The sequence below is a fragment of the Streptomyces sp. NPDC055962 genome, from assembly GCF_042270185.1.
Classification (GTDB): domain Bacteria; phylum Actinomycetota; class Actinomycetes; order Streptomycetales; family Streptomycetaceae; genus Streptomyces.
This window is the reverse complement of record NZ_JBHJYN010000005.1, coordinates 280,892-335,939: the sequence shown is the minus strand read 5'-3', so window position 1 is coordinate 335,939 and position 55,048 is coordinate 280,892. Positions and strand designations below refer to the sequence as shown.

Here is a 55,048-nt window from a genome sequence, read left to right as displayed (position 1 = left end):
GGTGCCGCCCGCGGCGGGACCGGGCGGGACCCAGCGGCTGTAGCGGCCCCGCGCGCCTCCGCGCCGGTGCCAGCCGTGCCGCCGGAGCAGCGTCCCGAGGACGGCGGGGTCGACGCGTGCGGGGTCGGGTGTCCGGCCGGGATCGGGGCCGTCGGTGTACGGGTGTGCGCGGCTGCCCGCCGGGACCGTTCCTCCGGTGGGCTCGTCCGTCGACCGGTGCATCAGGGTCTCCCTCCCGACCCGACCCGGGCCATGATGTCGCAGAGCGCGCGGTCGTCGAAGATCCGCGAGGTCGGGATGCGTACGGTGGTCCGGTTCCGGCCCGTCACGGGGTGGCCGGCCAGGTTCGTCCAGTAGCAGCAGTGCCGCAGGTCCAGGCTGTCGTGGCCGGCCCGCAGCCAGTCGTCCTGGCTGCGGGGCACGAGCATCACGACCAGGATCTTGTGCACCGACACGGGTGTGCGCGCGAGCTTCACCAGATGGGCGTTGTCGAGGGTGAAGGAGAACGCGGCTCCGGGCGGGTGCGGGGGGATCTGGTAGGTGCACTTGAGCTGCACCTTGATGGTCACCTCGTCGTCGACGGTGTGGTCGGGGGCACCGTGGCTGACGTGCCAGTCGATGCCGTTGTCGGGAAAGGGCTGCGAGAGCGAGCAGCCCGCCGCGGCGGCCACCGCGTGGAGGTGTCCCACCTGGAGGGTCTCCATGCAGGCGGTGGTCGCGAGTGTGCCGCGCAGAGGTGAGGTGCTCCGCTGCTGCGGCGGCCTTCCCCCGTGGTCCTCGGTGCGGGCGGGACTCCCTGGGTTCGGCTGCGCGAGCGCCATGGCTCCGTGCCTTCCGGGCTGTGCCGACCGGTTGCCCGGTCTCCGCTGACGGGCGGGTCAACGTGCTTGCCCGTCCCTTCTGTTGTCACCGCAGGAGCCGGGCCGTAAACGGCGTATCAGGCATAGGGTGCGGGTATCACCGAACCGGGCAGAGGAATCCCTTCATCTGCCGCGCAGGCGCGAGGAGTTCGGGGATGATGCATTGGTTCGAAGGGCCGCTGGCGGCTTTTGACACCGAGACGACAGGCGTGGACGTCGAGGAGGACCGGATCGTTTCGGCCGCCCTCGTCGTCCAGGACGCGGCGGGCGGGCGGCTCCGCGTCACCCGCTGGCTGGTCAACCCGGGGATTCCGGTGCCGCCAGGCGCCACCGAGATCCACGGTCTGACCGATGACCATCTGCAGCGCAACGGCCGGTGGCCCGCACCGGTCGTCGAGGAGATAGCCCGGGCGCTGGCGGAGCAGTGCGCGACGGGACGGCCGCTGGTCGTGATGAACGCGCCGTTCGACCTGACCCTGCTCGACCGGGAACTGAGGCGTCACCGGGCGTCGTCGCTGGCCGGCTACCTGCGGAACAAGCCGCTGTGCGTGCTGGATCCGCGGGTGCTGGACAAACACCTGGACCGCTACCGCAAGGGCCGTCGCACGCTGACGGACCTGTGCGAGCTGTACGGGGTGACGCTGGACGGGGCGCACGACGCGGCGGCCGACGCGGCGGCCTCGCTCGAACTGGTCCGCGCCGTGGGCCGGCGGTTCTCCGCCCGGCTGGAGCGGCTGTCACCGGCGGAGGTGCACTCCCTGCAGGCGGTGTGGCACGCGGCTCAGGCGCGTGGGCTCCAGGCGTGGTTCGAGAAGAACGGTGCGCCGGAGGTCGTGGATCCGGCGTGGCCGTTGCGTCCGGAGCTGCCCGCGGCGGCCTGATCAGGTCCGGGCTACGCGAAAGCCGGTCCGTCGGTGGTGCTGACGGACCGGCTTCTCCCGGGTAGGCGATACTGGGTTCGAACCAGTGACCTCTTCGGTGTGAACGAAGCGCTCTCCCACTGAGCTAATCGCCCGGGAACGGGTTGAACCATACAGGGCGCGGCGCCCTGGGTTCAAACTCCTACTCAGTGGCGGAACTGAGTATCCGAGCCCATGCCCGCGGATGTGGCGGCCGCCACACTCCCGTACATGAGACATGTGCCGCCGCCCGCCGAGGAATTGGCCCTCCTCGATCATGAACTGGCCCGGCTGGACGCCCGTCGGCTCCAGTTGCTGAGCCGTCGCGCGTGGCTGGTGAACGCGCTGCACGCACCGGCCGCTCCCCCGCCGTTCCCGGCTCCCGCCGCCCCACGGCCGTTCGCCGGGCCGGTCCCCCGGCCTCCGGCGGCGCCCACGCACGGCACGCAGAACGTGCTGCTGGTCCTGGGTGGTCTGCTGCTGACGGTCGCGGCGATCGCATTCACCCTGTTCAGCTGGGGCGAGATGGGCATCGCCGGTCGTTCGGCGGTGCTGGCGGCCGTGACGGCGGGCGCGCTGGTGGCGCCCGGGCTGCTGCTCGGGCGGCGGCTGCCCTCGACGGCGGAGGCGGTGGCCGTCCTGGCCCTGGTGCTGACCGTGCTGGACGCGGTCGCGCTGCACGCGGTGGCCCTGCCGGGGACGGACGGGCTCGCGTTCTCGGCGGTCGCGTCGGCGGTGCTGGCGGCGGGGTGGACCCTGTACGGGCTGGTGCTCGGCCGGCTGCGCACGCCCCTGCCCGCGGCCGTGGTGGCGGGTCAGCTGCCGCTGGTGTTCGCCGCCTGGGCGGCGGGGGCGTCGGCGACGGGCTTCGGCTGGGCCCTCCTGGTGACGGCCGCCGCGGACGTCGCGGTGGCGGTGTGGGGGCGGGGAACCGGCGTACGGGTCACGGCCTGTGCCGGGGCGCTGCTGACCCTGCTGGTGTCGCTGGCACTGGCGCTGGGGCTGTCCGTGTCGGCGGACGGCGTGCCGGGGGCCATGGGGCCGGGGGCGCTGCTGCTGGCCGGAGCCGCGGTGGCGGTGTCCGGGGCATGGCGCGCGCCCAAGGGGCTCGCGGTGCTCGGGGGCGTCGTGGCGGGGCTGGCGGGGGTCGCGGCGGTGGGTGGTGTGCTGGGTGCGGCGCTGCCGTGGCAGTGGGCGGTCGTGGTGTACCTGGTGTGCGGTGCGGCCCTGTCCGTGGTCCTGCGGCTGCGGGTGCCCCGGCCGGTCATGGGCGGCGTCCTCGCGGCGTCGGCGTCGGTGGTGGCGGCCTCCGTGCTGTGGGCCGCGCCCGTGGTCGCCGCGGTGCTGCTGGCGCCGGTGACGTGGACGGCGCACGTGTGGTCCGGGGCGCCGGACGGCATCCGTGCCGCACTGGGGTACGCGCTGCCGTGGTCGGAGGCGGCCTCGGCACCGGTGGTGCTCGTCGTGGCGGCGGGGCTGTCGGCCGCACTCCACCTCAGGTGGCCTCGGGCGCTCCCGGACAACGGGGGGCGCGTCGCCGCGGGGGCCGTCGGGACCGTACTGGGCTGGGGCGCCGTCCCGGCACTGCTCGCGGTGGCCGATGCGCCGTACGCGGTGGCGGTGGGAGTGGAACTGCTGCTGGTCGGGGTGGTGCTGGGCTTCGCGGTACGCCGGCCGGCCGGTGCGGTCGCGGTCACCTGCCTGGTGTGCGCGCTGGTGGGGGCCGTGGGCGTGACGCTGCTCGGGCTGGCCGCGGAGCCCGCGACGTACGCGGTCCTCGGGGTGCTGCTGGTGCTGTTCACCGGCTCGGCTGCCGGGTCCGGGGTCCCGGCGATGCGGTCGGTGCCGGCCTGTGCCGCGGTGCTCTGCGCGCTCGGCCTCGCCGGTGCCGCGGGGGCGTCGCTGGGGTGGAGCGCCCCGCACACGGCGCCGCTGGTGCTGGTGGTGACGGCGGTGACGGTGCTGCTCGGGGGCCGGCTGCGGGCGCCCGCGGTGGCCGTCCCGGTGGAGCTCGCGGGGGCGTTCGCCGCGGTGGTCGCCGTCTGCCTGGCAGTGACGGACGCACCGTTCCTGGCGCTGGTGCTCGGGCTGAGCGGGGTGCTGGCCGCGGCGACGGCGCTGCGGCCGGAGCGCCGGCGGATCGCGGGGTACCCGGCGGCGGGGCTGTTCGTGGCGGCGGCGTGGGTGCGGCTGGCGGCCTCGGGGGTGACGGCCCCGGAGGCGTACACGCTGCCCGTGTCCGTGGCCGCCTTCGCCGTGGGGTATCTGCGCCGGCGCAGGGATCCGGCCGCGTCCTCGTGGGTGGCGTACGGTCCGGCCCTGTCGATGACGATGGTGCCGAGCCTCGTGGTGGCGTGGGGTGACCCGCACTGGCTGAGGCCGCTGCTGCTGGGGATCGCCGCGCTGCTGGTCACGCTGGCCGGTGCCCGCCTGCGGCTGCGGGCTCCCCTGGTGCTGGGCGGTTCGGTCCTGGCGCTGGACGGGCTGCACGAGCTCGCCCCGCACGTGGTGCAGGTCTTCGACGCGCTCCCCCGCTGGGCACCCCCGGCGCTCGCCGGGCTGCTGCTGCTCGCGGTCGGTGCGACCTACGAGCAGCGGCTGCGCGACGCGCGCCGGGTGCGGGAGAGCTTCGGCCGGATGCGGTGACGTCCGCGGGGCCGGGCGTCAGGCCGGCATCCGGTCACCGATGAGCGCGAGGTTCTCGATGGCGGCGAGACCGTAGAGGGCGGTGTCGTTGGTGTAGACCCAGGCGGCTTCGGTCCCCGGGACGGTGGTGACGGGGCCGGTCACCTTCTCGGTCTTCCACGGGGCGGACTCCTTGTACCCGTCGCTGTTGTAGAACTTCTCCCAGGCGCGGGCGGCGAGTGTGCCGTCGCCCGTCCGCACGGCGGCGTAGGCGTCGAGCCGTGAGTGGCCCTGGAAGAGGATGAGGCTGCCGAAGTCGGCCCCGTAGCGCGCTGCCTGCTCGGCCTTCGTGGCGTTGAAGTACCGGCAGTAGTCGAGGTACGCCTCCTCGAACGCCGGTACGTCGGCGCCGACGAGGTCGATGAGTTCGGCGCACAGCTCGTTGAGGCCGAAGACCGCCGAGAGGTGCGACACGCTGACGACGGGTTCGTCGGCGACGGCGAACTTCCCGGTGTCCAGGTCGTACAGGCCGCTGCCCTGGACGAAGCCGTTGGGCTGGGCGGCGATCGTCTCCATCGTGCCGAGGACGCGCGCCTTGGCCTTCGCGGCCTGGGGGCCGCCGCGCTCCCATTCGGTGAGCCACGCCGAGACCAGTCCGCTCCAGTCGGTGCCGAAGCCGACGGAGAGCGCGTGGCGGTCGGGGGTGTAGGGCTCGGTGCGGATCTTGCGGAGCGGGTCGAGGGCGAGGAACGTCTCGTCGGAGTCGACGTTGGCGCGCATCAGGTCGCCGACGCGTTCGTCGGCGGTGAGGAAGTAGTAGAAGCGCCGGTAGGTGGTGTTCGCGATGCGCTGCTGCTTGGCACTGTCGGCGTAGTGCTGGATGCCGTGGCGGGTGCCTAGTCCGGCCCACTCGCCGAGGTGGTAGACGTCGACCTCGCCGGTGTGCCGGGTCATGGCCTCGGCGAAGCGGAAGATGTCGGCACGGCCGGACCGCAGGTAGGCGTACCAGAGCCAGAGGTCGGGCGAGAGCTCCGAGTTGTCCCAGGCGTAGCCGCCGACGTCGTAGCGCCACTGGTGGCGGGCCGGGTCGTAGGAGTGCATGACGTCGCCGTGGTCCCAGAAGCCGTACCAGCGCCTCATGTCGACCTGGTCCTTGTAGTACGTGAAGAGGAAGTCGAGATGGTCCTCGATCCTCGCCTTCGCCGGGGTCGAGCGGTCGACCGCGGAGAACAGTCCGCCGAAGACCTTCGCGTCCATCAGCTGGGACGGGGGTGCGGCCAGCTGCGGGAGGGTGCGGACGGCCTCGGTCTGCTGCGCCAGCGCGGCGGCGCCGGGGGTGGAGTCATGGGCCCAGAAGACGAGTTCACTCGTGCGGGCGATGCCGTAGGGAGTGCCGAAGCCGGGCTCGTAGTCCTCGTAGGTGATGTTGAGGCCTTCGAGCTGTTCCGCGTACGTGTCCTGGCCGAGGCCGTCGTGGTAGAAGCGCAGGTCCATCGGCTCGGCCTCGGGCGACCAGAGCCAGACGGTGACCTCCGCGGCGTCGGTGTGGGCGTCGCGGATGTCGAGCTGGGCGGGGAACTTCTCCCAGAAGTCGCGCAGCCCGAAGGCCAGTCCGCCGCTCGCCCCTCCGACGTAGCCGAAGCCCGAGGCGCGCCTGCCGCCGCCGGCGGCGATCCACCCGTGGCCCTTCCTGGTGCGCTTGCGCAGGGAGAAGCCGTCGGCGGAGAGCTGGCTGAGGGTGTAGTCGCCCCAGGTGGGGATGAGGTGGAGGCGGCTGGTGACACGCTGGTCCCAGGTGGCGGGGTCCGGGAGCTTCGTCCCCTCGAACTGGGCCGCCTGGACGGCTGCGCCGGGGTCGCGGCGCAGCCCGGTGATGCCCTTGACGGCCTCACGGAGCATGCCGGTGCCTTCGCCGCCGATGCGGATGTGCCGGTCGTACGCCTCGTCCCGCATGGGGACGGTGAAGCGGACGCCGAGTCCGCGGATGAAGTCTCCGCTCGCCTTTCCGGGCTCCTGGGTTCCGTCGAAGGTGATGGTGTGCACCATGCGGAACGACTCGGCGCCCGCGTAGAAGTAGAACCGGACGGAGAACGGCAGCCAGGAGCGCTTCCCGCGGCGGTGCCTGCCCTCGACGCGGACGACGGCGCGGACCGGCCCGCTCTGTTCCACCTCGGCCTTGGTGACGGCGCTCTCGAACCGTTCGTACGTCTCGCGCCCCTGGTCACCGTCCTCGATCTCCCCCTGGCGGATCAGGACCAGCCTGCCGTCCTTGGCGATCTCGGTGGAACCGCGGGTCAGGGAGGTGATGAGCGAGGAGCCGCTTCTGCCCAGCTTCGCGGTGACGACGCCGGTGGAGACGCTGATGGTGCCGCCGGTGTTCTTCACGGCGACCTTGTGGGCCGGCGCGGCGGGCGTCCCCGGTCCGAGGACGAACTTCCCGGCACCCGCAGCATCCGGGCCGACGGCGTGCGCGGTCCACTTGGCGGAGCCGTCGGGCCAGGTGGCGGTGGTCCACGACTGAACGGGGACGTCCTTGCCGTCCTCGGTGGAGAGCGCGAACGTCTGGTCCTTCGGGTACCTCCCTTTCGGCCAGGGCACGCCCACGGTGGTGCCGGGGGCGGCGCCGAGACCGCCGGACTCGAGCCAGGTCAGGGCGACAGGATCGGCGGTGGGTTCCGCGCCCGGGGCGGCCGACGCGGGCGTGGCGCCGGGGGACCAGCTGAACTGGGCGGCCGCGCCGGCCGCTGCCGCGGCCTTCAGGAGCGTTCTGCGGGGCATCCTGGACATGGGTGTACCTCTCTCCGTGCGGATGGGCGGAACAGGGGACGGGCAGGGACCGGTCAGCGCGAGAGGTCGCGCTGCCGTACGGCGGTGGCCGCGGCGGCGACGGCCCCGAGGACGGGGACGGCGAGCGGGAGTACCAGGGCGCCGGACAGGACGACGACGGCCATCCCGCAGACGAGGAGCAGGGATCCGGCGGGGTCGGTGACCGTCCGGCGTCCGGCGTCGGCGAGGAGGGCGGGCCAGCGCGCGCCGGGCTCCCAGCGGGACGCGGCGCGTACGACGGCGACCAGGAAGCCGATCATGGCGACGACGCCGACGGCTCCCACGAGCGGGCCGCCGGGCAGCCCCGCACGGACGGCCGCCAGGTCGAGCAGGAGCAGGGCCCCGGCGGCCCACACGGCCGCGCCGACGGCCCATCCGCCGCGTGCGGCGGCCCGGGCGTCGAGCGCGAACTCGCGCAGGCCGCCGTGCTCGCCGGCGAGGTACCGGCGCAGGTGCCGGGTGCCCGCGGCGAAGGCCGCGGGGAACGTGAACAGCGGCAGCGCGCCGCCGGTGATCCACACGCCGAGGAGCAGGCATTCGGAGAACAGGGCGAAACGGTCCATGACGCGCGAACGCCTGGCCGGGGTGCGGGTCTTCGTCGCCACGGCGCGTCAGCCCTTCAGACCCGAGGTGGCCATGCCGTCGATCAGATAGCGCTGGAAGGCCACGAAGAAGGCCAGCACCGGGAGCAGCGCCACGAGGGACATGGCGATCATGCCGCCGTAGTCCGCCACCGCGTCCTGGTCGATGAACATCTTCAGCCCCATGGAGACGGTGTACTTGTCCGGCTCGTTGAGGTACAGCAGGGGGCCCATGAAGTCGTTCCAGGCGTTGATGAAGGTGAAGATCGCGGTGGTGACGAGCGCCGGCCGGCAGAGCGGCATGACGATCGACCAGTAGGTCCTCAGGTGCCCGCAGCCGTCGAGCCGCGCCGCCTCGTCGAGCTCCTTGGGCAGACCGCGCATGAACTGCACCATCAGGAAGACGAAGAAGGCGTCCGTGGCCAGGTACTTGCCGATCAGCAGCGGGGTGAAGGTGTTGATCAGCTCCAGCTTCTGGAACAGCACGTACTGCGGGATGATCAGCACGTGGTACGGCAGCAGCAGGGTGCCGATCATGACGGCGAACATGACGCTGCGGCCGGCGAACCGCACCTTCGCGAAGGCGTAGGCGGTCAGCGAACAGGACAGCACGACGCCGATCACGGAACCGATCGCTACGTACGCGGAGTTCAGGAAGAACGTCGAGACGGGGATGTCGGCGATGCCCTCGGTGAGCCGGGTGTAGTTGTCACCGATGGGGTCGGCCGGGAACAGGTCCAGGGCGCCGATGATGTCGGAGCTGGGCTTGAACGACGCCCCGATCGTCCACACCACCGGGTACAGGACCACGGCGAGGACGGCGAGCGCGCCGAGGTGCCAGGCGAGAGCGCCGGGCATCCGGCGGCGTACGGCTGCGTGACGGAGACTCATCGGCCGCCCTCCTCGTAGTGCACCCAGCGCTTCTGGGACCAGAACAGCACGGCGGTGACCAGGCCGACCGCGAGAAGCAGCAGCCATCCCATGGCGGACGCGAAGCCCATGCGGCTGTTCACGAAGCCTTGTTCGTACAGGTAGCAGGTGTAGACGAGCGTCGCGTCGGCCGGTCCGCAGCTGCCGTTGCTGACGATGTAGGCCGAGCCGAAGATCTGGAAGGAGTGGATGGTCTCCAGCAGGACGTTGAAGAACAGCACCGGCGAGATCATCGGCAGGGTGATGTGGAAGAACCTGCGCCAGGGGCCGGCTCCGTCCACCTCGGCCGCCTCGTACAGCTCGTGCGGGACCTGCTTGAGACCGGCCAGGAAGATGACCATCGGCGCGCCGAACTGCCAGACGGTGAGGGCGATCAGAGCGTAGATGATCATGCCGGGGTCGCCGATCCAGCCGCCCGTCCCGACGCCGAACACCTTCTGCGTACGGTCCACGAGCGCGTCGTCCGAGAACAGCGCGCGCCAGACGATGGCCGCCGAGACGCTCGCGCCGATCAGGGACGGGGCGTAGAAGGCCGCCCGGTAGAACGACTGCCCCCACCGCTTCTGGGCGAGCAGCATGGCGACGGCGAGTGCCGCGGCCAGCTTGACCGGGGTACCGATCAGCACGTACCAGGAGGTGACCTTGACGGACTGGCGCCAGCGGGGGTCGGCGAACATGTCGGTGAAGTTCTGCAGACCGATCCAGCGGGGCGCTTCGAACAGGTTGTACTCGGTGAAGGACAGGTACAGCGAGAAGACCATGGGGCCGGCGATCAGGAACAGGAAGCCCGCGATCCACGGCGACATGAACAGATAGCCGGCCAGGTTCTCCCGCCGCTCCCGCTGCTTGCGGGCGGCGGGCGGCGCGCCTTCTCCGGGACCGTTCCGCTCGGTGGCGGGGCGGTCGCCCCCGGGGGCGAGCACACCCGGGGAGGTGTGGATGTGAGTCACCACGGTCCTCTCAGTTCGAGGCGAGGGCGGTCTTCGCCTCGGAGAAGAACTGCTGCACGGCGTCCTTCGGCGAGGCCTTGCCCAGGGACAGGTCGGTACCGATGCGCAGGAAGGCCGCCTCGATGACGTCCGCGCCGGCCGGGTGCGGGGTGATGGGCTCCAGGACACCCGCATCGGCGATCGCGGTCTCGTACGCGGCGATCGCCTTGCTGGGGGCGTCGGATGGCTCGTAGGCCTCGAACTGGGAGGTGGTGGCGGGCACTCCGCGGTCGTAGCCCATGATCCGGGCGACCTCGGGGTCGTGGGTCATGAAGCTGATGAAGGTCGCCACCTCGGCGGGATGCTTGGTGCGGGCCGTGCCGCTCAGCATCAGCGAGCCCAGGTACTGGCCGGTCTTCCTGCCGTCCGTGCTGGGGATCGGCGCGAGGCCGTAGCTGCTCCTGCCCTCGGCGCTGTAGCGGACCGAGAAGTTGTCCCAGGTGAACTCTCCGGCGGACAGGCCCTTGGCGGTGGCCGACGCGGGCTTGATCTGCTCGACCTTGCCGGGGTCGGCGTAGATCCCCGACTCGACCCGGGCGAGCGCCTCGGTCCAGTACGGCAGCAGTTCGGCCTCGCCGAAGCCCATGCCGTCCTCGGTGAAGAACGCCTTGCCGTTCTGGCGGAGTATCAGGTCGTAGAGGTACATCACGCCGTGCGGACCGGCGTCACCGGCGATCTTCTGGCCCCTCTTGATCTTCTGAAGGCCCGCGTACCAGTCGTCCCAGGTCCAGCCGGTCTCCGGCGCGACACCCGCCTTCTCGTACACCTTCTCGTCGATGACCAGAGCCATCGAGTTGCTGCCGACCGGGACACCGAGCAGCTTGCCCTCGATCTCCGCGAACTTCTCCAGGCCGGAGCGGAATCCTCCGAGGTCGAGGTTGCCCTTCTCCGCCTGGGGCTTGAGGTCGAGGAGGACGTTCTTCGCCTCGTACTTGCGCAGGAAGGTCACGGCGTTCTGGATGACGTCCGGGGGGTTGCCGCCGGCCGCCTGCGTGTTGAACTTCTTCCAGAAGTCCGGGTACTGCTGGAAGTCCGTCTTCACCTTGATCTTCGGGTGCTTCTTCTCGAAGAGGGCGACGCAGCTCTGGACCTTCTTGGCCCGGTCGTCCGCGCCCCACCACGAGTGCCGGATGGTGACCGGACCGCCGGAGCCGCTGCCGCCCGAGCCGCAGCCCGCCGCCGTCAGCCCCAGACCGGCCGCCGAGAGGCCTGCCAGCTTCAGCAGCTGACGCCTGTCCATGCCGTTGTTCCGAGACATAGCTCGCCCCCACCGTTCGCGTTGAATCGTTTTAGAAAGCGCTTGCCGGGTCAAAGTAAGGAGCCGCACCGGGCGCGTCAACGGTTAGGGCGAAATTTCGACGGCGCGACGGCCGGCCGAACAGGCGGAGCCGGCGGAAGGACCTGCCGGACAAGCAAAGCGCCGGCGGAAGGACCTGCCGGACGGGCGGAGGCGGCGCGACGGCGGCCGGGCGCACACGGAAACGCCGATGGCCCGGAAGCTTCCTCGAAGCTTCCGGGCCATCGGTCCGGGGTGGGCGATACTGGGTTCGAACCAGTGACCCCTTCGGTGTGAACGAAGTGCTCTCCCACTGAGCTAATCGCCCCGGCGCACCGCACACATTACCCCATGTCAGCGGCGCCTCCGGACCATCACCGGGTCACTGCTCGATCTTCCACGGCATGACGACGCCGAACTTCCAGACGTAGATCCCGACCAGCACCGCGATGATCACCAGCCCCACCGCGGTGAGGATGATGTTGCGCCGCCGGACCTTGGGGTCGAGGGCACGCTGGGCGGCCTCCGTGACCTTGCGCCGGGTCCAGCGCAGGACGAGCTGCGCCCAGACGAACTCGGTCGCCCAGATCGCCATGCCGCCGAAGATCACCAGCCATCCGGGGCCGGGCAGCGGCAGCATCACGATGCCGGCCCCGACGACCGCGAGGCCGACGAGGAAGATCCCCACCTGCCAGCTCAGGTGGAGCACCCTCGATCCCTGGATGAATCCGGGTGCGCGTGAACCCAGCTCCCGCTCCTCCGTGGCCCCGTCCCCCGCAGCGGCCCCCGGGGCCACCGTCGCGGCGGCCACGTCCCGCTCGTCACTCTCCGCGTTCATGAATCCCAACCTACCGGAACGGCGATCGTCACCGGAATGGACGCATGACCCAAAGTTACACACCGCTGGACGAGCGACCTGAAGCATCACAAATAGGTCAGAGGGGTTTACAACGCCACCGTAGGTGGCATGTCGATTTCGCCGACGTGCGAATCCCCGAGCGCACACTGAGCGAAAGGCCCTGGCGCTTATGAACACCACGGTCAGCTGCGAGCTGCACCTGCGCCTCGTTGTGTCGAGCGAGTCCTCACTGCCTGTACCCGCGGGCCTGCGGTATGACACGGCCGATCCCTATGCCGTGCACGCCACCTTCCACACCGGAGCGGAGGAGACGGTCGAATGGGTTTTCGCCCGTGACCTCCTTGCCGAGGGGCTGCACCGGCCCACCGGCACCGGAGACGTCCGCGTCTGGCCATCTCGAAGTCACGGCCAAGGCGTCGTCTGCATCGCACTGAGCTCCCCGGAGGGCGAAGCCCTGCTGGAAGCGCCGGCGAGGGCCCTGGAGTCGTTCCTGAAGAGGACCGACGCCGCGGTTCCGCCCGGCACCGAGCATCGTCACTTCGACCTCGATACGGAGCTCTCACACATCCTGGCCGAGAGCTGAGCCAGGCCGAGAGCTGCGGGACGCCGTCCGACTCGGGGAGACGGCGTCGCGCGGACAACCTCATAGGGCAGACACCGGCGCCGTCGCCGCGGAACCCACCGCGGCGGCGGCGCCGGGGCGCGCGGGTGCCCGGCGACACCCCGCCGGGGCCCGGGCACCCGCCGTGACCGCACCCGCCGGGGCCCGCCCACCTGTCGACCACGCGTCACCCGCGGCGGCCCGCACACCCGCCGCGCCCGCACCACCCGCGGTGGCCCGCCCACCCCGTCGACCACACGTCACCCGCGGCGGCCCGCACACCCGCCGCGCTCGCACCACGCGCCTCGCCCGTGCCTCCGCGCCGCCTCCGAAAGCCGCCGGAAGGGCCCACAGCCGCCTCCGGTGCGTCCGGCCGGGAAAGGTGCGGGTCCCTCCCCGTGAGCCCGCACCGGGCCGTGGGCGGCTCCGCCGAGCCAGTAGAGTCAGCCGCCATCGGCGGACGCCCCGTCCGCCGGAGGCCAGGGAGCGAAGCGTGCTGATCCCACACGACACCCGGATCGCCCTCGACACGGTGGTCGATCTGGTGAACACCGCACCGGAGGAAGGCGCGGGCGACGGGCTCGCGGAGCTCGCCGAGCTCTACGCCTTCGCGGAGCGCCACCACATCAGTGGCGTCGGAACCCTCGGCGAGAAGGACCTGCGTGCCGTGCACGACGTCCGGAGCAGGTTCGCCGAGATATTCGCGGCACCCGACGCCCGTACGGCCGCCGATCTCGTCAACGGCCTGGTGGCCGCCGCCGGCACCACCCCGCAGCTGACCGATCACGACGGCTACGACTGGCACGTCCACTACTTCGCGCCCGACGCCTCGATCGCGGACCATCTCGGCGCCGACTGCGGCATGGCCCTGGCCTTCATCGTCGTGGCGGGCGAGCAGGAGCGGCTGCGGCGCTGCGAGGCGCCGGACTGCCGGGACGCCTTCGTCGACCTGTCGCGCAACCGCTCCCGCCGCTACTGCTCCAGCCGCACCTGCGGCAACCGGCTCCATGTCGCCGCCTACCGGGCCCGGCGCCGGGACGCGGCGCGCTGACCCTCTCGGAGCGCCGGGGCGGCGGACCGGGCGGAGGGCGGCCCTGCGGTGCGGCGGGCTTCCGGGCACGACGGCCGCTCACAGGAGGAAGAGATCGTGCAGCGCGGCCATCAGCAGCAGGCCGCCGACCACCGTCAGGAAGATCATCAACGGCGGCTGGGAAAGCGCGAAGAGGCAGCCACGCGGCTCTTCGGCAGGGGGTGCGGGGGCCTCGCCCCGGTATGTGTCCACCATCTCGTAGCGATCATGACGCAGAGCGGACCCCGCCGGCGCCCAACAGAGCCATTCCCAGGGGCGGTTCACCCGCACCGGGACGGTCGGATTCGATCCCCCGTTTGAGCGCCCCGCGCGCGTTCGCCCCGGATGCCCCCGACGGCACTTCCCGTCACCCGGACCCGTGCCGGTTCCCGCGCACCGGCGTTGTGGGACACCCACAGGCCGCCGGTCCCCCGGCGCGGGCCGCCGTCCGCGACTCCCGGGTCAGCGCGGGGCGGCGCTGGAGGCCCGTACGACGAGCTCCGGCTGGAGTACGACGCTCCGGTGCCGGTGGCTGCCGTCCCCGTCGTCCGCCTCCTCCAGGAGGAGCTCCGCCGCCATCCTGCCCATCACCACGGCGGGCTGCCGGACCGAGGTGAGGGGCACGGCTGCGGCCGCCGCGAATTCGATGTCGTCGTACCCGACGATGGCGATGTCCTGCGGCACCCGCACACCGGCGGCGTACAGCGACTGCAGGACGCCGAGGGCCAGGAGGTCGTTGGCGCAGAACACGGCGGTCGGCCTGGGGACGAGCCCGAGCAGCCGGGCTCCGGCGTCGCGGCCCGCGGCCACGTCCAGGCGGTCGGAGGGGATCTCCACGAGCGCCTCGGGGCCGAGCCCGGCCTCGGCGAGCGCGGCGAGCGCGCCTTCGCGGCGGTCCCTGATCTGGTGGAGGTCGCCGGGGCCGCTCACATAGGCGACGGAGCGGTGGCCCGCGGAGACGAGGTGCCCGACGGCGAGCGTGCCGCCGCGCACGTCGTCCACGGAGACGGCACAGCTGTCGGTCGTCGCCGCCACGCGGTCGACCAGCACGTACGGGATCCGGTGCCGCGAGAAGGCCTCGAGGTTGCCGCCGGTGGCGTCCGCCGGGGTCACCAGGACCCCGCAGACCCGCTGCTCGGCGAAGAGGCCGAGGTATTCGGCCTCCTCCTCCTGGCTCTGACCGCTGTTGCACACCATGACACCGAGGCCGGCGTCACGGGCCGCGCGCTCGGCGCCACGGGCGATGTCGACGAAGAACGGGTTCCCCATGTCCAGCACCAGCAGGGCCATGATGCGGCTGCGGCCCGCCCTGAGCTGCCTGGCGGACTCACTGCGTACGTATCCGAGCTCCTCGATCGCCGCGAGCACGCGGGCCCGGGTGTCGGGGAGCACCGCCTCGGGACGGTTGATCACATTGGAGACCGTGCCCACCGAGACTCCGGCCTGTCGGGCCACGTCCTTGATCCCTGCCACACGCCCCACTTGCCCTGCCCCACTGATGCGTTCGGCCCGCCGTGCGTCGGCGCGGGCCCTGGTCCCTCGACGGACATCCGGCGTCCGTCTCTGTCGCCCGGACCGCGCCCGCCGGATTGAATTGTTTCAATCGGTTCGGGACGCTAACCGCGTTCACGGGATACCGTCAAGATCGGAGCGACGCCACCCGAATATACCGAGGCGTGGGGCAGGTGCGCGCGTTTCCATCTGCCACCCTCGGCATGAATCGATTCATGTCGTCCGGGTCACCCCACCGCCCGCCGAGGGCCACGAGAGCCCCGGTCAGATCCCGTGCTTCTTCAGGATCGCCTCGATGTCGCTGAAGTCGTCACCGGGCGCGGGTTCCTGCCGCGACTTCCTGCCGGACCCGTCCTGCGTCCTCGGCGCCGTCGCCCCGGCTCCGGAGGTGAGGGAGGGCGACGAGGCGGCCGGCGCCACGGCCGCGCCACGCTCCGCGGCCCGCGCCGCCTTGCGCTCCTTGCGCGTCGAGCCGCTGCGGCGCTCCACGGCACGCGTGGTCACGAAGAGCAGCCAGGCCAGGGCCAGCAGACCGAAGCCGAGCCAGACACTCGGCTTGAAGGCGATGTCCGACACCCACTCCACGACGCCGGTCATCACCAGACCGACCGGGACGAGCGCGTAGGCGGCGATCCGGGTCGCCGTGAGGAACCGCTTCCGGTACGCGGTGATGGCGGCGATGCCCAGACCGGCAGCCGACACCGCGGAACAGATGGTCTCGGCAAGCATCGGTGCCTCCAGCGCTCGGGATACGTCCCTTCCATCCTGCACCGGTCACCCTCGCCGGGGCCACGGTCCGGGACCACATCAGGGACATTTCAGGGCCGGCGTCCTCCCCAGGTCCCGATTGGGACGCGCAGGTCCCGCCTGGAAGACTGGCCGCATGAGCGATTCCCCCTCCTCGGCGCCGGTCGTCCTCGACCTCTGGTGCGAGCTCGAGTGCCCCGACTGCCACCGGGCACTGTCCGACGTCCACGCCCTGCGCGACCGCTACGGCGACCGGCTGGAGGTACGGCTGCGCCACTTCCCGCTCGACAAGCACAAGCACGCCTTCGCCGCGGCGCAGGCCGCCGAGGAGGCCCTCGTCCAGGGCAAGGGCTGGCCGTACATCGAGGCCGTCCTGGCCCGCACCGCCGACCTCGCCCGCACGGGCGAGCCGCTGCTGATCGAGGTGGCGGGTGAACTGGGCCTGGACGCCGAGGAGTTCGACACGGCTCTCATCGACGGCCGGCACATGCTGATCGTGGACGCGGACCAGGCCGAGGGCAAGGCGATCGGCGTGACCGGGACGCCGACCTACGTCATCGGCGACGAGCGGCTGGACGGCGGGAAGAGCCAGGACGGGCTGCGCGCGCGCATCGAGGAGATCGCCGACCGCCTGCTCGCCGGCCAGGGCTGACCCCCGGCCCCGGGTGGCCGGCTACAGCGCCTTGGCCAGGTTGTACTGCGTGACCTCGTAGCCGAGCGACTCGTACAGTCTCAGCGCGGGCGTGTTGGTCGTGAAGACATGCAGGCCGAGCACGCCGAGACCCGCGTCGAGGGTGACGTCCTCCGCAAGGTGCATCAGCGCCCGGCCGTAGCCGTGCCCCCGGTGCTCCTCGCGCACCTCGACGTCGAACACGTAACCGAGGTCGTCGCCGTCAGCCCTCTCGCGCCGGGCCACCCACACATAGCCGACGACGGCCCCGCCGTGGACGAGGACGTGGAAGTACATGCCAGGGGTGGCGAGGCCGTCCGGCAGGTTCACGGCATGGTCGTTCTCGGACTTGCGCCGCGCCTGCTCCTCCGGAACGCCGCGCTCCATCCATTCCCGCGCGTACGTCCCGACGCTGGTGGCCGCCCACGCGGCGTACTCCTGCTCCGTCATCGGACGCCCCGTGACTCCGGACGGCAGTGCGGGCGCGGTCCTCCGCAGGGTCTTCACCATGTTGCGGCTGCGTTCGGTGTAGCCGAGGACGGCCGCCAGGGACCGGGCCGCGTCGTTGTCCACCGGGGCCACCAGGCGGACCTGGGTGCAGCCCCAGCCGCGCAGCACCTCCTCGGCGGCGAGCGCGGCGATGGTCCCGCGGCCGCGCCTGCGGTGGGCCTCCTCGATGCCGAGCGAGTGGAGTATGCCCGCCGAGGGGCCGAACGCCGGGTCGGTGGAGACGGAGACGGCCCCGACGGGCCGCCCGTTGTCCCACACGTCGTACGTGCGTTCCCGTGCGCCGTCGGCGCTGTGCTGGACCGGCCCGGCCGGCCGGATGGTCGTGGTCATCAGGGTGTTCTATCCGCTGGAAGGCCGGCCGTCATCCCCTTTACGGATTCCGGCTCACAGGTCCGGTCACGGATCGAGGTCGTCCGCCGCGCGCTCGTCGAAGACACGCATGGCCTTGGCCGTCACGGGCCCGGGAGCGTCCGCGAGCGCGCGCCCGTCGACCCGGTGGACCGCCTGGACGTCCCGGAGCGTGGAGGTCAGGAAGATCTCGTCGGCGTGTTCGAGCACGTCCAGCGGGAGATCCGTCTCCTGCGCACCGGTCCACTCCACGGTGAGGGCGCGGGTGATCCCCGCGAGGCAGCCCGAGGCGATCGGCGGGGTGTGGATCCGGCCGTCGAGGACGACGAAGACGTTGGAGCCGGTGCCCTCGCAGAGGTGCCCGACCGTGTTGGGGAAGAGCGCCTCCGAGGCGCCCTGCTCATGGGCGCGCGCGAGAGCGATGACGTTCTCGGCGTACGAGGTGGTCTTCAGCCCCGTCACCGCGCCGCGCTCGTTGCGCGTCCAGGGGACGGTGACCACGGCGGTGCTGTCGGGGCGGCGCGAGGTCTCCCCCATCGCGACGACCAGGGTCGGGCCCGCGTCGCCGCGGTCGGAGCCGAGCGGCGAGAGGCCTCCGGTGTAGGTGATGCGGAGCCGGCCGAGCTCCATGGGATTGCCCTCGACGACGGCGGCGACCGCACGGCGGACCTCGTCGTGGTCCGGGTCGGCCAGGCCCAGCCCCCTGGCCGAACGCGTCATCCGGTCGAGGTGCCGGGTGAGGGCGAACGGCCGGCCGCCGGCGACCCGGACCGTCTCGAAGATGCCGTCCCCCACGGTCAGCCCGTGGTCGAGGACGGACAGCCGGGCGTCATCGGCGTCGTGCAGTCCGCCGTTGACCCAGATCCTCATGACGCGGTCCTTCCTGTCGTCCCGTGTTCCCCGTGGGCGCCTGACGCTACAGCCAGCAGTCTCGACGCCTTGAGCTCGGTCTCCGCCCATTCCCGCGCCGGGTCCGACCCCCAGGTGATGCCCGCCCCCGTACCGAAGCGGAGAAGGGGGGACGGCCCGGTCCGGTCGATCCAGAAGGTCCGTATGCCGACGGCCAGCTCCGCGGTCCCCCGGTCGGCGTCCACCCAGCCGACCGCTCCGCAGTACGGACCCCGGGGGGCCGTCTCCAGGGCCTCGATGATCCGCAGCGCGCTGGACTTGGGCGCGCCCGTGACGGATCCGGGCGGGAACGCCGCGGTGAACAGCTCGGGCCATCCCGCGTCGTCGGCGAGCCGCCCGCGCACGGTGGAGACGAGGTGGACCAGCCCGGGATGCTTCTCCACCGCGCAGAGGTCGGGGACGCTCACGCTGCCCGGCACGCAGACCCGGCCCACGTCGTTGCGGACGAGGTCCACGATCATCACGTTCTCCGCGTGGTCCTTCTCCAGCAGATCGTCCTCGGTGCGCCCGGTGCCCTTGATCGGACCGGATTCGACGGTCCGCCCGTCACGCGCGAGGAAGAGCTCGGGGGACGCGGTGGCGATCTCCACGCCGTGCTCCGGGAGCCGGAGCGTTCCCGCGTAGGGGGCGGGGTTGCCCCGGGCGAGCAGGGCGGTGAGGGCGTCCACGTCCGCCCGGGGGTCGGGCAGGGGCGCGGAGAGGACCCGGCAGAGGTTGGCCTGGTAGACCTCACCGGCCGCGATGTGTTCACGGATCCGACGCACTCCGGCCGTGTAGGCGACCTCGTCGAGTGAGGACGTCCACTCCTCCGCCGCCGGCCCCCGCCAGGCTCCGGGCACGGGGAGGGGCACCTCCTCGGACCGGACCGAGTCGAAGCGGGCGCAGACCAGAGCGCCCTCGAAATCAGCGGATACCGCCCAGAAACCGGACGATTCAAGGGCCGCCGGGTCACTGGTGACGTCCCGCAGCCCGGAGGCCACGAGGCCGCCGAAGCGGGCGAGGGGGGTGAGGTCGGGCACGTGACCGAGTCTAGGGCGGCACGCGATGACCTGCGGCGGGCGGCGGTGGCGCAGCACGCTGCGCAAACGCGTTTTTGTGCTGGCCCGGGAATCCGCTAGAGTTCAACACGTCGCCGGGACGCGCAAGCGGAACGGGAAAGACAAGCGGACGTAGCTCAGTTGGTAGAGCGCAACCTTGCCAAGGTTGAGGTCGCCAGTTCGAACCTGGTCGTCCGCTCGCAGAAGGTGGGGGATCTTCCCGAACCCCCACCCCTGGTGGAGTGGCCGAGAGGCGAGGCAACGGCCTGCAAAGCCGTCTACACGGGTTCAAATCCCGTCTCCACCTCCAAGGACGATTAGCTCAGCGGGAGAGCGCTTCCCTGACACGGAAGGGGTCACTGGTTCAATCCCAGTATCGTCCACCGATCCGCAAGGATCCCCGCGCGATTAGCTCAGCGGGAGAGCGCTTCCCTGACACGGAAGAGGTCACTGGTTCAATCCCAGTATCGCGCACGCAGTACACGCAGGGTCACCCTGCGCGATTAGCTCAGCGGGAGAGCGCTTCCCTGACACGGAAGAGGTCACTGGTTCAATCCCAGTATCGCGCACCAGCCGAAGCCCCCGGTCGTCTCGACGACCGGGGGCTTCGTCGTGGGCGGTGCGGGTCAGCCGGTGAAGAGCTGGGTGGCCTTGCGGACGAGCTCGTACAGCCCGTAGCCGAACGGCACGGCGACCCAGAGCCAGACGAACGCCATGAGCGGCTTACGACTCCTGGTGGACACGGGGGCTCCCTTCCTGCGGCTGTGCCTCGTGGAAACGTGCGTGGACGGGGCGTATGCACTCGTTGGCGACGAAGCCGACGACCAGCAGTCCGATCATGATCGTCAACGAGGTCGTGTAGAGGCTGGGGCCGCTGTGACCGGCACGCTCCCCCGCGTCCGCGACCCGGTTGACGATGAGCGGGCCGAGCACCCCGGCCGTGGACCAGGCGGTGAGCAGCCGGCCGTGGATCGCTCCCACCTGGTACGTGCCGAAGAGGTCGCGCAGATAGGCGGGAGCCGTCGCGAAGCCGCCGCCGTAGAAGGACAGGATCACGAGGGCGCAGCAGATGAAGAGCGGCTTGGAGTCGTTGCCCAGCTGTGCGATGACCACGTACATGAGCGCGCCGACGCCGAGGTAGATCCGGTACATGTTCTTGCGGCCGATCAGGTCCGACGTGGAGGACCACAGGAGACGGCCGCCCATGTTGGCGAGCGAGAGCAGGGCGACGAAGCCGGCCGCCGCGGAGACCGAGACCGGGGTGGAGGTGTCCGCGAAGAAGTCCTGGATCATGGGGACGGCCTTCTCGAGGATGCCGATGCCCGCGGTGACGTTCATGCAGAGGACCACCCACAGGCACCAGAACTGCGGGGTACGCAGGGCGTTGCGGGCGGAGACCTGGGCGTTGGTGACGAGCCTCCGGGTCTCCTGCTTCGGTTCCCAGCCGTCGGGGAGCCACCCCTCCGGCGGCACCCTCACCAGGAAGACGCCGAGCGCCATGAAGGCCGCGTAGACGACGCCGTGGACGAGGAAGGCGGTGGCGATGCCGGATCGGTCCGTGCCGAAGCTCTCCAGCATCCCGGTGGACCAGGGCGAGGCGATGAGGGCGCCGCCGCCGAACCCCATGATGGCGATGCCGGTCGCCATGCCGGGGCGGTCGGGGAACCACTTGATGAGCGTGGAGACCGGCGAGATGTAGCCGATGCCGAGCCCTATGCCACCGATGAACCCGTAGCCGAGGACCACGAGCCAGTACTGGCCGGAGGCGGCGCCGAGCGCGGCGACGAGGAAGCCGGACGAGAAGCAGACGAGGGAGACGAACATGGCCCAGCGGGGGCCGTTGCGTTCGACGAGGGTGCCGCCGAAGGCGGCGGAGAGGCCGAGCATGACGATGCCCAGCTGGAACGGGAGCGCACTGGCGGTGCCCGAGAGGCCGAGGGCGGATTCGAGCGGGAGCTTGAAGACGCTCCAGGCGTAGGCCTGTCCGATGGAGAGGTGCACGGCCAGCGCGGCGGGCGGCACGAGCCAGCGGCTCCACCCCGGGGGCGCGACAGTTCGGGACCTGTCGAGGAAGTTCATGGGTCCGCACTGTAGGCATCAGCCATGGCCATGACTAGATCATGAACGCATCTCCGTCGACCGTATGCAATGCGGGTCCGGGCATCGGCCCGGACCCGCCCTGCGGCTGCTGCCGTCCGGAGGAGCGGTCAGGAGCTGAACAGCATCCGGCCGAAGCTCTTCTGACGGTGGTGGCCGCCGTAGTGGCCACCCTGGTGCGGCGCTCCCCAGGCGGGGGCCGGCGCGGCGGGGTAGGCCTGCGGGGCGGGCGGCGGGGGCGGCGCCTGCTGGGCCCACTGCGACTCCAGGCGCGTCAGGGACTCCAGCTCGCCGTAGTCGAGGAATATCCCCCGGCATCCGCTGCACTGCTCGATCTGGACGCCGTTGCGGTTGTACGTGTGCATCTGGGCGTGACACTTGGGGCACTGGATCATCGGGTCGGCTCCTCAGGTCGTGACGACGTCGCCGGAATGCATGCCCGGCGGCGATCGCTTCACCCTACGACGCCGGTTCGGACACCAACTCGGGCGGGAGGGACGCAATTCGGGCACATGCGTCGATCATCAACTGTTCCACCTCATCCGGACTGCGCTCCTCCGCCACGGACTTGGCCAGGGCGAGGGCGGCCGTCTGCACGGTGAGCGCCCGTGCCACGGTGTCCAGCTCGGGCCAGGGATCCCCCTCGGCCCGCACGGCCGGGCCGCCGGCCGCCCGGTAGGCGCCGAGGAAGCGCAGCCAGATCTCGGGCGGCAACAGCCCTGCCGCGTACCAGGCGGCGGGTCGTGCGAGGTCCCAGGCGGGGTCGCCCAGGCCCGCGTCGTCGATGTCGATCAGCAGCCAGGGTCCGTGCGGCGCGGGGTGCCGGACGAGCTGGCCGAGGTGGAGGTCGCCGTGGCAGACGTAACCGTCGCGGTGCCCCGGCATCGGGTCCTCGCCGCGGGCCCAGCCCGGCAGGCCCTGCCACGCGGCCAGCACGGGAGCGACGGCCGGGTCGTCCGGGCGGGCGGCACGCATCCGCGCGACGGCCCGTACGGCCTTGACCGGTCCCCGCATCGGCGGGAGGGGATGCGGGGGCGGGGTGCGGTGCAGCCGGGCGAGGAGGACGGCGGCCTCCTCCCAGGGGGCGGCGCCAGGGTCCGACGGGTCCACGGGCGCACCGTACGGCCAGAGGCTCACGGTGCGGCCACAGGCGCCCGCGGGCGCCCCGTCGGCGGTGGGGAGCGGCTGGAGCAGGATGCCCTCCAGGCGGGGGGACGCGGCCAGGGAGAGACGGGCCGCGAGGGCGGGGGTCTCGGTGTCGGGGGCGTGGGCCTTGGCCACGACGTGGCCGCTGCGCACCACGGTGCCGTCGGGCCGGTCCGCGAGCACCTGGGGCGGGGCGCACACGCAGACCGCCGCGCCCGCGTGGACCCTGCCGTGCGCGAGGTCGCCGAGCGCGCGAACGACAGGGGTGGTGGTCATCGGCTCGGCTCCCGCTGCGGTGATGGGCCGGCCCCCGCGGCGGGCCCCGGCCGTGATCGTACGCGGCCGCTCCCCCCCGGCCCGGCAGGCGGCCGGTCACGGCCGGTCCGGCGGGTGGACGCGCCGCGCGGCGGGGTGGCCGCGCGGGAGGGGCCGGGGTGGACGCGCCGGGAGGGCCGGGGTGGAGGGCCAGGTGGACGCCCCGGGACGGCCGGGGTGGAGAGCCAGGTGCACGCCCCGGGACGGCCGGGTGGGCGCGCCGGGACGGCCGGGTGGGCGCGCGCTTGGTCCGTACGGCCGGCGCGGCACGGTCCGGGTGGACCCACGGGACGGAACCGGGCGGCGGCCGTGTGAAGGACTTCGAAAAGGGTCCGGACAGCGCGATGTCCGGCCAGCTCCCCAGCTGGCCGGACAAACGCTGCCGTCCGCCGCACCCCCGTCCCCACGGGGCTGTTGGCCGGATGTCCCGGTCCGGACCGCTCTTCCGGACCCGGGGCGCCGCTCAGCGCCCCAGCATCACGCCCACGGACGACGCCTGTGTGACCACTGCGTCCCAGCCGCCGAAGACGACGACCAGCAGGGCCGCCAGAGGAAGAACCATGGCAGTCGCCACCAGCGGGTGCCGCGTGCCGGACGGACGTACGCCGAACGAGGCGTACGCCTTGCGCTCCCGCGTGCGGATCATGGTCCGCGTCGCCGTGTCCGCCATGGTTCCTCTCCTGACTGTTCCGGAGCGGCGGGCGTCTGGCCTCGGGGGACGAGTTCCACGCCCGCCGCTTGACCTCAACACTAGGGAGACGGGAACCACCCGGCGTCATGCCCGCGTACCGAATACCGGGCCTCCCGGAGGATGAGCCGGGCCCCTCCGGCGTACTCCCCTGGGTGGAGAACAGGTGCCGGATGCGGCACCCGGCACCTAAGGGGCGCCCCTCAGGAACCGTCTCCGGTCAGACCTCCCCCTCGGCCATGGCGAGCAGCCGGTCGAAGACGGCCGGGTCGGCACGGACACCGTCGTGGGCGTGATCGGGGGTGACCCAGGCGCGCAGCCCCCGGACCGCCCCGGCGGTGGCGAGGGACTGCTCGCGGTCGACGTACATGTCGGCGTCGTAGACGGCGGCCACGACGGGGACCTCGTTGGCCGCGAGCCGCGAGAGGTCGTAGAGGGCCGGCCAGTCCGTGCGCGCGGCAAGGGCTTCCGCGGCTCCTCGCAGCGGGACGAGGGCCGGGTCCTCCTCGAACTGCCAGGGGTACACCATCTCGCCGGTGAAGCGGACCGGGCCGCCCGGCCTGGCGTCGAAGGCGGGGAACTCCTCGCGGACACGGTGCGCCGACCAGGCGGTGGGGCGGGGCCCCTGGGCGTAGATGGGCTCGTGGAGTGCCGCGTAGAGGGGGCGTTCGGCGAAGGACACGGCGGCGTCCACGCCCCGCAGGAACGTGTCGGTGAGCTCGGGCCCCCGGGCTCCGTCGGTGAACGCGGTCTCCAGGAGGTAGTGGAGCGAGTCGAACTTCGCCGATGTGCCGAAGGTGATGCCGAGCGTCTGGAAGCGGCGCACGGTGAGGCGTTCACCGGTCGGCATGCGCACGTCGTGCGCGTCCAGGTGGGCGGCGACGGCGTCGGCGATCGGCTGGTCGGCCGGATAGCGGGCGAAGTAGCGCTCGTTGTGGGCGAGCGTGCGGGCGTAGGCCGCCCGGTACACGTCGTCGGCGTGGCCGGTCAGTGTCGGCAGACCACCGGTGATGTAGGCCTGGGTCAGCCCTTCGGGCGCGAGGCCGAGGTAGGTGAGGGTGGCGAAACCGCCGAAGCTCTGCCCGAGGACGCTCCACGGCTGTTCGTCCTGGAGGTACCGGCGCAGGAGTTCGGCGTCACGGACGATCGAGTCGGCCCGGAAATGGCCGAGATGGGCGGCGACCGCCCCGTGGTCCGTGCCGAACCGGGCGAGGGTGAGCCGGTCGGCGGGGGTGGAACGGCCGGTGCCGCGCTGGTCCATGAGGACGACCCGGTGGCCGGCGAGCGCACTGCGGAGCCAGGCGCCTGCCGCGTTCGGCCGCTCCGCCCGTCCGCCCGGGCCGCCCTGGAGCCAGAGCAGCCGGGGCAGTTTCTCGTGCTCCCGGCCCTCGGCGACCACTTCGCGGGCGAACAGACCGATGGCCGGGCCGTCGGGGTCGCTGTGGTCGAGCGGCACGTCGAGGGTGTGGTCGGTGCAGACCAGGCCGCCGTGGCGGTAGGTGACGGGCGAAGAGGTGGGCATGGGCGCTCCTTGTCGCGGGAGGGGGTGCTCGCCGGGCGTGACGGGGGCACGCCCCGACGGAAGAAGCAGCGGCGGGCAGGCTTCCGGTGCCTGCCCGCCGCCGCCCGGGGCTCAGTAGCCGGCGACGCCGAGGTCGCGGCAGATCTCGACGAGGTCGGGGTGCACGTAGCGCCCGTTCTCCTCGATCGCGACCCCGTCCAGGTAGATGGACGGGCCGAGCACGCTGCCGTCGGTGTGCGCGGCGGCGACCCAGGGCTCGCCGCCGATCCAGGCGCCCTTCGTGCCGATGCCGAGCTCCACGCATCCGAAGACGCGCTCGTCCTCCACGATGCGGCCCGTGGGGGCGAGGACGCCCGGGTTGAAGCCGAGGGACCAGTGCGCCACGCGGAACATGTTCGGGTCGTCGAAGGACTCCATCCAGCGTCGGAAGGTGTCGGCGTCGGCGCCGCCCTCGATCTTCGTGACGACGCCCTTCTCGACGGTGCAGCGGACCGGGGAGCGCAGCAGGCCGATCTCGTCCGGCGGCCACAGGGCGCCGTCGAAGACGAGGACGCCGTCCTGGGTCTCCTCCAGCGGGTTCCAGGAGATCTGGCCGGAGAGCATGACCGTCTCGCCGGGCTTCTCGGCGGGCTTGCCCCGCAGGTTGATCGGGCGGTCACCGTTGCGGCCGACGAGGTCGGTGCCGTTGGCGGAGGTGATGCGTACCTCGTCGGCGGCCTCCAGGAGCGCGACGAGGGCCTTGCCGAGGCGGATGACGCCCTGGAAGTCGGGGCGGCCGACGGTGGCGACCAGCATCTGGACGTCCATGGCGGTGAGGTTGGTGTAACGGCAGCCGTTGGCCATGGCGGCGCGGAAGGCGTCGGAGTGCATGACGTAGGAGACGGCGAACTCGATCCACACGTCCGCGTCGGCTATCGCACCGGCTACGGGGCGGGGCGGCTCCATGGAGGCGCCGGGCATCGTCTCGTACCAGACGATGACGGGGTGCGCGCCTGCCGCGGCGACGGCCTGCGCGGTGGCTTCGAGCACCCGTCGGTCGCTGCTCGTGTCCCCGGTGAGGACGACGTGTTCGCCCCGCTTGACGAGCATGACCTCCTCGACGAGCTTGCGTGCGGCCAGGGCCAGTTCGAAGCTGAGGTACTCGGAACGCGGTTCGAGCCTGCTGTACATGTCCACGGTGGGGTTCTCCTTGCCTTGCGGGTGGTGCGGGGTGGTGCGGGTGGTGGCTTGAGGGGTCAGGCCTTGAGGATCTGGGCGGAGTCTCCGAGCGAGCTGCCCGCGATCACTCCGGCGCCGACCAGGTTGAGTTCCTCGTCGGCGGCGGGGCCGCGCAGCCTGCGGTAGACGACGCGGACGGCGAGCGCGCCGAGGACCAGCCAGCAGGCCTGCGGGGTGAGGATGAGCAAGCCGGTGGCGAGCATGACGCCCATCTGGCGGCGGGTTCCGCCGATCAGCTGGATGACGGCTCCCGGGATGGCCCAGAGCAGCATGGTGCGTACCGCGTCGGGGTCGCTGAGACCGCTCTTGATGGTGTCGGCGTACACCTTGGCGACGGGCGGGATGAGGCCCTGTCCGAAGTAGGAGCGCCAGGCGACGGCGACGACCACCAGGGCGACGCCGAAGCCGATGAGGGCGGCCAGGAACTGCTGGCGGCGGCCCTCGCGCTCGTACGGGTCCCAGGGGCGGTGGTCGCGGCGGAGCAGCCAGCCCGCCTTGAGGTCGTAGCCCATGTCGGCGAAGGCGGGGCCGGTGGCGGAGACGTACCCGATCAGGAGGGCCAGCGGCACGGAGGGAATGCCCATGGCGAGCCCGAGGATCAGGAAGATCAGGGTGACCGCGAAGGACGGGAACCAGCCGGACTGCATGGCGGCGAGTCCGACGATCAGCTCGTGGACCAGCGCGGCGAACGCGGCGAAGAGGACCCAGCCGACGATCCCGAGCGGGCTCATGTCGCCGATGAGCCCGCCGAGCACGGCGAGCACGACGGCGCCCGCGGTGAACAGCGCGTAGCCGCGGACCAGGGCGAGCCGCAGGGCACGCTCGTCGACGGTGTACTCGACGGTCGGGTCGGTGACGGCACGGGTGGAGGCCGTCTCCCGGTCCGCTTCCTGCTTCTTGCGGGCGCGGCGGCCGACGAGCATGTGGACCGCCTGCCCCAGGGCGACGATGCCCGCGCCGACCATGACGCCGTGCGGGATGAAGCCGGCCCCCAGGTCGGTGCCGAAGAGGTCGGGGCTGTACTGCCGCAGCATCAGGCCGATGCCGAACATCATCAGGGCCCAGACGTTGCCCAGGAAGGCCACACCGGCGGCGGAGAGCGGCAGGCTGAGGAGCGTTCCCGCGAGGCCGACGGCGGTGCCGCCGGCGAGGATCAGCGCGCGGCGGCCTCCCCGGTCGCCGGCCCTGATGGTCTCGGCGGCAGCCGTCCCGGGCGGCCAGGGGGCGTCGGCGGGCAGCAGCCGGGACCCGAAGGCCCGGTAGAGCACCCAGGCGTCCACGACCAGGCCGATGAACGATCCCGCGAGCATGGGCCAGACCAGGTCCTGACGTCCGAAGACGTAGGGGATGGCCACGGACGTCAGGAGCGCGTTCGCCGAGGCGAAGGTCGCCGCGGAGATGGCGCTCTGGGCGAGGTTCTGCCGGTGCACGGACCTCATGGGGCGCAGGAACCCGAGGGGGATGCGGCCGATGAGCATGGCGACGAGCGCGCCGACGACCGAGGTGTTGGCGGAGATGCCCAGCTTGGACACCAGGTCGATGCCGATCACGGCGCCGACGGCGGCGAGCACCACCAGGACGGCCAGCAGGACGGGTTCGAGGACCCGGGGGTGGGATCCGTCGTCCGTGGGACGGGACCGGGATCCGGACGGCGGCGGTTCGTGGTGCGGGGCGGAGGCGTGGTGCGCCACGGGGCACCCCCTTCGGTGAGCAGGGCTGGGAGGTGCTCTCCCCCGTCGGTGCGCGGGCAGGGCTGTGCGCACCGGCGGCGCGGGGCGCCGCGGGGTCGAGCGGTGGGCGTTCGGGGCGGGTTCAGCCGCCGAGGGCCGCGGTGATCTCCGCTGCCCCGGCGCGTGTCAGCGGTACGAGGGTGTCGACGGCCCGGTCCACACGGTGGGAGGGGCCGATCACGGTGAGGGAGGCCGCGACGGCTCCGCCCTGGAGGACCGGGGCCGAGACGGCGGTGACGGCCTCGTCGTACTCGCCGTAGCTGACGCAGTGCCCGTCGGAGCGGACCCGGGCGTAGCAGGCGAGCAGCGCGTCCAGGTCCGTGATGGTGCGGTCGTTGAACCGGGCGAGGCCGGTCGGTCCGAACATCTGCCGGATCTCGCGTTCGGGGTGGTATGCGAAGAGGGTGTGTCCGGACGCTCCGGCGTGGCCGGGCATGACCGCTCCGATGATGGCTGTGTAGCGGACGGGGCCGGTGCCGTCGACGGCGGCGGCGCAGCGGTAGCTGGAGCCGTGCGGGACGTTCAGCACGATGCTCTCGCCCGTCTCACGCAGCAGCCGGGCCAGTATCGGGCGGGCGAGGGACGGCAGGACACCGCTGTGTTCGCCGACCCGGGCGAGCCGGGACAGGGCGGGCCCGGGGCGGTAGCGGCGGCTGGTGTCGTCGCAGACGAGGAAGGAGCGGGCGGTCAGGGTGGTGAGCAGTCTCTGGACCACCGCCTTGTCCCAGCCGTGGTGGCGCGCGAGTTCGCTGACACCCCACTCGGGACGCTGCTCGGTGAAGGTGAGCAGGACGGCGAGGGCCCGGTCCACGGTCTGGAGGACGCCGGGCGCCTGGGGTGCGGCCGCGACCGGGGTGGTGTCGTCGCCGTGGTCCGCCATGGGCCCGGCCTCCTTCGTTCCGTACGGGTGGTTCGTGCGCCGGACTGCGGTCTGACGACCTGGCTCGGTGCGGAAATCGCAACGCCGTTGCGTTTTCTGGCGAAAGGATGCGGGCGCATGGACCGGGTGTCAAGGGTGTTCCGGAGATTCGCCCGGTGCCGTCCGGCGGGGTGACAGGGCCGCGTGCCGGGCGGGGCGGGGCGGACCGGGATCAGCCGCGCCGGGGGGGCAGGGTCAGCGGGCCGACGGTGAGGAGCAGCCGGGGGCGGGCATCCTGTGCGCGGGGCGGGCGAGGTCCCGGGCAGCGCGAAGACCCCCGGTGCCGTGGAGGCGGCCGGGGGTCGTCGCTTTGTCGGAGGCGGTGCGTCGTGTGCGCGGCGGCGGGCCCGGCACGGCGCTACGCGGGTCGGTACGCGGACGGGGGCGTGGGGCGGGGCCGGGCCGGGAGCTCTACCCGGCGCGGTTCAGGCGGTCAGGCCGTCCCGGTGGGGCGCTCGGAGGCGTCCTCCCGGGGGACCGGCTGTTCGACCAGGGCGAGCACCCTGGTCGCCATGAAGCGGGCGGTACGGACAACTGATCCACTTCGGGTGACTTCACTCACTTCCACCACACCCCTGCGGACCGCTGTCTCCACCCGGCGGCCCGCTCGTGAGGCCACCACTTCGTACGTCCTGGTCGTGTCACCCGCGTCCACGACTATTTCCACACGATCGCCCTTCATTGATCCAATCCCCCTTCTGCGACGGTCCTTTGAGATCTCGCACGGGCCACGGAACCTGGATCCCCGGCTCCCTGACCACTCCTCAATTCTCCCACCGGGCACTGACAATCGATGGGCGGGCGAGGGCGCGGCCTCTGAGCGCGCCGCGCCGCGGGTACGTAAGCTGTGCCTCGTCAGGCGGACCGGCAGCGGGGATGGGCAGACGATGGCGATGATGCGGCTCCGGCGCGAGGACCCGCGTGTCGTCGGCTCGTTCAGGCTGCACCGGCGGCTCGGCGCGGGTGGCATGGGCGTCGTCTACCTGGGTTCCGACCGCAGGGGCCAGCGGGTGGCGCTCAAGGTGATCCGCCCGGACCTGGCGGAGGACCAGGAGTTCCGCTCGCGCTTCGCGCGTGAGGTGTCCGCCGCCCGGAGGATCCGCGGCGGCTGCACGGCCCGGCTGGTGGCCGCCGACCTGGAGGCCGACCGCCCGTGGTTCGCGACACAGTACGTCCCGGGCCCCTCGCTGCACGACAAGGTCGTCGAGGAGGGCCCTCTGTCGGCCGCCGAGGTGGCCTCGATCGGGGCGGCGCTGTCGGAGGGTCTGGTGGCGGTGCACGAGGCCGGGGTCGTCCATCGTGACCTGAAGCCGTCCAACATCCTCCTCTCGCCCAAGGGCCCCCGGATCATCGACTTCGGCATCGCCTGGTCGACCGGTGCCAGCACGCTCACGCACGTGGGGACGGCCGTCGGTTCGCCCGGTTTCCTCGCGCCCGAGCAGGTGCGCGGCGCGGCGGTGACCCCCGCGACGGACGTGTTCTCGCTGGGCGCCACCCTGGCCTACGCGGCGATGGCCGACTCCCCTTTCGGGCACGGCAGCTCCGAGGTCATGCTCTACCGCGTGGTCCACGAGGAGCCGCATCTGTTCGACGTGCACGACGCGCTCGCCCCGCTCGTACGGGCCTGTCTGGCGAAGGACCCGGAGGAGCGGCCCAGCACGCTGCAGCTCTCCATGCGGCTCAAGGAGATCGCCGCGCGCGAGGCACAGGGGCTGCAGGAGCGCCGTCCGCCCGCGCAGCGGAGCGAGCAGGAGACGGACCGGCCGACCGGCCGCCTGGAGGGCCCGTACACCGAGCAGTCCACCCGGCGGGCGGCGGGAGGGCCCGCGCTGTCTCCGCGTGCTCCGGGGCGGCGCCCCGCGTCGTCGCGCCCGGCGGCTCCCCGTACGGGCGGGTCGCAGCCGCGGGGCACCCGCGGCGGCCCGCGGCGGGCGCAGCAGCCGCACGGGCCCGGCGGGACGAACGGCAGACAGGCCTCCCGGCCCGGCGTCCGGACGACCTCGGCGGGGAAGGGCGGGAAGCGGCGGCCGGCCAATCCGCGGCTGCTGCGTCAGCGTCTCGTCGTCTTCGTCGTGGTGACGCTGCTGGTCGCGCTGGGGATCGCGGCCGCTCAGGGCTGCCAGGGCCCCGCGCGCGGGCTGGGGGACACGACGCCACCGGTGTACGGCGGGGCGGCCGGCCGTCCGGCCGCGGTGGACGGGCCGTGACGGGGACGGCCGCGGGTCAGGAGGGCTCGGTCCGGGTCGCGTAGAAGGCGACGGCGGAGGCCGCGGCGACGTTGAGCGAGTCCACTCCGGCGTCCATCGGGATGCGGACGTGGGCGTCGGCGGCCGAGAGCGCCCCTGCCGTGAGACCGTCGCCCTCCGTACCGAAGACGAGCGCCAGCTTCTCGTGCCGCTGGGCGACGAGGTCGTCCAGGGTGATCGACCGGTCGCTGAGGCAGAGGGCGGCCGTGGTGAACCCGGCGTCGCGCAGCAGGGCGAGGTCCTCGGGCCACGAGGTCAGACGGGTCCACGGGACGTGGAAGACGGACCCCATCGAGACCTTGACCGCCCGGCGGTAGAAGGGGTCGGCGCAGCGCGGGGTGAGCAGCACGGCGTCGACGCCGAGGGCGGCCGCGTTGCGGAAGGCGGCTCCGACGTTCGCGTGGTCGACGATGTCCTCGAACACGGCCACCCGCCGTACGCTCCCCCGCTCGGGGGCCAGCAGCGTACCGACGTCGGGGAGCGGCTTGCGCTCCATGGAGGCAAGTGCCCCGCGGTGCACGTGGTAGCCGGTGACCTGCTCGGCGAGAGCCGGTGTCACCTCGTAGACCGGTGCGGTGGCCGCTTCGATGACGTCGCGCATGACGTCGGTCCACTTGGCGGTGAGCAGCATGGACCGCATCGCGTACCCGGCGTCGGCGGCACGCCGGATCACCTTCTCGCCCTCGGCGATGAAGAGGCCCTCGGCGGGCTCCCGGCGGCGCCGGAGTTCGACGTCGGTCAGGCCGGTGTAGTCGCCCAGACGCGGGTCGTCCGGGTCGTCGACGATGAGGGGTTCAGCCACGTGGTGCCACTGCCTTGTCGGGAGGGATGGGGATACCGGCGGACGAGCGTGCCGCCCGGCGGGCGTGGTGTCCGGCGGACGAGCGTGCTGCCCGGCGGACGCGGTGCCCGGCCGCTCAGCCTTCGAGCGGTCGGGCCGTGTCCGTGCCGACGGCGACGACGTCGCCGATGACGATGACGGCCGGGGGACGCACCTCTTCCGCCACGACGCGCTCCCCCACGTTCCCGAGGGTCGCGTCGACCCTGCGCTGCGCGGCCGTGGTGCCTTCCTGGACCAGGGCCACCGGGGTGTCGGGGGACTTGCCGTGGGCGATGAGCGCCTGGGCGATGGCGCCGATCTTGTCGACGGCCATCAGCAGGACCAGGGTGCCCCGCAGCCGCGCGAGAGCCCCCCAGTCGACCAGGGAGCGCGGGTCGTCAGGGGCCACATGGCCGCTGACCACGGTGAACTCGTGCGCGACACCGCGGTGGGTGACGGGGATGCCGGCCGCTCCCGGCACGGAGATCGAGCTGGAGATCCCGGGGACGACCGTGCAGGCGATGCCCTCGGCGGCCAGTGCCTGCGCCTCCTCCATGCCGCGGCCGAAGACGAACGGGTCGCCGCCCTTGAGACGGACCACGGACTTGCCGGCCTTGGCGTGGTCGATCAGCGCCTGGTTGATCGCCTCCTGCGCCATGTACCGGCCGTACGGGATCTTGGCGGCGTCTATGACCTCGACGTGCGGGGGGAGTTCGTCGAGCAGGTCACGCGGGCCCAGCCGGTCGGCGATGACGACGTCGGCCTCGGCGAGGAGCCTGCGGCCCCGCACGGTGATCAGGTCGGGGTCGCCGGGGCCGCCGCCCACCAGCGCGACGCCGGGGGCGCGGGTGCGGTGGTGCGGGGCGGCGAGGGTGCCGTCGCGCAGGCCTTCCACGATCGCGTCACGGACGGCGGCGGAGTGACGGGGGTCCCGGCCCTGCGAGGTGGTGGTGAGGACGGCGACCGTGATGCCCTCGCTGCGTCCGGTGGCGGGCGTCCAGGCGGTGGCCGCCTCGGCGTCGTCGCTCCGGACGCACCAGGTGCGGGTGCGCTCGGCCTCTGCGGACGCGGCGTCGTTGGCGGCGGCGTCCGACGACGCGATCAGCGCGTACCAGGTGTCGGTGAGGTCCCCGTCCTGATACCTGCGGCGCTCCCAGCGGATCTCCCCGGTGTCCGCCATCGCCTCGACGGACGCCGTCGCGGACGGGGAGACGAGGGTGATGTCGGCACCGGCAGCGATGAGGGCGGGCAGCCGGCGCTGCGCGACCTGGCCGCCGCCGACGACGACGACGCGGCGCCCGTTCAGGCGCAGTCCGACGGGGTAGGCAGGGTGATCGTCATGCTCGGCCATGGTCGTGCGGGCTCCTCGTGCAGGTGCGGTGTGCTGCGGGCCGCTGCGGCGGTGGAGCGGCGGTGACGTGGGCGGGGTGAGGGGGTGACGTGTGGGACCACGATACGGGGTGGCATGGACGGGGCCCTGGGCGGTCACTGACTGCCCAGGACATGTCACATCGGCCTGCGCGAGGTCCCGGGGGTCCTGCCGGGAGCGCCGGACGGGCGGGCTGTTCCCGGCAGCACCGCGGGCGCCCGGACCCGCCCTGGTCGGGCGCGTCCGGGCACGGCGGCTACTTCTCCGTGACGCCCGCGGAGTCGAACGTCGCCACGTCGTGCATCGCGCGGGCCGCGCTCTGCACGATGGGGAGCGCGAGCAGCGCGCCCGTGCCCTCGCCGAGCCTGAGGTCCAGGTCGACCAGCGGGCGCAGCCCCAGCTTGTTGAGGGCGGCGACGTGACCGGGTTCCGCGCTGCGGTGGCCCGCGATGCACGCGGCGAGCGCCTCGGGGGCGATCGCCCGGGCGACCAGGGCGGCCGCACCGGCACTCACGCCGTCCAGGATCACCGGCGTACGCAGGGACGCCCCACCGAGCAGGAAGCCCGCCATGGCGGCGTGCTCCAGGCCGCCGACCGCGGCCAGGACCCCGATCGGGTCGGCCGGGTCGGGCTGGTGCAGCTCCAGGCCGCGGCGGACCACATCCACCTTGCGGGCGTGCATCTCGTCGTTGATGCCGGTACCGCGACCGGTCACCTCCGCCGGGTCCATGCCGGTGTAGACGCAGATCAGTGCGGCCGAGGCGGTGGTGTTGGCGATGCCCATCTCACCGGTGAGCAGGCCCTTGTTGCCCGCGGCCACCAGATCGCGCGCGGTCTCGATGCCCACCTCGATCGCGGCGAGCACCTCTTCACGGCTGAGGGCGGGGCCGGTGGTGAAGTCCGCCGTCCCGGGACGGACCTTCCTGGGCAGCAGGCCGGGCGTCGCGGGGAGTTCGGCCGCCACACCCACGTCGACGACGCAGACCTCGGCGCCGACCTGGGCGGCGAAGGCGTTGCACACGGCGCCGCCGCCGAGGAAGTTGGCGACCATCTGGCCGGTGACCTCCTGCGGCCACGCGGTGACGCCCTGGGCGTGGACCCCGTGGTCACCGGCGAAGATCGCGACGGCGGCGGGCTCGGGGACGGGCGGCGGGCAGAGCCGGGAGAGCCCGGACAGCTGGGCGGAGATGATCTCCAGCATGCCGAGCGCGCCGGCGGGCTTCGTCATCCGCTTCTGGCGCTCCCAGGCCTCGCCGAGCGCCTTGGCGTCCAGGGGGCGGATGCCTGCGATGGTCTCCTGGAGCAGGTCGTGCGGCTCCTCGCCGGGCAGGGCCCGGCGGCCGTACGTCTCCTCGTGGACGACCCAGGAGAGCGGGCGGCGCTTGGACCAGCCCGCCTGCATCAGCTCGGGCTCCTCGGGGAACTCGTCGACGTATCCGACGCAGAGGTAGGCGACGACCTCGAGGTGCTCGGGCAGGCCGAGTGCCCGCACCATCTCCCGCTCGTCGAAGAAGCTGACCCAGCCGACACCGAGGCCCTCGGCGCGGGCGGCGAGCCACAGGTTCTCCACGGCGAGCGCCGAGGAGTACGGGGCCATCTGCGGCTGGGTGTGGCGGCCGAGGGTGTGGCGGCCACCGCGGGTGGGGTCGGCGGTGACGACGATGTTCACCGGGGTGTCGAGGATGGCCTCGATCTTCAGTTCCTTGAACTGCTTGGCCCGGGCCTTGGGAAGCGACTTGGCGTACGCCTCACGCTGGCGCTGTGCCAGCTCGTGCATGGAGCGGCGCGTCTCCGCGGAGCGGATGACGACGAAGTCCCACGGCTGCGAGTGGCCGACGCTCGGTGCGGTGTGCGCGGCCTCCAGGACGCGGAGGAGGACCTCGTGCGGGATGGGGTCGCCGCGGAAGCCGTTGCGGATGTCGCGCCGTTCGCGCATCACGCGCAGGACGGCCTCGCGCTCGGCGTCGTCGTAGCCGGGGGCGGGAGGGGCGAAGGGACCCTCCTCGACCGCCGCTTCGGCCTCGGTCGCACCCGCGGCCTCGGTCCGGGCTCCAGCGGCGGCATCCGCTTCGGCGGGAGCCGCGACCTCGGCGGGCGCGACCCCGGCGGGGGTCTCCGCCTCGGGGGTCTCCGCCTCGGGGGTCTCGGCCTCGGGGGTCTCGATGATCTCGGGACCGGTCCCGGGCTCCGGCTCCGGCTCCGGCTCCGGCTCCGGCTCCGGCTCGGCGAGCGTCTGGGGACCGGCCGGCGGCAGAGTGACGGGCCCGGAAGCCGGCTCGGGCTCCGCGACGGCCTCGGGCAGCACCTCGGCCGGGGCCACGGGCTGTGCGACGACGACCGGCTCGGTCGCCTCCGGCGCCTCGGGCACCGCCGGCGCGGGCTCCGCCGCGAGCACCACGGGCTGAGGTGCGGGCTCGGGAGCTGGCTCGGGGGCAGCGGCGGCCGCGTCGGCCACCGGCTGCGGGGCGGCAGGTGCGGCGTCCTCCGCGGGCGCGGACGGAACCGGCACCTCGGCCGGGGCGGCGGCCTCGGCCGGAACGTCTCCGGGAGCCCCGTCCGGTACGGCCACCGGCGCTTCGGCCGGCACGGCCGCCGGAACCTCGGCCAGGACCTCGGCGGGCGGCACCTCGGCCGTCTCCACCGCGGGCTCCACAGGGGCCTCGGGCATGACGTCGGCGGCCACGGGCTCGGGGGCGACCGTTTCTGCGGGGGCGACCGTTTCTGCTTCTGCGGGCGCGACGGGCGCGGGCTCGACAGGCGTCTCGGGCGCCGCCGGCGCCTCGGACGTCACCGGAGCGACGGCCTGGACCGGTGCCACGGGCTCCGCGGGGGCTGCCTGCTCGGCGGGAGCCGCCTGCTCCGCAGGAGCGGCGGGCTCGACCGGTGCCGCGGGCGCCTCGGGCTCCGCCGCCGGGGCGGGGGCGGCCGCCTGCTCGGGCGCGCCCCATGCGGGCGCGCCCTGCGGCGGGATCTCGCCCAGCTGCGGGCCCGGCAGCGCGGCCCCGTCGTCCGACGGGATGTCGAAGTACTCGGGGCCGGTCGTCGGCGGGCCGGCCTGCCGCACGGGCATCGGGTTCTGCGGACCGGCCGGACCGCGGTCCGCGAGCGAGCGGACCACTCCGCCCGTCGGTGTCCCCCCGTAGGAGGGCGCCTCGGTGGCCGTGGGCCCCCGGTGCAGCGGGCGCCGGGCGGGCGCGGGGGCGGCCGGCGCCTGCACCGGCGTGTGCGCCGGGATCCGTACGCCGTTGACGTCGGTCACGCCGGCCCCGTGGGTGCCGTGCGCGGCCTGGTCGTACGCCGGGAACTGCTCGGACCGGCCCGCGGGGGCCGGAGCGTCGCTCCACGCGCCCTGGGATGCGGGCATCAGGAGCAGATCGTCGTCCTCGACAGTGTGCGCGGAGGGTTCGAGGTAGGTGTAGGCGTCCGGGGCGGGGACGCCCGGCTGCTCCACCATGCCTGCGTTCTCCGGCAGTCCCTCGCCCGGGATCTGGCCGGTGTCAGTCATGCGTACCCCTCGCCCATCGTCAGTGCTCCTTCGCCCTTCGCCCGGGATGCCCGAACCACGGCACGCCGGTGCTCGTCAACTAGAACGAGCGGGCTCCCCGCGCGGCACGAAACGCGCGCGGAGGTATACATTCTCGCGGTCGTTCGCCCCCGCGACAGACAGTTCTGCCTCGGCTCGCTGTGGACTGCGCCACGTTGCGCGTCCCCCGGTTGCGCTGTACCACATCGCGGACCAAAACGGTCCACTTTTCCGGACATTGAAGAACGAAATGTCGAACGTCCGGGCGCGGTACAACAATCGGTCAGCCTACCTCGCGCTCCGCGGCGACGGCTCAGGGGGCGAGGTCGGAACGGACCGCGGAGAGCAGGAACACGACGGAGCGTTCGCGCTCCGCCCAGGCGGAGGTGTCCAGTTCGACGGACTGGAGCAGCGCGCACTCGACGGTGTACCCGTTCTCGGCGAGGGCCCCTCCGAGCGCTTCCGCCTCGTCCCGGTTCGAGGCGTGGGTGACGATGCGTTCCGGACGCCGGTCGGCGACCGACGTGACCACGGGGACTCCGCCGCCACCGATCCGTACGACGTCGGGCTCGGGCAGGCGTTCCAGGACGTGCGGGGCGGTGCCCCTGACGACCTGGACGCCCACCTGGAAGGTGCGGGCGGCCGTCTCCGTGCGCGCGCAGGCGTCGGGGTCGCTGTCCACGGCGATCACCGCGGCGCCGAAGCGGGCCGCCTCCACGGCGAGGGCGCCGCTGCCGGAGCCGATGTCCCACACCAGGTCACCGGTGCGCGGCCCGAGCCGGGCCAGCTGCGCGGCGCGCAGACCGGGCGACTCGCCCTCGCCGCACTCCCCCGCGCCGCCGTACGACGCGGCGGGCAGGGCCCATCCCCGGGTGCCCTCCGGGCGGCGGCCCGCGATCCACGCGCCGTCGGCCGTGGTCTCGCGTCCGCCGCCGATGGCGATGACGACGTTGGGGTCGCGCCAGGTGTGGTCGGCCGTCTTGTCGGAGGTGAGGACGGTGACCCGCTCGCGTGCGGTGCCGAGTTCCTCGCAGATCACGAAGGTGCGGTGGACCCCTTCGAGCAGCAGGGCCAGTTCGGCGGGACCGGCTCCGGGGGACGTCAGCACGGCCACCTTGTGGTGCGCGCGGATGACGTTGACCGCGCGGCGCAGGGTGCGCGGGTGGGCGACGACGACCTGGGCGTCGTCCCACGGCATCCCGGCGCGGGCGAAGGCGGTGGCGACGGACGAGACCGCGGGGACGACCTCGACCTCGAGGCCGTGTTCGGGCTTGCGCAGGGTGCGTACGACGCCGAAGAAGCCGGGGTCGCCGTCGGCCAGGACCACGGCGCTGCCGCGGTGCCCGGCGATCCTGCGGGCGGCCAGGTCGACGCTGCCGAGGCGGATGCGTTCCGCGCGGGCGGGGACCTCGGGCAGCGCGAGGTGGTGGGCGGCACCGGCGACGAGCGTGGCGGCGGAGAGCGCCGCCGTGGCCGCTCTGGTCAGTGGCGAGCCGTCCCAGCCGATCACCGTGACCCGGTCGGCCATCGTCGTCAGTCTCCTGGGGTGTAGCAGGCGGGGGCTCTCCGCGGGATGGGCGGAGCAAGGGTGAGCGTATCCGGTCCGTACCAACGCCCTGCCGGGGGCTCCCGCACCCCGGGGACGAGGTCAGTTCCAGTCGTTGTACGTGCCGTATCCGCCCGCGTCGGCCAGCTGCTCGGCGACGCCCTCCAGGTCCTCGGGCAGGAGCCCCCACACGATGAGGTCGGTCCTGATGTCGGTCCAGCCCCCGTCCTCGGTCGCGGTCCTCGCTATCCGGGCGTTGCGCAGGACTCCCTCGCTGATGCAGCCCAGTTTCTGGGCGACCTGCTGGGAGGCGGTGTTCCCTGCGGGGGTGCGCAGCTCGATGCGCTCGAAGCCCTGGTCACGGAAGAGCCACTCGGCGAGGGCCAGGACGGCTTCGGTGGCGTACCCCTCGCCCCGGGCCCAGGGCGCGGTGATGTAGCGGACCTCGGTGGCCAGGGTGCGCCGGTCGGTGTTGAGGAGCCGGACGGATCCGACGAGGCGCTGGGTGAGGAACTCGGTGACGGCGAAGACGATGCCGTTGCCCTGGGAGCGTTCGGCGGGGGCGATCCTGCGGACCCACCGTTCGGCGTCGACCTGGGTGTACGGGTGGGGCGCTTCGGTCCACGCGGTGACCAGTTCGTCGTTCATCATCTCGATGTACGCCGGGACGTCCGCCATGTCGAAGGGGCGCAGCACCAACCTGTCCGTGCTGATGGAGATGGACGGGAAGGTGGTAGTCATGCGCAGCTCCATGCCGAAGACCGTGTAAAGGCTCCAGCATGCAGCATCGGGGCGTGGATGTGCATGGCCGGGTGCGCACGGCGGAGCCCCGCACACCCGGGGGCGGGTGTGCGGGGCCCGTACGGCAAGTGGCGCCGGGGGGTCAGGACTTCGCGGGTGCACCGAACGCGGGGATGATCGATCCCTTGTACGTGTCCTCGATGAACTTCTTGACCTCGTCGGAGTTGAGGAGCTTCGCGAGCTTCTGGACCCGCGGGTCCTCCTCGTTGCCCTTCTTGACGGCCAGGATGTTGGCGTACGGGTTGCCCTCGGCCTTCTCCAGCGCCAGGGAGTCCTTGCCCGGCTGGTAACCGGCCTCGATCGCGTAGTTGCCGTTGATGACGGCGGCGTCGACGTCGTCCAGGGCACGCGGCACGGTCGCGGCCTCGATCTCCTTGAACTCCAGCCCCTTCTTGTCCGTGATGTCGCTGAGCTTGGCGTTGGTGCCGACGCCGTCCTTGACGGTGATCAGCCCGTTCTCGGCGAGCAGCTGGAGCGCGCGGCCCTCGTTGGTGGTGTCGTTGGGGACGGCGACGGTCTGGCCGGCCTTGATGTCCTTGAGGTCCTTGACCTTCTTGGAGTAGAGGCCGAGGGGCTCGAGGTGGACGTCGACGACCGGGACGATGTGGGTCTTGTTCTTCTTGTTGAAGTCGTCCAGGTAGGGCTTGTGCTGGAAGAAGTTGGCGTCGACCTGGCCGTTCTCGGTGGCGGTGTTCGGCAGGACGTAGTCCGTGAACTCCTTGACCTCCAGCTTGAGGCCGGCCTTCTCCGCCAGGTTCTTCTTGACGTAGTCCAGGATGTCGGCGTGCGGCACGGGGGACGCGGCGACGACGAGCGCCTTGGAGGTGTCCGCCCCGGCGCCGCTCTCGCTCTTGGAGGCCGGGTCGGAGTCCGTGCCGCAGGCGCTGAGGCCGAAGGCGAGGGCGGCGGTGGCGGCGGCAGCCGCGGTGATCTTGATGTTCTTACGCACGAAGAGTGCCTCTTTCCGGTGGTGATGGTGGTGCGCCCGGACAAGGAGTTCGGGCTTCATGGGGAGGTGAGGTTCAGGAGGCGGTGCGGCCCCGGCGGGCCAGCAGGCGTCCGGCGATGTCGCCGATCAGCTGGACCACGGTCACGATGACGATCAGCAGCACGACGGTGATGAGCATGAACTGGTTGTCGAACCGCTGGAATCCGTAGGTGACGGCCTTGGATCCGAGCCCTTCGCCGCCGACCGCGCCGGCCATCGCGGAGTAGCCGATGAGCACGATCACGGTGGTGGTGACGCCGGAGACGAGCGAGGGCAGCGCCTGCGGCAGCAGGACCTTGCGGACGATCGTCGGGATGGAGCCGCCCATCGACTGGACGGCCTCGACGAGGCCGTGGTCGACCTCGCGCACCGCCGTCTCGACGAGCCGCGCGAAGAAGGGGATGGCTCCGACGGCGAGCGGCACGATCATCGCGGACGGGCCGATGAAGGTGCCGACGACCCAGGTGGTGAAGGGGATCAGGGCGATCAGCAGGATGATGAAGGGCAGCGAGCGGCCGATGTTCACGATCACGCCGATGACCTTGTTCACCACGGTGTTCTGCAGCAGTCCGCCCTTGTCCGTGAGGACGAGGAGGATACCGAGCGGCAGTCCGCCGATGACGGTGACAAGGGTGGACCAGAGCACCATGTAGAGGGTGTCGGTGGTTCCCTGCGTGAGCAGTGGCTGCATTTCGGACCAGGTCACTTCGCCACCTCCTTGGTGATCGGGGCGGGGGTCTGTGCGGGGACGGCGACGGGGCCGTCGTTGACGATCTCGGCCTGGAGGCCCTGCTCGCGCAGGAAGCCGATCGGTACGACGTTCTCCTCGAAACGGCCGGGGAGCTCGATGCGCATGCGGCCGATCTGCTTGCCGCCGACCGTGTCCATGGCGGCACCGAGGATCGAGATGTCGATGTTGTACGTACGGGAGAGCTGCGAGATGACCGGCTGGGCCGCGGCCTCGCCGTGGAAGGTGACGTCCACGACGGTGGAGCCGGGGCCGGAGGCGGTGCCTCCGACGGGGAACAGCTCGTGGGCCAGCTCGGAGCCGGGGGTGGCCAGCAGGGAGCCGACCGTTCCCGACTCGACGACACGGCCCTGCCTCATCAGCGCGGCGGAGTCGCAGACGGTCTTGACGACGTCCATCTCGTGCGTGATGAGCAGGACGGTGAGGCCGAGCTCCTGGTTCAGGTCGCGCAGCAGCTGGAGGATCGAGCGGGTGGTCTCGGGGTCCAGCGCGGAGGTGGCCTCGTCGGAGAGGAGCACCTTGGGGTCGCCGGCGAGGGCGCGGGCGATGCCCACGCGCTGCTTCTGGCCTCCGGACAGCTGACCCGGGTAGGCCTTCGCCTTGTCGGCGAGCCCTACGAGGTCGAGGAGGGCGAGCGCCTTGGCGGTGCGCGCCTGCCCGGAGAATCCGAGGATCTCCAGGGGCAGCTCGACGTTGTCCCGCACGGTGCGCGAGTCCAGCAGGTTGAAGTGCTGGAAGACCATGCCGATGCGGCTGCGCGCCTGGCGGAGCTCCTTGCCGGCGCGGCGGCCCCGGCCCGCGAGGGCGGTGAGGTCCTGTCCGGCGACGGTCACGGTGCCCGAGGTGGGGCGTTCGAGGAGGTTGACGCAGCGGATCAGGGAGGACTTGCCGGCGCCGCTCTGTCCGATGACGCCGTAGACCTCGCCTTCGCGGACGTGCAGGTCCACGCCGTCCAGGGCGGTGACCTCGCGGCCGCGTGACTGGTAGACCTTCGTGAGGCCCGAAGTGGTGATCACAGGGTTTCCGTCACTGTCGAGTGCACGGCGCGGTGTCCGCCGGGCACGGGGCATTCGTCTGATGAGACTGTTGAGACTTTTCTCAGTGGTCGACCGGTGGGAGTCTCGGCACGGCCCGGACCCGGCGGGAGGCCGGGCGCGGGGCATGCCCGGGCCGGGGAATCCGCGAGGTGCGGACGGCACGGGCTCGGTCTCGCTTCGGGGCGCGAGGCTCAGGCGTGGGCCCTCAGAAGGCGCGCATTCGACACATACAACGAGCACCGGGCGTCAGGATCGCCTCGGTCGCAGGGGTGCGGTAGCTCGTCGTGGTCATGCCCCAAGTAAAACAGACGTAACGTTCCGCCAACCCGGGGTGTCCGCATTCCGGACGACCGCGGACAGCTCACCCCGCTCACCCCCTTCCCTCCCTGCACCTCGTGTGACCTGCGGCGACGCAGGCAGCGTCCCCCTCCCTCCCCCGTCGCGGATCGATCATGCTGTGCGGGCCCTGTGGCAAAGGCCACGATTCCTGGACGCGGCCCGCGGCCGTTCCCGGCCACGGCCCGTGTCGCCTGCGGCCGGGGCCGCACGCGGCGGCGACGGCCGCCCGTAATACCCTCACCTCATGCTTGACGCCCTGACGGTCGCGGTCGCCGTGACCGCGATCGCCCTCGCCGCCTGGTGCGGATTCGCCGCCTACCGGGACCAGCCCACGAAGGACTGGCACTTCATCGGCATGGCGGTCGTCTCCGTGCTGGCGCTGGCGCAGCTGGTCGTGGGAATCGTCCAGCTGGCGCGCGGCGAGCGGCCCGAACAGGGCATGACGATCTTCATCGCGTATCTGATCGGCGCCTTCGCGGCCGTGCCCGCGGCGGGATTCCTGTCGCTGACGGAGCGGACCCGCTGGGGCTCGGTGACGGTGGCGGCCGGTGCGGTCGTGCTCGCCGTCCTCGAAGTGCGGCTCTACGACATCTGGGGAAACTGACCATGAGCGACACCGACCGCACGGGGGCGCCGGAATCCGCCGGCCCGCAGCAGAAGACGCAGTTCGAGCTCGGCAGCGGGCCGGGCCGGGTTCTGGTCTGGTTCTACGGGGTGTTCACGGTGGCCGCCGCGTCCCGCTCGGTCGTCGAGATGATCCTGGACTTCGGGAAGGCCCCCCTCGCGTACACCCTCTCGGCCGTCGCCGCGGTCGTGTACGGATTCATCACGTACTCGCTGGTGCGGGGCGGCGAGAAGGCGCGCAGGGCGGCGCTGATGTGCTGCGCCGCCGAGCTCGCGGGTGTGCTGGTCGTCGGCACCTGGACGCTGGTGGAGCCGTCCGCCTTCCCGGACTCCACCGTGTGGTCGGGCTTCGGCGTGGGCTACCTGCTCATCCCGGTGATCCTTCCGATCACCGGGATGATCTGGCTGCGCCGCGCGCGCAACGCCTGAGACCGGGTGTCACGGACGCCGGTCAGGCGCTGGTCGCGAACGCCTGCGCGGCGACGTCCTTCTCCAGCAGGACCAGCCTGACGCCGTCCCCACCGGTGGTGTTCCCCACCCGGGCGTACCCCGCCTTCCGGTAGAGCCGGAGATTGCCCTCGCTGCGCTCCCCGGTGTGCAGCCGGAAGCGGGTGGCCGAACGCCCGTCGGCCAGGCCGGATTCCGCGGCCCGCAGGAGACGGGTACCGAGACCGTGGTTGCGGAGCCGGGGGTGGACGCAGAGCTTGCCGATCCGGCCCGCGCCGTCCGCGTCGGTGAAGCCGCGTACGGAACCGACGACTTCGTCGCCGAGCCGGGCCACGAACACCAGGTCGGTGGCGACTTCGTCCCGGACGGAGTCGAAGGTCTGGACGAGGGGCTCGATCCGGTAGTTGCCGTAGAGCTCCGCCTCGCTCTGGAAGCAGAGGTACTGGAGTCTGAAGATCTGCTCGACGTCCTGTGCCGCCGCTGCCGAGATGGTCACACTCATGCCCATGTGTGCATGCCTCCCGCTCACCTGATCCGCCGGTTGTCTACCGCTCCTTTCCCCGCAGTTCAGGAGCTACAACCTCCGCCGCCAGCATTCTGCGCAGACATCCGAGGCATCGGGAACGCACAGGGCCCAAACTGCCCTGTGACATACCCAACTCCCCCGCGATCTCCCGGTAGGTGGGATCGTGCGGAGCGAGCATCGCCTCCAGCAGGCGCGGGCACCGCCCGGGCAGCCGGCGCACCGCGGCGCGCAGCGCCCTGCGTTCGTCGGCTCCCACCGCGATCCGTTCGGGGCATCCGGTCCAGTCGCCCGGGGATCCATCCGCGGAGTAGGGGCGTTCACGCCGGGTCCGGCGGCGGGCCGTGCGCGCCTCCGCCCGTACGGCGGCGCGGACCCAGCGGACGGGGTCGGCGGGTAAGGCCGAGAGGGCATCGCGCTCCAGCAGCCGCAGCCACACCGCCTGTTCCAGGTCCGCGGCCTCGGTCCCCGCGGCCGGTGCCTCGGCTCCCGCCTCCGCGCGTACGAGCGCGTGCAGGGCCTGGACGACGGCTCGCCCGCGGTCGTCCGCCCGCCCGGCCGGCGCCGCGGGAGCATGATCCAGAAGATTCATGCCCCGTCAACGCTCCTCGCGCCCGGCCGGTTGCCGCGGTCGGGGAGCTCCACCCGACCGGGGCACACCGGTCGGGCGGCTGACGCCGGCCGGTGGTCCGGGCTCAAACCCGGGCGAAGTCGGCCGCCGCGAGCAGGGCGGTGTCCGGGTTGTCGGAGAAGATCCCGTCGATGCCCGCCTCGAAGTAGACGCGGAGCGCACCGAACGCGTCGCCGTAGGCGTTCGGGTCGGTGCCGCGCCTGAACTCCGCGGGCAGGAAGGTGTTCTCGTTGCGCAGGGTGTAGGGGTGCAGGACCAGTCCCCGCGCGTGGGCATCCGCGACCAGGGTCGTGGGGGTGGTCAGCCGTCCCCCGGCGTCCCTGGGGACGACCAGGTCCAGGGTGGGGCCGATGCCCTGCGCGAACGAGGCGATCCACTTCAGCCCGTCGGGCTTCACCAGATCGGCGACCGTTCGGGGATCACCGGCCTCCACGAAGTCCCAGGGCCGTTCCTTCGGCCCGGACAGCAGGACCACCCGGGGCGTGGCGACGAGCTTCGACAGCCGCTGGATCGAGCCCGGCTCGAAGGACTGGAGGATCAGCGGGGAGTTCGCGCGGTGCCGTCCGTAGCGGCGCAGCAGCTTGGCGAGCGGCTCCTCCAGGCCGAGCCCCAGGCCCCTGAAGTAGGAGGGGTGCTTGGTCTCGACGTAGAGCCAGACGGGCCTGCCCCGCCTGCGGCCCTCCTGGTCGGCCCAGCGCAGGACCTCCTCGAAGGTGGGGATCTCCCAGCGCCCGTCGTAGAGGGTGTTCTCCTGGCGGTTGCCGGGGATGCGCTCCTTCGCCCGGAGGGTCTTCAGCTCCGCGAGGGTGAAGTCCTCGGTGAACCAGCCGGTGAGCGTCGTGCCGTCGACCTTCTTGGTGGTCCTGCGGCTCGCGAATTCGGGGTGGTCGGCGACGTCCGTGGTGCCGGTGATGTCGTTCTCGTGACGGCAGACCAGATGGCCGTCCTTGGTCGGCACGAGGTCCTGCTCGACGATGTGCGCACCCATGTCCAGCGCCAGCTGGTAGGAGCCGAGGGTGTGCTCGGGCCGGTACCCGCTGGCGCCGCGGTGGCCGATGACGGTGGGCACGGGCAGGTCCCGGTAGGAGCCGTGGCCGCCGCCTCGTCCGTCCTGGGCGCCACGCCCGGCCGCGTGGGCCGTGCCGGACACGCTGAGGGCCGTGCCGAGGACGGCGGCCCCCAGGACGGTCCGCCGACCGGGTGCAGTCTGCGCGCGCTCTGTCATGAATGCTCCTCGCATGTGATGTCCGGCACCTTCGGGGGAGGCTTGATCGTAGGCAGCTACGCCATCGGTGGGGCGGCCCGTGGACGAACATGGCGGAAACACACGTCAACACTGCGTATCGGCTCGGTGAACCCGATGTGCGCAGAGGCGGTACCCGCGAGTATCGTCCTCACCTGCACAGACCCTCGCGAATTCCCGCCCCGGCCACCCGGCCACGTCACCGGAGGATGCGTTGTCCCGACTCACGGTCATCAAGGCAGTGCTCGGACCGATCCTGCGCCTGCTCTTCCGGCCCCAGGTGGAAGGCGTCGAGAACATCCCGGGGACCGGGCCGGTGATCCTCGCGGGCAACCACCTGACGTTCATCGACTCGATGATCATGCCGATCTGCTGCGACCGGCCGGTGTTCTACATCGGCAAGGACGAGTACGTCACCGGCAAGGGGCTCAAGGGCCGGCTCATGGCCTGGTTCTTCACGGGCTGCGGCATGATCCCCGTGGACCGGGACGGCGGACGCGGGGGCGTCGCGGCGCTGATGACCGGCCGCCGGGTGCTGGAGGAGGGCCAGGCCTTCGCCATCTACCCCGAGGGCACCCGCTCTCCCGACGGCCGGCTCTACCGCGGCCGTACGGGTATCGCCCGGCTGACCCTGATGACCGGTGCGCCGGTGGTCCCGTTCGCGATGATCGGCACGGACAAGCTGCAGCCGGGCGGCTCCGGCCTGCCCCGCCCGGGCAAGGTCACGGTCCGCTTCGGCGAGCCCATGGAGTTCTCGCGCTACGAGGGCATGGACCGCGACCGCTACGTCCTGCGGGCGGTGACCGACTCCGTCATGGCCGAGGTCATGCGGCTGTCCGGCCAGGAGTACGTCGACATGTACGCCACGAAGGCCAAGGCCGCCTGAGCCGTACGCGTGCGTGTGGAGTGGCCCGGCGCGACGCGCGCCGGGCCACTCACTCGTCCGGGATGATGCCGTCCTCGAGCTTCTGGTCACGCAGCAGGAACCACGCGGCGACCGCCGTCGCGAGCAGCACCACGGCGCCGACCGCCGCCGAGACCCGCAGTCCGTTGACGAAGGCCTCCTGCGCCGCGACGACGAGCTCGTGCCCCTGCACCGCGGGAAGGCGCTCGGCGGTCTCCACGGCGCCACCGAGCGATTCGTGGGCTGCCGCGGCCGCTGACGCCGGGATGCCCTCGGGTGTGCCGAAGCCCTTGTAGACGCCCGTGACGACGGACCCGAGCAAGGCGATGCCGAGGGCCGCGCCGAGCTCGTACGCCGTCTCGGACACCGCGGACGCCGATCCCGCCTGCTCCTTGGGGACGCTGGAGAGGATCACGTCGGAGGTGACGGTGAAGGCGAAGCCCGCACCGACGCCCACGACCAGGAGCAGGACGCCGATCAGCGGATAGCCGGTCTCCTTGTGGATCACCGTGACCGTCGCGAGCGACACACCGATGGCACCGAGCCCGAGGGCCACCACGGACCGTACGGAGTAGTGGCGTGCCACCCGCCCGGCCAGCAGCCCGGCGGTCACCGCGCCGACGGCGGCGGGCAGTTCGGCGAGCCCTGCCTCGAGCGGGCCACGCCCCTGGACCAGTTGCAGGAACTGGGAGAGGAAGAAGACGATCCCGGACAGGCCGAGGATCGTCAGGAGGTCGGCGAGGACCGCGCCGGAGAACCCCCGGTGGTGGAAGAGCCGCATGTCCAGCAGCGGGGCGGGGAGCTTCAGCTGACGGCGCACGAACCAGGTGAGGGCCAGCAGCCCGCCCACGGCGGCCACGATGTTCTCCCAGCTCACACCATGTGCGGCGGCCTCCTTGATGGCGTACACGACGCCGATCATGCCGACCAGGGACAGCCAGACGCTGAGCAGGTCCCACGGACCGGGCGCCGGGTTCCTGGACTCGGGGATCATCTTGATGCCGACGGCGACGAGGACCGCCATCACGGGCAGGTTGATCAGGAAGACGGAGCCCCACCAGAAGTGCTCCAGCAGCAGCCCGCCCACGACCGGCCCGACGGCGGCGCCGGCGGAGGCCATGGCGCCCCAGATGCCGACGGCGAGACTGCGTTCGCGCGGGTCGTGGAAGAGGTTGCGGATCAGGGCGAGCGTGGACGGCATCAGGGTGGCGCCCGCGACACCGAGCAGCGCCCTGGCCACGATCATCATCTCGGGGCTGGAGGCGTAGGCGTTGAGCACGGACACCGCCCCGAAGGCGGTGGCGCCGGTCAGCAGCAGCTTCTTGCGGCCGATGCGGTCACCGAGGCTGCCCATGGAGACGAGGAGCCCCGCGATCACGAAGGAGTAGACGTCGCCGATCCAGAGCAGCTGGGTGCCGGTAGGCTCCAGGTCCTCGCTGAGGAACGGCGTCGCCAGTCCGAGGACGGTCGCGTCGACGGCGACCAGCAGCACGGCGAGGACGAGGACGGCGAGGGCGATCCACCGGCCCGGATGGTGCGGGTCACCCGTGACGCCTGCCCGCTGATCGGTGCTGCTCATTTCTCCACGCTCCGGCGTGCTCCGCCCAGGAGCAACTCGACGATCATGTAGGGGAAGTCCTGCGCGGCGACGCGGCCCGTCTGCACGGACCACGCGCAGCTCCCGATCAGCCCGTACAGCGCCTCGGTCAGCCAGGCGGGGGTGAGGTCGATCCGGAGCTCGCCGCGCTCCTGGCCGCGGCGGAAGAAGGCGGAGACCCGCGCGTCGAGCCGGCTCCAGCCCTCGTTGACGTCGTCCCCCTCGAAGAGCTGGTTCTCGGTGACGAGGAAGGACAGCAGTCCCGCGCTCGGCTGGACGGCGGCGATCAGGCGCCTGAGCCCGTCCTCGGCGGTGCCCTCGTCGAGCCCGGCGGAGTCCAGGGCGGCCTCGAACTCCCTGATCCCCAAGTCCTCCAACGCCCCGACCAGGGCGTCCCTCCCTGCGAAGTGGCGGTGCAGCGTGGCGCGACCGATGCCCGCGGCCCGGGCCACCTCGTCCATGGTCGCCGTGGATTTGCGGGTCAGCAGCGCGGCGGCACTCCGCAGCACCTGCTCACGATCGAGAGTCATGAGACGACACTAGACCATTTGAGACAACAATGTCCCATCGGTTCGGGCGGAGGCGCGTCCCGGCGCGCGGCCCGCGGAAATTTCCCGGCGCCGGGCCGCCGACGGGGCACCATGGCGCCATGAAGCCGCTGCTGCTGATCGACATCGACGGTCCGCTGAACCCGTACGCGGCACTGGCCCGCACCCCCCTGCCGGAGGGCTACTCCCTTCACCGGATGCGGCCGACCGGGTGGACGGAGGGCACGCCGCTGCCCGTCCTGCTCAGCCCCGTGCACGGCGACGAGCTGCTCGCCCTCGCCGTGCGGTACGAGCTCGTCTGGGCGACCACCTGGAAGGACGAGGCCAACGAGTGGGTCGGCCCGCGCCTCGGGCTGCCCCCGCTCCCGTACATCGACTGGCCGGCGATGCATGCCGTCCGGGAGGACGGGACGTACTGGAAGACGCGTCACGTCGTCGACTACGCGGACGGGAGGCCGTTCGCCTGGGTCGACGACGAGATCTCCGACCCCGACCGGGCGTGGGTGGCCGCGCACCACCCGGGACGGTCCCTGCTGCTGCGGGTCGACCCCTGGGTCGGCCTGGTGCGGGAGGATTTCGAGACGCTCGCCGCATGGGTCTGAGCCGCCCCCGGCGCGTTCAGCTCCAGGGCAGCGAGGCGCGGTGGCGCCAGTACGCCTCGGGCTCCTCCACCAGGGCCGCCAGCCGGTCCAGCCGGTCCGGGTCCAGGTCGAGCAGCGGCGCGTGGAGGTTGGCCGCCAGCTGGGTGACGGTGGCCGCGCCGGACAGGACGACTCCGGCCCACGGCTGGTGCAGCCCGAGCGCCAGGGCGACGGCGTCGCCGTCCAGCCCCGCCTCGGCCCCGATCTCCCGCACGACGGCGGGCGCCTCGGTCCCGGCGAGCCGGCCGTTGGCCAGGGCCTCCTTGACGATGACGGTGAGTCCCGCGTCGTGCGCCTCGGCGAGTGCCGGTCCGGCGGAGGTCTCCAGCGCGTTGTAGGTGGCCTGGACGGTTCCGAAGAGGGGCTCGCCGTCCACGGTCACCGCGAGGGCGGCCCGCACGGCCTCGGCCTGGGCGGGCCCGCTCGTGGAGAAGCCGACGGTGGTGCCCCCGGCGGCGAGCTCGGCGAGACGCTCGTGCAGGGCCTTGTCCGTGAGCGCCGGGCTGTCGGCGGTCACCGAGTGGATCTGGTAGAGATCGAGCCGGCCGCCGATGAGCCCAACGGTCTCGGCGTGCTGACGCTCGAAGGTGGCGAGGTCGTGGTCCTTCACCTCGTGCGTCTCGGCGTCGACCCGCCAGTCGGCGGTGTAGGTGTAACCCCATTTGCTGCCGACGACCACGTCCGTCGCCTCGGGCCGGGCCGCCAGCCACTCGGCGAGGAACTCCTCGGCGCGGCCGTAGGAGCGGGCGGCGTCGACGTAGCGCACACCCTGGGCGTAGGCCGCGTCCAGGAGTTCGTGGGTGCGGTCGCGCAGGGCGTCGGCCCCGCGGTCACCGGGCAGATCGCGGTCACGGTGCGGGGTGATGTAGCCGGGCCTGCCGACGGCGGCCAGGCCGAGCCCGATGTGGGAGGTCGGGGTGGTCGCTCGGTTCAGGCGGGCGAAGGGCATCGCGGGCTCCTCTGGGTCGGTCGTTCCGAACGCCTTCCCGTCAACGTAGCCCGCGATGCCCGCGAATCAGCCGCGCGCGGTCGCCCAGGCGTGCTGCGTCACCAGGTCGGCCTTGACCTCGGCCAGCTGGACGGCGACGGCGGAGGGGGCGGTGCCGCCCCGCCCGTCACGGGAGGCGAGCGCACCGGGCACGTCGAGGACCGTGCGCACCTCGGGGGTGAGGTGCTCGGAGATCTTCGCGAACTGCTCGTCCGTCAGCTCGTCGAGCTCGATGCCCTGCTGCTCGCAGACCTTCACGCACTCACCGGCGACCTCGTGCGCCACCCGGAACGGGACGCCCTGCTTCACCAGCCACTCGGCGATGTCCGTGGCGAGCGAGAAGCCGGCGGGGGCCAGCTCCTCCATGCGCTCCCGGTTGACGGTGAGCGTGGCCATCATGCCGGTGAACGCGGGCAGCAGGACCTCGAGCTGATCGCAGGAGTCGAAGACCGGCTCCTTGTCCTCCTGGAGGTCGCGGTTGTACGCGAGGGGGAGGGCCTTGAGCGTCGCCATCAGCCCGGTGAGGTTGCCGACGAGGCGGCCGGACTTGCCGCGCGCCAGCTCGGCGATGTCGGGGTTCTTCTTCTGCGGCATGATCGAGGAGCCGGTGGAGAAGGCGTCGTGGAGGGTGACGAAGGAGAACTCCTTCGTGTTCCAGATGATGATCTCCTCGGCGATCCGGGAGAGGTTGACGCCGATCATCGCGGTGACGAACGCGAACTCGGCGACGAAGTCGCGGGACGCGGTGCCGTCGATCGAGTTGGCGACGGAGCCGCGCTCGAAGCCGAGGTCGGCCGCGACGGCCTCCGGGTCGAGCCCGAGGGACGAACCGGCCAGAGCGCCGGAGCCGTACGGGGAGACGGCGGTCCGCTCGTCCCACTGCCGCAGCCGCTCGGCGTCCCGGGACAGGGGCTGCACATGGGCCAGGACGTGGTGGGCGAAGAGCACGGGCTGGGCGTGCTGGAGGTGCGTGCGCCCGGGCATGGCCACGTCCGGGTGGGCCTCGGCCAGCCCCACCAGCGCGTCCTGGAGCTCGGCGATCAGGCCGCCGATGATGCGGGCGTGGTCGCGCAGGTACATCCGGAAGAGGGTGGCGACCTGGTCGTTCCGGGACCGGCCGGCCCGCAGCTTGCCGCCGAGGTCGGGGCCGAGGCGCTCCAGGAGGCCGCGCTCCAGCGCGGTGTGGACGTCCTCGTCCGCGAGGGTGCCGGTGAACGATCCGTCGGCCACCGCTGCTTCGAGCGCGTCGAGTCCCTCGATCATCCGGGTCAGCTCGTCGGCGGTGAGCAGCCCCGCCTTGTGGAGCACGCGCGCGTGGGCACGCGAGCCCGCGATGTCGTACGGCGCGAGGCGCCAGTCGAAGTGGACGGACGCGGACAGCTTGGCCAGCGCCTCGGCCGGACCGTCGGCGAAACGGCCGCCCCAGAGGCGTACGTCGCTGTTTCCGGTGCCGTTGCTCACTGCGTGCTCCTCGGGAGTGCAAGGGGTGTGCGTCCGCCTCACGGCGCGATCACGAATGGCATAACTATGCGATGGTCTGCATGGTTTGTCAAAGCTGCTGGTGAGAGGCGTGCCCTGTCTCTATGCTGCGTTCATGCGGAGCCTGATACCTCTGTCCCCCACGCGGTACCTCCCTCCGGAGGACCGGCTCCTGCTGGGCAGGTCCGTGGCCGCGTCCCTGGACACGGCCGACTGGGCCGCCTGGGTCCGTCTCGACGGGGGGATACGGTCGGCGACCGCGCGTCCGAGGAGCGTCCGGGCGCTGCGGTCCCTGCTCGGGGACGGGCACGCCGACGGGCGGGGATCGGTCGACTGGACCGCCGCACCGCGCTGGGACGAGGAGGCGCAGGACGTCACCTGGTCGCGGTTCCCGCCCGGTGAGGCGGAGACCGCGATCGCCCTGTGCCACGAGCGGTGGCAGGTGCGCGGGGCCGCGCTGCCGTTCAGCTCCGGGCGGTCCGCCCTGCTGCCCCTGCTGCTGGTCCGCTGCGCCGACCGTCGGACGGAGGTGCGGGAGCGGGCCCGCCGCATGGCGGACGCCGCCCTGCACGGGCGGGAGGCGGACCCTTCCCTGCTGGTCCCCCTGGCCGTGCACCTGAACCTGCGCCCGCACGGCGGCTGGGCCCTGGAACGGATGCTGGCGGCAGCGGGCCCCCGGCCGGCCGGACTGCCGGGCCGGATCCGCGCGAGCCATGTGCCGCGCGCCCGGATCCTCGCGGCGCGGCTGTGCCTGGAGCGTGGGCTGCTCGGTCCCGCCCAGCTCACGGAGCTCGTCCTCACCGCCCCGGACCGGACCGTCCGCCACTGGTGCACCGCCGCTCTGCTGGCCCGGGTCACCGCGGGTGACCCCGACCGGCTCCTGGATCCCCTGCTCACCGCTTCGTCAGCCGTGACACGGTCCTCCGCGGTGACGGGACTGCACCGGGCGGGCCGAGGCCGGGAGGCCGCACGGTACCTGGCCGATCCGTCGGCGAGGGTGCGCTCCGCCGCGCGCCTGGTCCTGCGTACGGAGGGCGGGGACCCGCAGGAGCTCCACCGGGTGCTGTGCTCCGACCCCGTCGCGCCGGGTGTGGCGTCGGGCGCGCTGTTCGGGCTGGCCGAGTCCGGTGCCCCCGGCGCCGTCGCCCTGCTGAGGCCGCTGACGGCCCATCCGGACGGCCGGGTGCGCGCTGCGGCGCTCGCCTCGCTGCTCATGCTGGACGCCGCCTCTCCCGACGAACTGATGGCCGCCATGGAGGACCCGCACCCGCCGGTGGTGCGCGTCGCCCGCAAGGCGCTCGCACCGTACGTCCTGCTGGTGCCGGAGGAATGGCTGACCTCGCTGGTGGCCCCGGACCGCCCCCGGCACGTACGGCGGTCCGGCCTCCGCCTGCTCTGCGCCCACGGTCCGGCCCTGCGCAAACGCGTGCTGGCCCCGCTGGAGGAGGACGAGGACCCCGAGGTCGCCCACGAGGCGCAGCGGGCACGCTACGAGCCTCTGCCGCCCACCGGTCCCGGTGGATGAAACCCACTACCGGCGAGGGCGTGCGTCGGCGGAGACTTCGCCCATGGGAAAAACGCATGAGCGTATCGACGGACGGCTGCGCGCCTTCATCGAGGAGCAGCGCATCTTCTTCACCGCCACTTCGCCCCTGGACGGCGACGGCACCATCAACCTCTCCCCCAAGGGCGTGAGCGGATCGTTCGCAGTGGTCGACGAACGCACCGTGGCCTACTTGGACTTCGCCGGCAGCAACGCCGAGACCGTGGCCCACCTCCGGGAGAACGGACGCATCACACTGATGTGGTGCGCGTTCCAGGGCCCGCCGAACATCGTCCGCGTACACGGCCGGGGTGAGCCGGTCTTCCGTGACGACCCGCGCTTCCCGGGCCTGCTCGGCCACTTCCCCGGGGTGGACCCGACCCCTCACGGGCTGCGCGCGATCATCGTGGTGACGGCCGAACTGATCCGGGACACCTGCGGGTACGGCGTGCCCTTCATGTCGTACGACGAGGACCGCTCGCTGCACGCCGACCGTTTCCGGCGCGAGGACGACGAGAGCCTCAGCAGCTACTTCGCGAAGAAGTCCGACATCGCGACCAGCATCGACGGGCTGCCCGGGCTCCCGCTGCCGCTGCCCGCGATGCCCTCGCCCTCCACGGGGTGAGGCGCTGGGCCGTACGGAGCAGGCGCGGTGGGGGCGGTCCGCCGCCCCCCGTACGGTCCGGAGCATGCGCAGAATCCTGGTGACCGTCCCGGTCCTGCTGGCACTGGCCGGTTCCCTCGCGGCGCGGCCCGCGGAGCCGGCGCCCCTTCCCGCGCGGCTGGCCGACACCGGCGGCGGTACGCAGCTGATCACCGCCGAGGCCCCCGGCGCCGACTCCACCACGGGCACGGTGACCTGGTGGGAGCTGCGCGGCGGCGACTGGGTGGCGGCGGGTTCGGCACCCGCCCGCTTCGGGGCGAACGGCCTGGCGGAGGGCGCCGGCCGGACCCAGGGCACGAACACCACACCCACCGGGCTGTACGACCTCCCGTACGCCTTCGGGACCGGTGCGGCCCCTCCCGGGACCCGCTACCCGTACCGGCGGATCGGCGAGGACTCGTGGTGGTGCCAGGACAACGCGTCCGCGTCCTACAACCGCTGGGTGGAGCCGAGGCCCGCCGACTGCCGCGCGGAGGAGTCCGAACACCTCGTCACCTACGCCACCCAGTACGCCCGGGCGCTCGTCATCGGCTTCAACTACGACCGGCCGGTACGGGGCAGGGGCGCGGGGATCTTCCTCCACGTCGACGGGAAGGGTGCGACCGCCGGCTGTGTGTCCGTGCCGGCGGCCGCGATGGACCGGATCCTGGACTGGGCCGATCCGGGCCGGCGCCCCCACATCGCGGTCGGGACGGCGTCCGGCCCGACCGCGGTCACCCGCTACTGAGGTGCCCGGTCGTTCTGGGCCAGCCGCAGGAGGTGGTCGGCCAGGGCCTGGCCCCCGCTGGGGTCACGGCTGATCAGCATCAGCGTGTCGTCCCCCGCGATGGTGCCGAGGACCGCCCGGAGTTCGGCCTGGTCGATGGCCGAGGCGAGGAACTGCGCGGCGCCCGGAGGCGTACGCAGCACCACCAGG

General features: G+C 72.4%; 52 protein-coding genes and 7 tRNA genes (2 of these 59 cut by a window edge). 18 read left to right on the top strand and 41 right to left on the bottom strand.

The window, feature by feature from the left end:
• Positions 1-222: the 5' end (the start) of a hypothetical protein gene (locus ACFC51_RS17705; protein ID WP_376529504.1), read on the bottom strand. The gene continues 1,029 nt to the left of window position 1, outside the view; only the first 222 of its 1,251 coding nucleotides appear in the window; its start codon is at positions 220-222; its stop codon lies beyond the left edge, outside the window.
• A complete protein-coding gene (locus ACFC51_RS17700; protein WP_376373543.1) occupies positions 222-821 on the bottom strand; it encodes a DUF4365 domain-containing protein in 600 nt (199 codons plus the stop codon). The genes ACFC51_RS17705 and ACFC51_RS17700 overlap by 1 nt, the downstream gene beginning before the upstream one ends.
• A 194-nt stretch (positions 822-1,015) precedes the next feature.
• On the opposite strand from ACFC51_RS17700, the gene ACFC51_RS17695 reads away from it, so the two are divergent.
• Positions 1,016-1,741, top strand: a complete 726-nt coding sequence (locus ACFC51_RS17695) for a 3'-5' exonuclease (protein ID WP_376373546.1) — start codon at positions 1,016-1,018, stop codon at positions 1,739-1,741.
• Positions 1,742-1,803: 62 nt separating this feature from the next.
• On the opposite strand, the gene ACFC51_RS17690 is transcribed toward ACFC51_RS17695, so the two are convergent.
• Positions 1,804-1,875 (bottom strand) — tRNA-Val (locus ACFC51_RS17690).
• Positions 1,876-1,990: 115 nt separating this feature from the next.
• On the opposite strand from ACFC51_RS17690, the gene ACFC51_RS17685 reads away from it, so the two are divergent.
• Positions 1,991-4,405, top strand: coding sequence for an SCO7613 C-terminal domain-containing membrane protein (locus ACFC51_RS17685; RefSeq protein WP_376529501.1), 2,415 nt, complete (start codon positions 1,991-1,993; stop codon positions 4,403-4,405).
• An 18-nt stretch (positions 4,406-4,423) separates the two neighbouring features.
• Here ACFC51_RS17685 and ACFC51_RS17680 read toward each other — a convergent pair whose 3' ends face one another.
• From ACFC51_RS17680 to ACFC51_RS17650, 7 genes are all read right to left on the bottom strand, one after another.
• Complete coding sequence (locus ACFC51_RS17680; RefSeq protein WP_376529499.1) at positions 4,424-7,171, bottom strand: Tat pathway signal sequence domain protein; 2,748 nt, start codon at positions 7,169-7,171, stop codon at positions 4,424-4,426.
• 53 nt (positions 7,172-7,224) lie between these two features.
• Entirely contained in the window at positions 7,225-7,773 is a 549-nt protein-coding gene (locus tag ACFC51_RS17675; RefSeq protein ID WP_376529668.1) for a hypothetical protein, read from the bottom strand.
• 48 nt (positions 7,774-7,821) lie between these two features.
• Entirely contained in the window at positions 7,822-8,682 is an 861-nt protein-coding gene (locus tag ACFC51_RS17670) for a carbohydrate ABC transporter permease (protein ID WP_376373553.1), read from the bottom strand.
• The gene (locus ACFC51_RS17665; RefSeq protein ID WP_376529496.1) at positions 8,679-9,671 is read right to left on the bottom strand and encodes a carbohydrate ABC transporter permease; all 993 of its coding nucleotides are present in this window, start codon (positions 9,669-9,671) and stop codon (positions 8,679-8,681) included. Before ACFC51_RS17665 ends, ACFC51_RS17670 begins: the two co-directional genes overlap by 4 nt.
• Positions 9,672-9,681: 10 nt before the next feature.
• Positions 9,682-10,968 (bottom strand): ABC transporter substrate-binding protein, encoded by a 1,287-nt coding sequence (locus ACFC51_RS17660; protein WP_376529493.1) that lies wholly within the window; start codon positions 10,966-10,968, stop codon positions 9,682-9,684.
• 274 nt (positions 10,969-11,242) lie between these two features.
• Positions 11,243-11,314: transfer RNA gene (locus ACFC51_RS17655), tRNA-Val, on the bottom strand.
• A 54-nt stretch (positions 11,315-11,368) separates the two neighbouring features.
• Positions 11,369-11,824: a TIGR02611 family protein gene (locus ACFC51_RS17650; RefSeq protein ID WP_376373559.1), complete on the bottom strand. Its 456-nt coding sequence runs from the start codon at positions 11,822-11,824 to the stop codon at positions 11,369-11,371.
• A gap of 190 nt (positions 11,825-12,014) precedes the next feature.
• Between ACFC51_RS17650 and ACFC51_RS17645 the strand changes: the two genes are divergently transcribed.
• Positions 12,015-12,428, top strand: a complete 414-nt coding sequence (locus tag ACFC51_RS17645; protein WP_003959770.1) for an SsgA family sporulation/cell division regulator — start codon at positions 12,015-12,017, stop codon at positions 12,426-12,428.
• 511 nt (positions 12,429-12,939) lie between these two features.
• Entirely contained in the window at positions 12,940-13,497 is a 558-nt protein-coding gene (locus tag ACFC51_RS17640) for a CGNR zinc finger domain-containing protein (protein WP_376373562.1), read from the top strand.
• A 78-nt stretch (positions 13,498-13,575) separates the two neighbouring features.
• Here the strand turns inward: ACFC51_RS17640 and ACFC51_RS17635 are convergent, their stop codons facing one another.
• From ACFC51_RS17635 to ACFC51_RS17625, 3 genes are all read right to left on the bottom strand, one after another.
• On the bottom strand, positions 13,576-13,731 hold the full coding sequence (locus ACFC51_RS17635; RefSeq protein WP_167535453.1) for a hypothetical protein: 156 nt from the start codon (positions 13,729-13,731) through the stop codon (positions 13,576-13,578).
• Positions 13,732-13,977: 246 nt separating this feature from the next.
• Positions 13,978-14,988 (bottom strand): LacI family DNA-binding transcriptional regulator, encoded by a 1,011-nt coding sequence (locus ACFC51_RS17630; protein ID WP_376373565.1) that lies wholly within the window; start codon positions 14,986-14,988, stop codon positions 13,978-13,980.
• Between the two features lie 303 nt (positions 14,989-15,291).
• Complete coding sequence (locus ACFC51_RS17625) at positions 15,292-15,756, bottom strand: hypothetical protein (RefSeq protein WP_376529490.1); 465 nt, start codon at positions 15,754-15,756, stop codon at positions 15,292-15,294.
• Positions 15,757-15,910: 154 nt separating this feature from the next.
• Between ACFC51_RS17625 and ACFC51_RS17620 the strand changes: the two genes are divergently transcribed.
• The gene (locus tag ACFC51_RS17620) at positions 15,911-16,426 is read left to right on the top strand and encodes a DsbA family protein (protein WP_376373570.1); all 516 of its coding nucleotides are present in this window, start codon (positions 15,911-15,913) and stop codon (positions 16,424-16,426) included.
• Between the two features lie 21 nt (positions 16,427-16,447).
• Here ACFC51_RS17620 and ACFC51_RS17615 read toward each other — a convergent pair whose 3' ends face one another.
• The 3 genes from ACFC51_RS17615 to ACFC51_RS17605 all read right to left on the bottom strand — a co-directional run bounded on the left by ACFC51_RS17615 (position 16,448) and on the right by ACFC51_RS17605 (position 19,230).
• Complete coding sequence (locus ACFC51_RS17615) at positions 16,448-17,284, bottom strand: GNAT family N-acetyltransferase (protein WP_376529487.1); 837 nt, start codon at positions 17,282-17,284, stop codon at positions 16,448-16,450.
• Between the two features lie 66 nt (positions 17,285-17,350).
• Positions 17,351-18,172: an aminotransferase class IV gene (locus ACFC51_RS17610; protein ID WP_376529484.1), complete on the bottom strand. Its 822-nt coding sequence runs from the start codon at positions 18,170-18,172 to the stop codon at positions 17,351-17,353.
• Positions 18,169-19,230: a chorismate-binding protein gene (locus ACFC51_RS17605; protein WP_376529481.1), complete on the bottom strand. Its 1,062-nt coding sequence runs from the start codon at positions 19,228-19,230 to the stop codon at positions 18,169-18,171. Before ACFC51_RS17605 ends, ACFC51_RS17610 begins: the two co-directional genes overlap by 4 nt.
• A gap of 144 nt (positions 19,231-19,374) precedes the next feature.
• On the opposite strand from ACFC51_RS17605, the gene ACFC51_RS17600 reads away from it, so the two are divergent.
• The 5 genes from ACFC51_RS17600 (at position 19,375) to ACFC51_RS17580 (ending at position 19,820) form a co-directional block, all read left to right on the top strand.
• Positions 19,375-19,447: transfer RNA gene (locus ACFC51_RS17600), tRNA-Gly, on the top strand.
• A gap of 37 nt (positions 19,448-19,484) precedes the next feature.
• Positions 19,485-19,558, top strand: a tRNA-Cys gene (locus ACFC51_RS17595).
• Position 19,559: 1 nt separating this feature from the next.
• Positions 19,560-19,631: transfer RNA gene (locus ACFC51_RS17590), tRNA-Val, on the top strand.
• A gap of 19 nt (positions 19,632-19,650) precedes the next feature.
• Positions 19,651-19,722: transfer RNA gene (locus tag ACFC51_RS17585), tRNA-Val, on the top strand.
• Between the two features lie 23 nt (positions 19,723-19,745).
• Positions 19,746-19,820, top strand: a tRNA-Val gene (locus tag ACFC51_RS17580).
• A gap of 151 nt (positions 19,821-19,971) precedes the next feature.
• Here ACFC51_RS17580 and ACFC51_RS17575 read toward each other — a convergent pair.
• The 9 genes from ACFC51_RS17575 to ACFC51_RS17535 all read right to left on the bottom strand — a co-directional run bounded on the left by ACFC51_RS17575 (position 19,972) and on the right by ACFC51_RS17535 (position 29,565).
• Positions 19,972-21,327: an OFA family MFS transporter gene (locus ACFC51_RS17575; RefSeq protein WP_376529478.1), complete on the bottom strand. Its 1,356-nt coding sequence runs from the start codon at positions 21,325-21,327 to the stop codon at positions 19,972-19,974.
• A gap of 128 nt (positions 21,328-21,455) precedes the next feature.
• Positions 21,456-21,740 carry a zf-TFIIB domain-containing protein gene (locus tag ACFC51_RS17570; protein ID WP_376373584.1) on the bottom strand — a complete coding sequence of 95 codons (285 nt, stop codon included), beginning with the start codon at positions 21,738-21,740 and terminating at the stop codon, positions 21,456-21,458.
• 64 nt (positions 21,741-21,804) lie between these two features.
• Positions 21,805-22,767, bottom strand: coding sequence for a phosphotransferase (locus tag ACFC51_RS17565; RefSeq protein WP_376529476.1), 963 nt, complete (start codon positions 22,765-22,767; stop codon positions 21,805-21,807).
• 502 nt (positions 22,768-23,269) lie between these two features.
• Positions 23,270-23,476 carry a hypothetical protein gene (locus ACFC51_RS17560; protein ID WP_329226794.1) on the bottom strand — a complete coding sequence of 69 codons (207 nt, stop codon included), beginning with the start codon at positions 23,474-23,476 and terminating at the stop codon, positions 23,270-23,272.
• A 238-nt stretch (positions 23,477-23,714) separates the two neighbouring features.
• Positions 23,715-25,016 carry an alpha/beta fold hydrolase gene (locus ACFC51_RS17555; RefSeq protein WP_376373590.1) on the bottom strand — a complete coding sequence of 434 codons (1,302 nt, stop codon included), beginning with the start codon at positions 25,014-25,016 and terminating at the stop codon, positions 23,715-23,717.
• Between the two features lie 111 nt (positions 25,017-25,127).
• On the bottom strand, positions 25,128-26,186 hold the full coding sequence (locus ACFC51_RS17550; RefSeq protein ID WP_376372603.1) for a hypothetical protein: 1,059 nt from the start codon (positions 26,184-26,186) through the stop codon (positions 25,128-25,130).
• Positions 26,187-26,251: 65 nt separating this feature from the next.
• On the bottom strand, positions 26,252-27,925 hold the full coding sequence (locus ACFC51_RS17545) for an OPT/YSL family transporter (protein WP_376529473.1): 1,674 nt from the start codon (positions 27,923-27,925) through the stop codon (positions 26,252-26,254).
• Between the two features lie 121 nt (positions 27,926-28,046).
• A complete protein-coding gene (locus ACFC51_RS17540) occupies positions 28,047-28,844 on the bottom strand; it encodes an IclR family transcriptional regulator (protein ID WP_376372430.1) in 798 nt (265 codons plus the stop codon).
• Positions 28,845-29,316: 472 nt separating this feature from the next.
• Positions 29,317-29,565 carry a hypothetical protein gene (locus ACFC51_RS17535; protein WP_376529471.1) on the bottom strand — a complete coding sequence of 83 codons (249 nt, stop codon included), beginning with the start codon at positions 29,563-29,565 and terminating at the stop codon, positions 29,317-29,319.
• A 205-nt stretch (positions 29,566-29,770) separates the two neighbouring features.
• Between ACFC51_RS17535 and ACFC51_RS17530 the strand changes: the two genes are divergently transcribed.
• On the top strand, positions 29,771-31,090 hold the full coding sequence (locus ACFC51_RS17530) for a protein kinase (protein ID WP_376529468.1): 1,320 nt from the start codon (positions 29,771-29,773) through the stop codon (positions 31,088-31,090).
• Positions 31,091-31,106: 16 nt separating this feature from the next.
• Here ACFC51_RS17530 and ACFC51_RS17525 read toward each other — a convergent pair whose 3' ends face one another.
• The 8 genes from ACFC51_RS17525 to ACFC51_RS17490 form a co-directional block, all read right to left on the bottom strand.
• Positions 31,107-31,931 carry a TrmH family RNA methyltransferase gene (locus ACFC51_RS17525; RefSeq protein ID WP_376372437.1) on the bottom strand — a complete coding sequence of 275 codons (825 nt, stop codon included), beginning with the start codon at positions 31,929-31,931 and terminating at the stop codon, positions 31,107-31,109.
• A gap of 115 nt (positions 31,932-32,046) precedes the next feature.
• On the bottom strand, positions 32,047-33,300 hold the full coding sequence (gene cobA / locus ACFC51_RS17520) for a uroporphyrinogen-III C-methyltransferase (protein ID WP_376372440.1): 1,254 nt from the start codon (positions 33,298-33,300) through the stop codon (positions 32,047-32,049).
• 274 nt (positions 33,301-33,574) lie between these two features.
• Positions 33,575-36,823, bottom strand: a complete 3,249-nt coding sequence (gene cobT / locus ACFC51_RS17515) for a nicotinate-nucleotide--dimethylbenzimidazole phosphoribosyltransferase (protein ID WP_376529465.1) — start codon at positions 36,821-36,823, stop codon at positions 33,575-33,577.
• A 331-nt stretch (positions 36,824-37,154) separates the two neighbouring features.
• Entirely contained in the window at positions 37,155-38,369 is a 1,215-nt protein-coding gene (cbiE, locus tag ACFC51_RS17510) for a precorrin-6y C5,15-methyltransferase (decarboxylating) subunit CbiE (RefSeq protein WP_376372446.1), read from the bottom strand.
• A 120-nt stretch (positions 38,370-38,489) separates the two neighbouring features.
• Positions 38,490-39,128: a GNAT family N-acetyltransferase gene (locus tag ACFC51_RS17505; RefSeq protein ID WP_329226810.1), complete on the bottom strand. Its 639-nt coding sequence runs from the start codon at positions 39,126-39,128 to the stop codon at positions 38,490-38,492.
• Between the two features lie 142 nt (positions 39,129-39,270).
• Entirely contained in the window at positions 39,271-40,137 is an 867-nt protein-coding gene (locus ACFC51_RS17500; RefSeq protein ID WP_376372448.1) for a MetQ/NlpA family ABC transporter substrate-binding protein, read from the bottom strand.
• A gap of 73 nt (positions 40,138-40,210) precedes the next feature.
• The gene (locus tag ACFC51_RS17495) at positions 40,211-40,882 is read right to left on the bottom strand and encodes a methionine ABC transporter permease (RefSeq protein WP_376372451.1); all 672 of its coding nucleotides are present in this window, start codon (positions 40,880-40,882) and stop codon (positions 40,211-40,213) included.
• Positions 40,879-41,940, bottom strand: coding sequence for a methionine ABC transporter ATP-binding protein (locus ACFC51_RS17490; RefSeq protein ID WP_376372454.1), 1,062 nt, complete (start codon positions 41,938-41,940; stop codon positions 40,879-40,881). Before ACFC51_RS17490 ends, ACFC51_RS17495 begins: the two co-directional genes overlap by 4 nt.
• A gap of 604 nt (positions 41,941-42,544) precedes the next feature.
• Here ACFC51_RS17490 and ACFC51_RS17485 point away from each other — a divergent pair.
• Both ACFC51_RS17485 and ACFC51_RS17480 read left to right on the top strand, forming a co-directional pair.
• Positions 42,545-42,904, top strand: coding sequence for a hypothetical protein (locus ACFC51_RS17485; protein WP_376372457.1), 360 nt, complete (start codon positions 42,545-42,547; stop codon positions 42,902-42,904).
• Positions 42,905-42,906: 2 nt separating this feature from the next.
• Positions 42,907-43,353, top strand: a complete 447-nt coding sequence (locus ACFC51_RS17480; RefSeq protein ID WP_376372460.1) for a hypothetical protein — start codon at positions 42,907-42,909, stop codon at positions 43,351-43,353.
• A gap of 22 nt (positions 43,354-43,375) precedes the next feature.
• Here ACFC51_RS17480 and ACFC51_RS17475 read toward each other — a convergent pair whose 3' ends face one another.
• The 3 genes from ACFC51_RS17475 to ACFC51_RS17465 form a co-directional block, all read right to left on the bottom strand.
• Positions 43,376-43,879 carry a GNAT family N-acetyltransferase gene (locus ACFC51_RS17475; protein ID WP_376372463.1) on the bottom strand — a complete coding sequence of 168 codons (504 nt, stop codon included), beginning with the start codon at positions 43,877-43,879 and terminating at the stop codon, positions 43,376-43,378.
• 37 nt (positions 43,880-43,916) lie between these two features.
• Complete coding sequence (locus ACFC51_RS17470) at positions 43,917-44,486, bottom strand: sigma-70 family RNA polymerase sigma factor (protein WP_376372466.1); 570 nt, start codon at positions 44,484-44,486, stop codon at positions 43,917-43,919.
• 103 nt (positions 44,487-44,589) lie between these two features.
• Entirely contained in the window at positions 44,590-45,750 is a 1,161-nt protein-coding gene (locus ACFC51_RS17465) for a glycerophosphodiester phosphodiesterase (protein ID WP_376372469.1), read from the bottom strand.
• 232 nt (positions 45,751-45,982) lie between these two features.
• Here ACFC51_RS17465 and ACFC51_RS17460 point away from each other — a divergent pair, with 232 nt between their 5' ends.
• Positions 45,983-46,654: a lysophospholipid acyltransferase family protein gene (locus ACFC51_RS17460; protein WP_329226826.1), complete on the top strand. Its 672-nt coding sequence runs from the start codon at positions 45,983-45,985 to the stop codon at positions 46,652-46,654.
• Between the two features lie 49 nt (positions 46,655-46,703).
• Here ACFC51_RS17460 and ACFC51_RS17455 read toward each other — a convergent pair whose 3' ends face one another.
• Both ACFC51_RS17455 and ACFC51_RS17450 read right to left on the bottom strand, forming a co-directional pair.
• Complete coding sequence (locus ACFC51_RS17455) at positions 46,704-48,251, bottom strand: MFS transporter (protein ID WP_376529463.1); 1,548 nt, start codon at positions 48,249-48,251, stop codon at positions 46,704-46,706.
• A complete protein-coding gene (locus ACFC51_RS17450; protein WP_376372475.1) occupies positions 48,248-48,799 on the bottom strand; it encodes a TetR/AcrR family transcriptional regulator in 552 nt (183 codons plus the stop codon). The genes ACFC51_RS17455 and ACFC51_RS17450 overlap by 4 nt, the downstream gene beginning before the upstream one ends.
• A gap of 119 nt (positions 48,800-48,918) precedes the next feature.
• Here ACFC51_RS17450 and ACFC51_RS17445 point away from each other — a divergent pair, with 119 nt between their 5' ends.
• The gene (locus ACFC51_RS17445) at positions 48,919-49,419 is read left to right on the top strand and encodes a hypothetical protein (protein WP_376372477.1); all 501 of its coding nucleotides are present in this window, start codon (positions 48,919-48,921) and stop codon (positions 49,417-49,419) included.
• Positions 49,420-49,435: 16 nt separating this feature from the next.
• Here the strand turns inward: ACFC51_RS17445 and ACFC51_RS17440 are convergent, their stop codons facing one another.
• Both ACFC51_RS17440 and argH read right to left on the bottom strand, forming a co-directional pair.
• A complete protein-coding gene (locus ACFC51_RS17440; protein WP_376372480.1) occupies positions 49,436-50,407 on the bottom strand; it encodes an aldo/keto reductase in 972 nt (323 codons plus the stop codon).
• Between the two features lie 66 nt (positions 50,408-50,473).
• Positions 50,474-51,907 carry an argininosuccinate lyase gene (gene argH, locus ACFC51_RS17435; RefSeq protein ID WP_376372482.1) on the bottom strand — a complete coding sequence of 478 codons (1,434 nt, stop codon included), beginning with the start codon at positions 51,905-51,907 and terminating at the stop codon, positions 50,474-50,476.
• A gap of 133 nt (positions 51,908-52,040) precedes the next feature.
• Between argH and ACFC51_RS17430 the strand changes: the two genes are divergently transcribed.
• The 3 genes from ACFC51_RS17430 (at position 52,041) to ACFC51_RS17420 (ending at position 54,859) form a co-directional block, all read left to right on the top strand.
• Positions 52,041-53,450, top strand: coding sequence for a HEAT repeat domain-containing protein (locus ACFC51_RS17430; protein ID WP_376529460.1), 1,410 nt, complete (start codon positions 52,041-52,043; stop codon positions 53,448-53,450).
• A gap of 43 nt (positions 53,451-53,493) precedes the next feature.
• Complete coding sequence (locus tag ACFC51_RS17425) at positions 53,494-54,093, top strand: pyridoxamine 5'-phosphate oxidase family protein (RefSeq protein ID WP_376372487.1); 600 nt, start codon at positions 53,494-53,496, stop codon at positions 54,091-54,093.
• A 64-nt stretch (positions 54,094-54,157) separates the two neighbouring features.
• Entirely contained in the window at positions 54,158-54,859 is a 702-nt protein-coding gene (locus ACFC51_RS17420) for a L,D-transpeptidase (protein ID WP_376372490.1), read from the top strand.
• On the opposite strand, the gene ACFC51_RS17415 is transcribed toward ACFC51_RS17420, so the two are convergent.
• Positions 54,853-55,048 carry the end of an arginine repressor gene (locus ACFC51_RS17415; RefSeq protein WP_376529457.1) on the bottom strand. The gene runs 350 nt beyond the window's last position, so 196 of the gene's 546 nt are visible here — the last part of the coding sequence; its start codon lies off the right edge, out of view — the gene reads right to left on this strand; the stop codon is at positions 54,853-54,855. The two genes, ACFC51_RS17420 and ACFC51_RS17415, sit on opposite strands and share 7 nt — an antisense overlap.

Excerpts from the sequence above, each read along its gene's own strand:
- ACFC51_RS17700 (WP_376373543.1), bottom strand. The coding sequence starts at position 821 with ATGGCGCTCGCGCAGCCGAACCCAGGGAGTCCCGCCCGCACCGAGGAC.
- ACFC51_RS17695 (WP_376373546.1), top strand. The coding sequence starts at position 1,016 with ATGATGCATTGGTTCGAAGGGCCGCTGGCGGCTTTTGACACCGAGACG.
- ACFC51_RS17685 (WP_376529501.1), top strand. The coding sequence starts at position 1,991 with ATGAGACATGTGCCGCCGCCCGCCGAGGAATTGGCCCTCCTCGATCAT.
- ACFC51_RS17680 (WP_376529499.1), bottom strand. The coding sequence starts at position 7,171 with ATGTCCAGGATGCCCCGCAGAACGCTCCTGAAGGCCGCGGCAGCGGCC.
- ACFC51_RS17675 (WP_376529668.1), bottom strand. The coding sequence starts at position 7,773 with ATGGACCGTTTCGCCCTGTTCTCCGAATGCCTGCTCCTCGGCGTGTGG.
- ACFC51_RS17670 (WP_376373553.1), bottom strand. The coding sequence starts at position 8,682 with ATGAGTCTCCGTCACGCAGCCGTACGCCGCCGGATGCCCGGCGCTCTC.
- ACFC51_RS17660 (WP_376529493.1), bottom strand. The coding sequence starts at position 10,968 with ATGTCTCGGAACAACGGCATGGACAGGCGTCAGCTGCTGAAGCTGGCA.
- ACFC51_RS17650 (WP_376373559.1), bottom strand. The coding sequence starts at position 11,824 with ATGAACGCGGAGAGTGACGAGCGGGACGTGGCCGCCGCGACGGTGGCC.
- ACFC51_RS17645 (WP_003959770.1), top strand. The coding sequence starts at position 12,015 with ATGAACACCACGGTCAGCTGCGAGCTGCACCTGCGCCTCGTTGTGTCG.
- ACFC51_RS17635 (WP_167535453.1), bottom strand. The coding sequence starts at position 13,731 with ATGGTGGACACATACCGGGGCGAGGCCCCCGCACCCCCTGCCGAAGAG.
- ACFC51_RS17625 (WP_376529490.1), bottom strand. The coding sequence starts at position 15,756 with ATGCTTGCCGAGACCATCTGTTCCGCGGTGTCGGCTGCCGGTCTGGGC.
- ACFC51_RS17620 (WP_376373570.1), top strand. The coding sequence starts at position 15,911 with ATGAGCGATTCCCCCTCCTCGGCGCCGGTCGTCCTCGACCTCTGGTGC.
- ACFC51_RS17615 (WP_376529487.1), bottom strand. The coding sequence starts at position 17,284 with ATGACCACGACCATCCGGCCGGCCGGGCCGGTCCAGCACAGCGCCGAC.
- ACFC51_RS17610 (WP_376529484.1), bottom strand. The coding sequence starts at position 18,172 with ATGAGGATCTGGGTCAACGGCGGACTGCACGACGCCGATGACGCCCGG.
- ACFC51_RS17575 (WP_376529478.1), bottom strand. The coding sequence starts at position 21,327 with ATGAACTTCCTCGACAGGTCCCGAACTGTCGCGCCCCCGGGGTGGAGC.
- ACFC51_RS17570 (WP_376373584.1), bottom strand. The coding sequence starts at position 21,740 with ATGATCCAGTGCCCCAAGTGTCACGCCCAGATGCACACGTACAACCGC.
- ACFC51_RS17565 (WP_376529476.1), bottom strand. The coding sequence starts at position 22,767 with ATGACCACCACCCCTGTCGTTCGCGCGCTCGGCGACCTCGCGCACGGC.
- ACFC51_RS17560 (WP_329226794.1), bottom strand. The coding sequence starts at position 23,476 with ATGGCGGACACGGCGACGCGGACCATGATCCGCACGCGGGAGCGCAAG.
- ACFC51_RS17555 (WP_376373590.1), bottom strand. The coding sequence starts at position 25,016 with ATGCCCACCTCTTCGCCCGTCACCTACCGCCACGGCGGCCTGGTCTGC.
- ACFC51_RS17550 (WP_376372603.1), bottom strand. The coding sequence starts at position 26,186 with ATGTACAGCAGGCTCGAACCGCGTTCCGAGTACCTCAGCTTCGAACTG.
- ACFC51_RS17540 (WP_376372430.1), bottom strand. The coding sequence starts at position 28,844 with ATGGCGGACCACGGCGACGACACCACCCCGGTCGCGGCCGCACCCCAG.
- ACFC51_RS17535 (WP_376529471.1), bottom strand. The coding sequence starts at position 29,565 with ATGAAGGGCGATCGTGTGGAAATAGTCGTGGACGCGGGTGACACGACC.
- ACFC51_RS17530 (WP_376529468.1), top strand. The coding sequence starts at position 29,771 with ATGGCGATGATGCGGCTCCGGCGCGAGGACCCGCGTGTCGTCGGCTCG.
- cobA (WP_376372440.1), bottom strand. The coding sequence starts at position 33,300 with ATGGCCGAGCATGACGATCACCCTGCCTACCCCGTCGGACTGCGCCTG.
- cobT (WP_376529465.1), bottom strand. The coding sequence starts at position 36,823 with ATGACTGACACCGGCCAGATCCCGGGCGAGGGACTGCCGGAGAACGCA.
- cbiE (WP_376372446.1), bottom strand. The coding sequence starts at position 38,369 with ATGGCCGACCGGGTCACGGTGATCGGCTGGGACGGCTCGCCACTGACC.
- ACFC51_RS17505 (WP_329226810.1), bottom strand. The coding sequence starts at position 39,128 with ATGACTACCACCTTCCCGTCCATCTCCATCAGCACGGACAGGTTGGTG.
- ACFC51_RS17485 (WP_376372457.1), top strand. The coding sequence starts at position 42,545 with ATGCTTGACGCCCTGACGGTCGCGGTCGCCGTGACCGCGATCGCCCTC.
- ACFC51_RS17480 (WP_376372460.1), top strand. The coding sequence starts at position 42,907 with ATGAGCGACACCGACCGCACGGGGGCGCCGGAATCCGCCGGCCCGCAG.
- ACFC51_RS17475 (WP_376372463.1), bottom strand. The coding sequence starts at position 43,879 with ATGGGCATGAGTGTGACCATCTCGGCAGCGGCGGCACAGGACGTCGAG.
- ACFC51_RS17470 (WP_376372466.1), bottom strand. The coding sequence starts at position 44,486 with ATGAATCTTCTGGATCATGCTCCCGCGGCGCCGGCCGGGCGGGCGGAC.
- ACFC51_RS17465 (WP_376372469.1), bottom strand. The coding sequence starts at position 45,750 with ATGACAGAGCGCGCGCAGACTGCACCCGGTCGGCGGACCGTCCTGGGG.
- ACFC51_RS17455 (WP_376529463.1), bottom strand. The coding sequence starts at position 48,251 with ATGAGCAGCACCGATCAGCGGGCAGGCGTCACGGGTGACCCGCACCAT.
- ACFC51_RS17450 (WP_376372475.1), bottom strand. The coding sequence starts at position 48,799 with ATGACTCTCGATCGTGAGCAGGTGCTGCGGAGTGCCGCCGCGCTGCTG.
- ACFC51_RS17445 (WP_376372477.1), top strand. The coding sequence starts at position 48,919 with ATGAAGCCGCTGCTGCTGATCGACATCGACGGTCCGCTGAACCCGTAC.
- ACFC51_RS17440 (WP_376372480.1), bottom strand. The coding sequence starts at position 50,407 with ATGCCCTTCGCCCGCCTGAACCGAGCGACCACCCCGACCTCCCACATC.
- ACFC51_RS17430 (WP_376529460.1), top strand. The coding sequence starts at position 52,041 with ATGCGGAGCCTGATACCTCTGTCCCCCACGCGGTACCTCCCTCCGGAG.
- ACFC51_RS17425 (WP_376372487.1), top strand. The coding sequence starts at position 53,494 with ATGGGAAAAACGCATGAGCGTATCGACGGACGGCTGCGCGCCTTCATC.
- ACFC51_RS17420 (WP_376372490.1), top strand. The coding sequence starts at position 54,158 with ATGCGCAGAATCCTGGTGACCGTCCCGGTCCTGCTGGCACTGGCCGGT.